Here is a 57,167-nt window from a genome sequence, read left to right on the forward strand (position 1 = left end):
GCAGCAAAACACGCACAGAACAAACACGAAAAAGCCGTCCTGCGAAGTAAGCGTCGCGTGGGAGCCGTCGAGAATTCTCTGGACAAGCGTCGAAGAACGCGGCAGGCGTATCGCGCCGCTGCGAGCAGGGATCAAAGCGAGGCAGGTGTAGATAGGGGGAGATGTTTCGCGACGTTCCAAGGCAACAGTTCGTCGATGCGGTTGGCCTGGTGATCCGCAATATGCGTGAGCACGAATTCCAGGTAGGCGCGTGGATTGATGTTGTTCAATTTGCACGAGCCGATCAGGCCATACATGGCGGCAGCTCGCTCACCACCGCTGTCGGAGCCCGCGAACATAAAATTGCGCCGACCAAGGGCCACACAGCGCAGGGCATTTTCGGCAAGCACGTTGCTGATCTCGACACGGCCGTCGTCACAGAACAGTGTGAGTCCATTCCATCGGTTCAGAGAGTAGTTGATCGCTTCGACCAGTGGTGCCTTTGGCCAGAGAGTGGCGAGTTTCTCCTTCATCGACTTCTCGAGAGCCACGAGCAACGGGCTGCTCTTTTCCCGCCTGACGCGTCGCCGCTCATCGGGTGGTCTGCCGCGGATAGCAGCCTCGATTTCGTAGAGATCGCCAATCATGTCGAGCCATTGCTTCGTAGTTTCCGACGGCGCTGTCTCATGGACGTCGAAGAGATATCGACGCGCATGATCCCAGCAAGAAGCCAGGCGAACTTTGCCGCTTTCGGTCAGCTCGTTGAAGCCGGCATAGCCGTCCCCCTGAAGGACGCCTTCGAATCCGGCAAGATGGGTCTGGGGGTGGATGCCTTTGCGGTCCGGCGAGTACGCGAACCAGACAGCAGCGGGATCGCTCGAACCTGAGCGGCGATCATCGCGCACGTAAACCCACAACCGACCGGTCTTGGTCTTCTTGTTGCCGGGCGCGAGCACCGGGATGGGCGTGTCGTCCGCGTGGAGCTTCGCAGTCGCCATCGTGTAGCGACGCAGCGCTTCAGTCAGCAACCGGCAGAGTTCTTCGCATTGTCCGACCCAGCGTGCCATGGTGGCCCGATCGAGACGTACGCCGTCGCGCGCCGCGATCTCGGACTGCCGATACAGCGGCGTGTGGTTCGCATACTTCGCAACGATGATCTCGGCCAGCAAGCTCGGATGCGCGATGCTGCGCTCGATCGGCAGCCCCGGCATGGGTAGTTGCACGATATGTCCACAACCGGTGCAGATCCGCTTGCGACGGAGCGTGCGGATGACCTTGAACATCGCTGTGACGCGTGCGAGCTGCTCGGACACGTCCTCGCCGAGAAGCTTCATGGCGTTGTCGCACTTCGGGCAGATCGAGGCCGGCTCGAGTACGCGCTCCTCGCGTGGCAGGTGGGGCGGCAAGGCTTCCTGCGGGGATGGCGCAGACACGCCCGAACTTGATGCACGAGCGCGCGCACGGCGGACATCGGCGACGCCGCTGCCCGCTGCCAGATCCTCGAGTTGGGTTTCGAGCCGATCGATCTGCCGCTCAAGTTGCTCGGATTTGCGACCGAAGTGCATACGCCTGAGCTTGTCGATCTGGGCCGTCAGGCGCTCGATCTCCTGGTCCCGTTCGACAATCTCCCGATCGCGGTCGGTAATCTCCTGCAGCATCTTTGCCATCGACGCCTGCTGCTCGAGCACCAGGGCCTGGAGCTCGGCAACGGTGTCCGGAAGTGGCGCATGATCGGGCATGCGCTGCAGTTTACGAGCCTTCGATGCGGTTTACAACATCGACAATGCGGCCGTACGACGGGGTTGTCGCCAATCGATGCCTTCCAGCAACATCGACAGCTGCGCCGACGTGAGATGGATCTTGCCACCATCAGCCTGGGGCCAGACAAAACGCCCACGGGTAATCCGCTTCGCCAGGAGCCATAGTCCGTCATCGGTTGCCCAGAGAATTTTTACCAGATCGCCGCGACGTCCCCGAAAAATGAACACATCGCCGCCGAGCGGATTCTCTTCGAGTGCCGCTTGCACCTTCGCGGCAAGAGCCGGGAAACCACTACGCATGTCGGTGACGCCTGCGGCGATCCAGATGCGAGTGCCTGCCGGCAAGCCGATCATCGGGATAGCTCCCGGATCAGCAGCCGCAGCATATCCGGTGACACGTTGCCGCGAACCCTCAAGCGTGCACGGTCGAACTCGATCTCGCAAAGATCCTCTGCCGACCGTGCTATATCGACTGCCATCGGTGGCGTATGTTCTGCCGCCTCAGCGACGATATCCACCGGCAACAGCGACGGCACCTCCGGTGCCCGCTTCGGCGTTGCACTCTCAGGCAGCGTTGGCAAACCGTACTCTCCTGCCAGATAAAGCCGTCGCCATTTGAACAACAGGTTCGCATTGATGTCGTTGCTGCGCGCGATCAACGCCACCGACGCGCCCGGTTCGAAAGACTGTTCAACCAGTTGCCGTTTGAACTCGGTCGGAAAGTTCGGCCGCTTATATGCGCCGACTGCGGCGCCAACGCCCCACGTCTTGTCCACTTTGGTATCCACCATAATTTGGTGGGTACCAAACTACCCAAAACCTCAATCAGCACGCCAGAACGGCCGCGGCGAGACGCTTACCCTGCGAACGACACAGGACGGCTTTTTTCGTTGAAACCGCAGTCGATCTCTACTTCTGGGCGAGGAATTTCGTTGCCAGATGCACCCAGTACGACGCTCCAACCGGCAACAACTGATCGTTGAAGTCATAGCTGGCGTTGTGCAGCATGCAAGGCCCGGCGCCGTGTCCCGCCTCGCGATGCCCGCCTTCCCCGTTGCCGAGGAATGCATAGCAACCGGGCTTTTCCAGCAGCATGAAGGAGAAGTCCTCGGCGCCCATGGTCGGCTCGACGCTATCGTCGACACGATCGGCGCCCACGACTTCTCTCATCACTTCAGCCGCGAACTGGGCCTCTGCGCTGCTGTTCACCGTCGGCGGATAGTTGCGATGGAAGGTCACGTCGACGGAACACTCGTACGCCTCCGCCGTGCTCTCGGCGATCTTGCGCAGACGCGTCTCGATCAAATCGAGCGTTTCCGTCGTGAAGGTGCGCACCGTCCCCGCAAGCCAGGCCGTATTCGGCACGACATTCACCGCGTCGCCGGCGTGGATCTGCGTAATCGACAGGACAGCCGTATCGAGCGGCTTCTTGTTGCGCGTGATGATGCTTTGCAACCCGTTGGCGATCTGCACCGCCGTGAAAACCGGATCGCGTCCGTTGTGCGGCAGCGCGGCATGCGAGCCTACGCCTTTGATTTCGATGCGAAACTCGTTGCTCGACGCCATGATCGGCCCTTCGGTCACACCGAAGTGTCCCGCCGGCATGCCAGGCCAGTTGTGAATGCCGAACACGGCATCCACGGGAAAACGCGTGAACAGCCCGTCTTCGATCATGGCTTTCGCGCCCGCGCCGCCTTCCTCCGCTGGCTGGAAGATGAACACGATGGTGCCGTCGAATTGGCCATGCTGAGCGAGATGCTGCGCCGCACCGAGCAGCATCGCGGTATGGCCGTCGTGGCCGCATGCGTGCATCTTCCCTTCGTGGCGGGAGCGGTGCTCGAACGTGTTCAGCTCTTGAATGGGCAGCGCATCCATATCGGCGCGCAACCCAATGGCGCGCGTGCCGCTGCCGCGCTTGAGCATACCGACAACGCCCGTTTTTCCCAGCCCGCGATGCACTTCGATGCCCCATTCCGCGAGCTTCGATGCAACCAGCTCGGCAGTTTGGGTCTCTTCGTAGCGCAGTTCCGGGTGGGCGTGGATCGTTCGTCGTAGGCCCTGAATTTCGCCTTGGGCGGCCTGGATTTCCGGGATCAGTTTCATGACGGACAGTGCTCGAGAAAGTAGGCGCCCGCCCTCGATTTGAGGCGGGCCTGGACGAACCATTCTACGCCGAACCTTTTTTTTCGAGGCAACCCAGCAGGCACGTGGCGGCGCCGCACGCCGGACATAATAAAATCGCGGTATCGAGACCACCTTCCATCGACGGATTCCTCATGAATGCCCGAGCCGAATTTGCCCGCGCAGTCTGTCCCCACGACTGCCCCGACACCTGCGCGATGCGCGTGACCGTCGAGGACGGCAAGGCCATCAAGGTGAGCGGCGACCCCGACCATCCGCCGACACAAGGGGTGCTCTGCACGAAAGTGACCCGTTACGCCGAGCGCGTACACCATCCGAAGCGTCTTACGCAACCGATGAAGCGTGTCGGCCGCAAGGGGGAAGGGCGCTTCGAGCCGATCAGCTGGGACGAGGCATGCGCGATTGCGGCTGCGCGCCTTGGCGAGATTGCGCAACGTGCGCCCGAAGCCATCTTGCCGTATAGCTATGCCGGCACGATGGGTCTCGTGCAAGGCGACAGCATCGCACAGCGTTTTTTCCACAAGCTCGGCGCGTCGCGGCTCGACCGCGCGATCTGCGCGGCCGCGGGCGCAGCGGGCCTGCGCTACACATATGGTTCGAGCCTCGGCATGCTCACCGAGCACTTCGCCGAGAGTGAGGTGATCCTGATCTGGGGCGCGAATCCAATCGCCTCCAACCTGCACTTCTGGACGCGTGCGCAGGAAGCCAAGCGCAACGGTGCGAAGCTGATCGCGATCGATCCGTATCGCTCGCTCACGGCGGAGAAGTGCCATCAGCACATTGCGCTGAAGCCGGGCACTGACGGCGCACTCGCACTCGGCATGATGCACGTGCTGATCACTGAATATCGTCTCGATCATGCGTACATCGCGGCGCACACGCATGGCTTCGAGCAGTTGAAGGCGCGCGCGCTCGCCTATACGCCTGCGCGCGTCGCGCAGATCTGCGGCATCGAGGAACAAACCATCGTCGATCTGGCGCGCCTCTATGCTTCCACGCGCAAGGTGGCGATCCGCATGAATTACGGCCTGCAGCGCGTGCGCGGCGGCGGCAATGCAGTGCGCGCAATCGCCTGCCTGCCGGCGCTGACTGGCGCCTGGCGCGAGCGCGCTGGTGGCGTGCTGCTTTCGTCGTCGGGTTGGGCGCCAATCAATGGGAACGCGCTCCAGCGTCCCGACCTGATTCCTGGTTGGCCGAAGCATCAGCCGCGCATCGTCAACATGAACCAGATCGGCGACGCGCTCACGCACGCGGGCGACGCCGCTTTCGGTCCGAAGGTCGAGGCGATCGTCGTGTACAACTCCAATCCGGTGGCGGTCGCGCCGGAGTCGGCGAAGGTGGCGGCGGGCTTCGCGCGCGAGGATCTCTTCACGATCGTGCTCGAGCAGTTCCAGACCGACACCGCCGATTACGCCGACTTGCTGCTGCCCGCCACGACCCAGCTCGAACACCTCGATGTTCACAAGTCCTACGGCCATACCTACATAATGGCCAATCTGCCGGCTATTGCGCCGGTGGGGGACGCGCGTCCGAACACCGAGATCTTCCGCTCGATTGCGCGCGCAATGGGCCTGACCGACCCGGCGCTCTTCGAGAGCGACGAAGAGGTGGCCGCGCACGCGTTCGACTGGAGCGATCCCGCGCTCGCTGGCGCCGATTGGGCGAGGCTCAAGCAGGACGGCTGGGTGAAGTTGAATATCGCCGACGCGCCATTCGCCAACGGGGGTTTTCGCACGCCCACGGGCAAGTGCGAGTTCTACAGCGAGGCGCTCGCGAAGGCTGGCCTCGAGCCCGTGCCCGACTACCTGCCGCCGTACGAATCGGCCGACGGTGCGCCCGAGTTGGCCGCACGCTACCCGCTCGCGATGATCTCGCCGCCCGCGCGCAATTTCCTGAACAGTACCTTCGTGAACGTCGAGAGCCTGCGGGCGACTGAAGGCGAGCCGCATCTCGATCTCCATCCCGCCGATGCCGCGCGACGCGCCATCGCGGACGGCGATCAGGTGCGCGTCTTCAACGACCGTGGGTCGATGCGTGCGCGTGCGCGCGTCTCCGACCGCGCGCGCGAAGGTCTCGTGGTCGGCCTGTCAATCTGGTGGAAGAAGCTCGCGCCGGATGGCCGCAACGCAAACGAAGTGACGAGCCAGGCGCTCACCGATCTGGGCGGCTCTGCCACGTTTTATGACTGTCTCGTGGAAGTCGAACGCGCGTAAGCCCTGAACGAAACGCCTTGAAGCCCCCCGGAAAAGCGCTTGCCGTGGTTCGAGGGGGCTTTCTAACTCGCTGATTTGCGGAAGAAAAACGCGGGTTGCATGCTACGATCAGCGTTTTAGCACGACCATTCGAAAATATTCAGGAGGAGACGCCGCATGGATAAAGTCTGGCTGAAATCGTACCCACCCGGCGTTCCCGCGGAAATCGACGCGAGCCAATATGCGTCCATCACGGCGCTGCTCGCGGAGAGCTTCAATGCGAACCGGTCGAAACCCGCGTTCGCGTGCATGGGCAAGGCCATCACCTACGGACAGCTCGACGAACTCTCGAAGCGGCTCGCCGCATGGTTTCAGTCGCGCGGCATCGCGCCCGGCGCGCGCATCGCGATCATGATGCCGAACGTGCTGCAGTATCCGGTCGCGCTTGCTGCGATCCTGCGCGCGGGCTATGTCGTCGTGAACGTGAACCCTCTCTACACGCCGCGCGAGCTCGAACATCAGCTCAAGGACAGCGGCGCCGAAGCCATCGTCATCCTCGAGAATTTCGCGGCCACGCTGCAGGCAGTCGTCGCGCAGACGCGCGTCAAGCACATCGTGGTGGCGTCGATGGGCGACCTGCTCGGCACGCTGAAGGGCTTCATCGTGAACTACGTCGTGCGCCACGTGAAGAAGATGGTGCCCGCGTGGAGCCTGCCGGGCCACGTGCGCTTCAACGCCGCAGTCTCGGCTGGCGCGCGCCTCACGTTCAAGCCCGTCGAGCAGAAACCCGAAGACGTCGCGTTCCTCCAGTACACGGGCGGCACGACTGGCGTGTCGAAAGGCGCCACGCTGCTGCATCGCAATCTCATCGCGAATGTGCTGCAGTCGGCTGCGTGGACCCAGCCCGCACTCGCGCGTCTTGCCGCCGGCACCCAGCCGGTCACGGTTGCGGCGCTGCCGCTCTATCACGTGTTCGCGCTCACCGTCTGCGGCCTGCTGACGATGCGCACGGGCGGCCTCGCCGTGCTGATCCCGAATCCGCGCGACATCGCGGGGATGATCAAGGACCTGCAAGGCTATTCGATCACGACCTTCCCGGCAGTCAACACGCTTTACAACGCGATCCTCAATCACCCCGATTTCGACAAGCTCGACTTCTCGCATCTGCTGGTCGCGAACGGTGGCGGCATGGCCGTGCAGGAAGCCGTGGCGAAGCGCTGGTACGAGCGCACGCAGACGCCGATCGTCGAAGGCTACGGCCTGTCGGAAACCTCGCCCAGCGTGACCTGCAATCCGACCGACGCGACCGAGTACACGGGCACGATCGGCCTGCCACTGCCGTCGACGGAAATCTCGATTCGCGACGACAACGGCAACGAGCTGGGCATTGGCGAAGCGGGCGAGATCTGCATTCGCGGTCCGCAGGTGATGGCGGGCTACTGGCAGCGTCCGGAAGAAACGGCGAAGGTCATGACCGCCGACGGCTTCTTCAAGTCCGGCGACGTGGGCGTAATGAACGCGCGCGGCTACGTGAAGCTCGTCGATCGCAAGAAGGACATGATCCTCGTCTCGGGCTTCAACGTCTATCCGAACGAGATCGAAGATGTGGTCGCGAAGCTGCCGGGCGTATTCGAAGTGGCCGCCGTGGGCGTGCCCGACGCGCACTCGGGCGAAGCGGTGAAGCTCTATATCGTGAAGAAGGACCCGGCGCTCACCGACAAGGACGTCTTCGAATACTGCAAGACGCAGCTGACCGGCTACAAGCGGCCGAAAATCATCGAGTTCCGCAGCGAGCTGCCCAAGAGCAATGTCGGCAAGATCCTGCGGCGCGAGTTGCGCGAAGCTCACGCGTAAGCCTCCACCGTCACGCACGCACCGAAGGCCTGCCCGCAAGGGTGGGCCTGTTGTGTTGGGCGCGTGAAGAGAGCCGAAAGACGCCGGGCGCGCCAAAGAAAAAAGGCGCCCGCAGGCGCCTTCGAGACTGAAACGGCTGTTCTTCTTAGAACTTGTGACGGATACCGATACGCGCCGTGAACACGTTGTCGTTGCTCGACGGCGTGAGGCCGTTGATCGAGGCGACAGCCGGGTTGCCGAGCGAGTCCGTACCCGAAGCGTGCTGGTACACGCCGATCAGGTAGACGTCCGTGCGCTTGGACAGGAAGTAGTCCGTGCCCAGCGAGTACTGATAGTACTTCGCGCCGCTCTGGCTCGTGCCGTTCGCCAGCGTGACGCTGTTGCCGTCCGTGTAGTCGAACGCGAAGCCAGCCAGCAGAGCCGGCGTGATCTGATACTTGAAGTTCGCTTCGACGTTGTTGAACGTGGCGTTCGAGCCGCGCTGATACAGCGACGGGGCCACACCGGCGACCGAACCCAGATTGCGGAAGCTGACGTTCGAATACGTCACGCCGAACGTGGCCGCGCCGAACGTGTATGCACCGCCTGCGCCAATGACCTGGTACGTATTGGCCGTCGAGAAGCCGCCGTACACGGTGTTGGTCGAATCAGCAGCGTTCGAGAGCGGCGAGGAGCTCGTGCTGTTGTTGAAAATGCCGCCGAAGTTGTTCGGCGTGCGTGCGTTCAGGTAGCCGACGCCCAAGGCCAGCGGACCGTTGTTGTAGCCTGCGCCCAACGACCAGATCTGGTTCTGCGAGAAGTTGCCTGCCTGGCCACCGAAGCTGTACGTGCCGCCGAACGTCAGGCCCGCATAGTTCGCGCTCGTGAACTTGACCGTGTTGTTCGTACGGTACGCGTTGTTGAAGTTGTCGAGGTCTTGCGGGTGAGCAGCGAGGTAGCCACCCCACTGGTCGCCGGCTTCGAGCGGACCGACGTAGTCGACGACGGAGTCGTACTGGCGACCCAGTGTAACCGTGCCGTATTGGCTGCTGCTCAGGCCGACATAAGCCTGGCGGCCAAACATCAGGCCACCCTGGCCGAGCTTGCCGGTGTTCACGTCGAAGCCGTTTTCGAGCACGAAGACCGCTTTCAGGCCACCACCGAGGTCTTCAGCACCGCGCAGGCCGAAGCGGCTGCCCTGCATCACGCCGCTCGAGAGGTTGTACAGATGCTTGCCGCCCGAGTTCGTGTTGATGTTGAAACCTTCGTCGATGATGCCGTACAGCGTGACGCTGCTCTGAGCGTGAGCAACGCCCGCGAACGCGCCCAGCGCAGCAAGCGCGAGAAGCGACTTCTTCATTGAATGATCTCCAGTGTTTTACGACTTTTATGCGTCTTGTTAGCGAGGCCAATTTATTGTCTAGCGGGGGCCCGGCCATCCAACTTCGCGAGAAGTTGCCCGTAATGTAACAAACCGTTTATGTCGAACAAAGGAAAAGCCGGGCGGCACGTAAGTACCTGTTTCGTTTACACAACATGGTCTAAAATATGCGCCTGAAATCGGCGCTGCCCCGGATTGACGGCGTGCTGCGAGTTCCTGTAGTGGTTTAGAACGTCCGGTCGGTCGGGTTTTGTGCGATCCGCGTTGCAGTAGGTACGGAAGGAGGTTGGATGACGTTTGACGAATTGATTACCGAGTTCGATCGGGGCCTGCGCTCGATCACCGGGGTGTCGCGCATGTCGCGGCCCATGCCGCAGCCTTCTGCCGCCCCTGCCGATCTTCCGGCCGCCGCCGTGGATTGGTCCGCGTCGCCCGAATCATTCGAGGCATCCGGCTCCGCAGCCGCCGCAGCGCAGGCCGGCGAACTTACCGCTGCGGAGCGTGCGCACGCGGCAGGTCTCATGCGCGTGAATCACGTAGGCGAGGTGTGTGCGCAGGCGCTGTATCAGGCGCAAAAGCTTTCGGCGCGCTCGCCCACGCTCAAGGCGGCGTTCGACCAGGCTGCACGTGAAGAAGAAGACCATCTCGCGTGGACCGCGCGCCGCCTCGAAGCGCTCGACTCGCGCCCGAGCCTGCTCAACCCGCTCTGGTATGCGGGAGCGCTTGCCATCGGCCTCGCGGCAGGGCGTCTTGGCGACAAGATCAGTCTCGGCTTCATGGCCGAAACCGAGCGCCAGGTGGAGCACCATCTGGACAGCCACCTCGATGCGTTACCGCCTGCCGACGTGGAGTCACGCGCGATCGTCGAGCAGATGCGCACCGACGAGATTGCCCATGCGAAATCGGCCACGGATCTGGGCGGTGTCGATTTACCGCTGCCGGTGCGCTCGCTGATGCGTGCGGCATCGAAAATCATGACCCGCACCGCGTACTACATTTGATATGTCTTCGCGGACCGGTACACTAATCCGGTCCGCGCAAGTCTTCGGCTTTCACCGCTTTCAGTCACCCGAATTAATCCCCGCCAAGTCCCCGCACCACCACGGTTTTCTCCGTGCATTTCACGTATCACCTTCACAACCTTCGTTAGCTCATTCATTCATAACGGTTTTTGGCTTTTTGTCTGACTTGAACAAGCGCCGCTAAGTCCTTGTTCTATCGGATAAATTTCGTCAAAAAACGCGCCACCCACCTTGACCCTCGTGGGGCCTTCCTCTAAAGTGGGAGACAGTGTGAGAAAGTGTATTTTTGTGTGATTTCAAAGACGCATTCGGGTAAATTTCCTGAGATTTAGGCGGGCGGCGATCAGCGCCGCGCGAGGGGGAGCAAATTGTTCCAGGGGGCGTCGGCGCTGACACTCGATGCGAAAGGGCGGATGTCGATTCCGTCTCGCTATCGGGACGCGCTGCAACAACAGGCAGAAGGCCGGGTGACGATCACCAAGCACCCGGACGGCTGCCTGTTGCTATTTCCGCGCCCCGAATGGGAAGTGTTCCGCGCGAAAGTCGCGGCATTGCCGATGGACGCGCACTGGTGGCGCCGCATTTTTCTGGGCAATGCCTCCGACGTCGATCTCGACAGCGCGGGCCGCGTGCTCGTCTCGCCTGAATTACGTCTTGCAGCAGGAATGGAAAAGGAAGTCATGCTGCTCGGCATGGGTAGTCATTTTGAGTTGTGGGATGCGCAGACCTACGCCGCCAAGGAACAGGCGGCGATGGCGCAGGGCATGCCCGACGCCTTGAAGAATTTCACGTTCTGATCGCGGTTTAAAACGCTATGGCATCTGCGATGGGACAGGGACTGCAGCATCGCACGGTGCTGCTCGATGAAGCGGTCGACGCGCTCGTGACGCGCGCGGACGGCATTTATGTGGACGGCACGTTCGGGCGCGGCGGGCACAGTCGCGCGATCTTGGGCCGGCTCTCCGAAGCCGGGCGCCTGATCGCGTTCGACAAGGACCCGCTGGCGATCGCCACGGCGCAGCAAGTGGGCGACGCGCGCTTCTCGATCGTGCATGAGAGTTTTGCTTCGCTGCGCGACGCCTTGGCGGCGCGCGGGGTAGGGCGTGTGTCGGGCGTATTGCTGGACCTGGGCGTGTCGTCGCCGCAAATCGACGACCCGGAGCGCGGTTTCAGTTTCCGCGCCAATGGTCCGCTCGACATGCGGATGGACCCGACGCGCGGCGAGTCCGCCGCCGACTGGCTCGCGCGGGCCACGTTGCAAGAACTGACGGAGGTGATTCGAGATTATGGGGAAGAACGGTTTGCTTTTCAGATTGCAAAGGCGCTTGTTGCTCGCCGGGCAGAGTCCGACCGTCTCGGGCCTCTCGACAGCACGGGCGAGCTTGCCCAAATCGTGGCTAACGCCGTCAAAACCCGTGAGAAGGGTAAGGATCCGGCAACCCGCACCTTTCAGGCTATACGGATTCACGTCAATCAAGAGCTTGCGGAGCTGCAAGTCGTACTAGAAGCAGCATTGTCGTTGCTGGAGCAGGGGGGGCGGCTCGTGGTCATCAGCTTTCATTCGCTGGAAGACCGGATCGTGAAGCGGTTCATGCAGGCGCAGTCCACTGCGCCGGCGCTCGACCGTCGCCTGCCGATCCGCGCCGTCGACCTGCCCAGCCCGCCTTTGAAGCTGCTTGGGCGCGTATTCGCGAGCGATGAGGAAGTCGCCGCCAATCCGCGCGCCCGCTCGGCCGTGATGCGCATTGCGGAGCGCGTCACGCCATGAACCGTCTGAATATTTTCCTGCTGATCGTCGTCATGGGGTGCGCGCTGTCGGTCGTCAACGCCACCAATCAGCAGCGTCAGATGTTTTTCCAGTTGCAACGCGCGCAGTCGCAGGAGCGGCAGCTCCAGCAGGACTACGCACAGCTTCAATATCAGCAGAGCGCGCTGTCGCGGACGTCGCGCGTCGAACAAATCGCTACCGATTCGCTCAAGATGCAGCCCGTGACGACCGGACGCACGCAATATCTGACACTCGCGCCAGGCGCCGCGAGCGCCGCTGACGCGCCCGTGCCCACCTCCGCGCCGGCACAGGGCGCGGCCGCCACCGCCACGAAGGGCCGTCGTGGGGGCACGCGATGAAAAAAGGCAATAACCGCAAGAGCGTCGCCTTTACCCCGAACCCGATTCTCTCGGTGCGCCTGCCGATGTGGCGCTCGAAGTTCGTCGTCTTCATGCTGTTCATGGCGTTCGTCGCGCTCGCCGCGCGCGCGTTCTGGATTCAGGGGCCGGGCAACGCGTTCTATCAGAAGCAGGGCGAGAGCCGCTATCAGCGCACGATCGAAATGCCCGCCACGCGCGGCAAGATTCTCGACCGCAACGGCCTCGTGCTCGCCACGAGCCTGCCCGTGCGCGCGATCTGGGCGATCCCCGAAGACGTGCCCGACGATCTCGGCGCCGACAAGCTCACGCAGCTCGGCACGCTGCTCGACATGTCGACCAAGGAACTGCGCGCCAAGCTCTCCGAAGACAAGACCTTCGTCTACGTGAAGCGCCAGGTGCCGCTCGACGTCGCGCAAAAGGTCGCGGCGCTCGACATTCCCGGTGTCTATCAGCGTAACGAATACAAGCGCTTCTATCCCGAAGGCCAGGTCACCGCTCACCTGATCGGCTTCACCAATGTGGAAGACGAAGGGCAGGAAGGCGTGGAGCTCTCCGACCAGAAATTGCTCGCGGGCGTGCCCGGGATTCGTCACGTCATCAAGGACCGCATGGGCCATATCGTCGAGGACGTGGACGAAACGGTCGTGCCGCACAACGGACAGGACGTCGAACTGTCGATCGACAGCAAGATCCAGTACATCGCGTATTCGAACCTGAAGGCGGCGGTGGAGAAGTTCAAGGCCAAGGCCGGCGCGGCGATGGTGGTGGATGTGCGCACGGGCGAAGTGCTCGCGCTCGTGAACTATCCCACCTACAACCCGAATGACCGCTCGCACCTCACGGGCGAGCAGCTGCGCAACCGCATCCTGACCGACGTGTTCGAGCCGGGCTCGATCATGAAGCCGTTCACGGTGTCACTGGCGCTCGATTTGCATCGCGTCTCGCCGACTACACTGGTGGATACGGGTGGAGGCCACTTTACGCTCGACGGCGCGACCATCACCGACGACGCCGCGTTCGGTGTGCTCACGGTCGGCGGCGTGATCCAGAAGTCGAGCAACATCGGTGCGACGAAGATCGCCATGACGCTCCGGCCCGAAGAAATGTGGAACATGTATACCAGCATCGGTCTCGGGCAAGCGCCGAAGGTCGGGTTCCCCGGCGCGGCGGCCGGCCGTCTGCGTCCGTGGAAAAGCTGGCGCCGCATCGAGCAGGCGACCATGTCGTACGGCTATGGCCTGTCGGTCTCGCTGTTCCAGCTCGCGCGCGCGTACACGGCCATCGCGCACGACGGCCAGATCCTGCCGGTGACGATCTTCCGCCACCCCGGCGACGACCAGCCGGTGGTGGGCACGCAGGTCTTCGCGCCCACCACGGCGCGCGAAGTGCGCACGATGCTCGAGAGCGTGGTTTCGAAGGACGGCACCTCGCCCGACGCAGCGGTGCCCGGCTACCGCGTGGGCGGCAAGTCGGGGACGGCGTACAAGCACGGTCCGCACGGCTATGACCACTCGAAGTACCGCGCGTCGTTCGTCGGCATGGCGCCGATGCCGAATCCGCGCATCGTAGTCGCGGTGACCGTCGACGAGCCGACAGCCGGCAGCCACTTCGGCGGCGCGGTGTCGGGCCCGGTGTTCTCGGGCATCGTCGGCGACACGCTGCGCTCGCTCAATGTGCCGCCCGATATGCCGGTCAAGCAACTCGTCGTGTCCGACGACAGTGCTTCTGGCGCCGCAGTCGCCAATGCGCCGTCGTCCGCTTCCGCGCCCGCCGCAACGGTCAAGCGCGTGGCGAACGGCCCTGCAAGCAAGCCCCCCGTCGGCGCGCGTCACATGACCGTTGCCGACAACGCGAAAAACCGTCCCGGAGTCGTCCGATGAGCGCCACGCGCAACCAGCATCCCGCGCACCGGCAGATCGCGGACGCGCTCGCGTGGCTGCGCGCGCGCGTCGCGCCCGAAGCCGATCTGCACGCCGACACCCGCTCGCTCAAGGCGGGCGACGTGTTTCTTGCCTACGCCGTCGAAGGCGCCGACAACCGCTCGCATATCGAAAACGCGCTCGCGCGCGGCGCGGCGGCTGTCGTGTATCAGCCGGAAGGCTATGCAGGGCAGTTCGACGTGGCGCAGGCGCAAAACGCGCTGGCCGTGCCGCAGCTCGACGTGCTCGCGGGCGAGATCGCCAGCGGCTGGTACGGCAACCCGAGCGACGCGATGCTCGTGGTCGGCGTGACCGGCACGAACGGCAAGACCTCGTGCAGCCAGTGGGTCGCCTCGGCGCTCACGGCGATCGGGCAGAAGTGCGCGATCGTCGGCACGCTCGGCAGCGGCTTTCCGGGCCAGCTCGTGCATACCGGCTTCACGACACCCGATGCGCCGCAGCTTCAGCGCTCGCTCGCCCAGCTGCGCCAGCAAGGCGCACAGGCCGTGGCGATGGAGGTCTCGTCGCACGCGCTGCACCAGGGGCGCGTGAACGGCACGTCGTTCAACGTCGCGATCTTCACGAATCTCACGCAGGACCACCTCGACTATCACCGCACCTTCGAGGCCTACGAGGCCGCGAAGGCGCGGTTGTTTGCGTGGCCGGGCCTGCACGCAGCCGTGATCAACGCCGATGATGCAGCGGGCCGGCGCCTCCTCGCCGCCACGCGCGGCAAGCTGCGCACGATTGCCTGCGCCGTGACGACGCCCGCCGCGGACCTGCCCGCCGCCGATGCCTGGCTGCGTGCGAACGCCGTGCGCGCGACGGCCACGGGCACAGCGTTTCATCTGGAAACCTCGGACTGGGGCGAAGCGAACGTCGAAGTGCAGACGCTCGGTCTCTTCAACGTGAGCAACCTGCTGGGCGTGCTCGGCGCGCTGCTGGCGGCGAACGTGCCGCTCGTCGCGGCGCTCAACGAGCTCTCGAAGCTGCAGCCGGTGAACGGCCGCATGGAGCGCCTGGGCGGACGTACGGACCACGACGAGCCGCTCGTCGTGATCGATTATGCGCACACGCCCGATGCGCTCGAAAAGACGCTCGACGCGCTGCGCCCGATCGCGGCGGCGCGCGGCGGCCAGCTCGTCTGCATGTTCGGCTGCGGCGGCGACCGCGACGCCACCAAGCGTCCGCTGATGGGTGCGATCGCCGAGCGGCTGGCCGACCAGGTCGTCGTCACGAGCGACAACCCGCGCAGCGAATCGCCCGCGGCGATCATCGACCAGATCGCCGGCGGCATGCGAGAGCCTGCAAAGGCGCGCCGTATCGAGGACCGCGCGAGCGCGATCCTGCAGGCGGTGCGTGGCGCGGCCAAGGAAGACGTCGTCGTGCTGGCCGGCAAGGGGCACGAGGCAACTCAGGAAATCATGGGCAAGAAGCGCGCGTTCTCGGATCAGGATCACGCGCGGCTTGCTCTCGCAGCCCGTCCGACATCGGATCGGCATGGGCGCGGAGGGGGGGAATGACCATGCTGACCCTGCGCGAAGCAGCAGCACTGATTCCGGGCGCGAGCGTGCTCGGCGACGAGAACGCAACCTTCGAGCGCATCGCAACCGACAGCCGCACGGCCGGCCCCGGCGATCTTTTCGTGGCGCTCAAGGGCGATCGTTTCGACGCGCACGACTTCCTGTCCGAAGTGGCGGGGCGCCACGTGAGCGCGGCGCTCGTCTCGCGCAGCCCCGGCGACTGGCGCATGCCTGCGCTGCGCGTGGACGACACGCGCACGGCGCTGGGCGCGCTCGCGCTCGGCTGGCGGCGCCGTTTCACGATGCCGCTCGTCGCGGTCACGGGCAGCAACGGCAAGACCACCGTCAAGGAAATGATCGCGTCGATCTTCGCGGCGGCAGTGGGCGAAGACGCGCGGCTCGCGACCGTGGGCAATCTGAACAACGACATCGGCGTGCCGCTCACGCTTTTGCGCCTGAACGCCGCGCACAAGCTGGCGGTGGTCGAGCTCGGCATGAACCATCCGGGCGAAACGGAGCTGCTCGCGAAGTTCGCGGAGCCCACCGTCGCGGTGGTGAACAACGCGCAGCGCGAGCACCAGGAGTTCATGGCGACGGTGGAAGCCGTCGCACTCGAGCATGCGAGCGTGATCCATGCGCTCAAGCCCGAAGGCACCGCGGTGTTTCCCGCCGACGACGCCTACGCCAGCATCTGGCGCGTGGCGGCCACGGGCTCGCAGGTGCTCGATTTCGCGCTGCAGACAGAGGAGCGCGCAGTCGAGGCGGCGGTAACGGGCAAGCAAATGACCGGCGCAGGCAAAAGCGCTAGCGCAAACCGCCTCGCGATCGCCACGCCTGAAGGTCATTTCGAAGTCGAGTTGCAGGTGCTCGGCGCACACAACGCACACAACGCGCTCGCGGCCACGGCGGCGGCGCTCGCGGCGGGTGTCTCGCTCGACGCAATCCGCCGCGGCCTCGAAGCGTTCGAGCCCGTGAAGGGCCGCTTGCAGGTCAAGCGCGCGGCGCTTGGGGAACTCGCGGGCGCGCTGGTGATCGATGACACCTACAACGCGAATCCCGATTCCGTGCGCGCGGCCGTCGACGTGCTGGCCTCGCACGCATCGCCGCGCGTGCTGGTGCTCGGCGACATGGGCGAAGTCGGCGACGACGGCCCTGCGTTTCACCGCGAAGTAGGCGCCTACGCGAAGGAGCGCGGCATCGACGCGCTCTACACGCTCGGCGACGCGGCGCGCGACATCTCGGCGGCATTCGGCGCAGGCGCGCTGCATGCCGCCGGTGTGCCTGAACTCGTTCGCGCGCTCGCCAGCGCCGGTTACGGCGCAGGTGCAACGATCCTCGTGAAAGGCTCGCGCTTCATGCAGATGGAGCGCGTGGTGGCCGCCCTCACGAATCCGCAACCCCCTGCACCGGACGCGGCGTCCGGTGCGCACTGAAATTCGAAGGAATACAAGGCATGCTACTGGCGCTGGCGCAATGGCTGCAGAATGACGCAAGCTTCTTGCGCGTGTTCAGTTATCTGACGTTCCGCGCGGTGATGGCGACCATCACCGCGATGGCGATCGGGCTTTTCTTCGGCCCGTGGGTGATCCGTAAGCTCACCGAAATGAAAGTCGGCCAGGCCGTGCGCACGGACGGCCCGCAGACGCACCTCGTGAAGTCGGGCACGCCCACCATGGGCGGCGTGCTCATTCTGATGGGCATCGCCATTTCGACGCTGCTGTGGGGCGATCTCACGAACCGCTTCATCTGGATCGTGATGCTCGTGACCTTCGGCTTCGGCGCGATCGGCTGGGTCGACGACTACCGCAAGGTCGTCTACAAGGACCCGCGCGGCATGTCCTCGCGCGAGAAGTACTTCTGGCAGTCGGTGATCGGCCTGTTCGCGGCGGTGTATCTCGCGTTCAGCGTGTCCGAGGCGAGCAACGTGCGCGTGTTCGATCTCTTCATGGCGTGGGTGAGGAGCGGCCTCTCGATGGGCCTGCCCGCGCGCGCGGACCTGTTGCTGCCGTTCCTCAAGTCGATCAGCTATCCGCTCGGCGTGTGGGGCTTCATCGCACTCACGTACTTCGTGATCGTTGGCGCGAGCAACGCCGTGAACCTCACCGACGGCCTCGACGGCCTCGTGATCATGCCGGTCGTGCTCGTGGGCGCATCGCTCGGCGTGTTTGCCTACGTGATGGGCAGCTCGGTCTACTCGAAGTACCTGCTTTTCCCGCACATTCCCGGCGCGGGCGAACTGCTGATCTTCTGCTCGGCGATGGGCGGGGCAGGGCTCGCGTTCCTCTGGTTCAACACATATCCGGCGCAAGTGTTCATGGGCGACGTGGGCGCGCTCGCGCTCGGCGGCGCGCTCGGCACGATCGCCGTGATCGTGCGCCAGGAAATCGTGCTCTTCATCATGGGCGGCATCTTCGTGGCCGAAACGCTTTCCGTGATGTTGCAGGTCACGTGGTTCAAGTACACGAAAAAACGTTACGGCGAAGGGCGCCGCATCTTCAAGATGGCGCCGCTTCATCACCATTTCGAATTGTCCGGCTGGAAAGAGACGCAAGTGGTCGTGCGCTTCTGGGTCATCACGCTGATGCTGTGCCTGATCGGCCTGTCGACTTTGAAGCTGCGTTGATCGGCACCACGGGTTCAACCAGGTAAGAAAGGGAAGCAAGCGATGTTTGGCGAGAAGTTTCGGGATCGGCAAAAGCCGATGGTGCTCGTGCTGGGGCTCGGCGAATCGGGGCTCGCGATGGCGCGCTGGTGCGCGCGCCATGGCTGCCGCCTGCGCGTCGCCGATACGCGCGAGACGCCGCCGAATTTACCCGAGCTCGCTGCGCGCGGCATCGACGCCGAATTCGTCGGCGGGCCGTTCTCCACGGCGCTGCTCGAGGGCGTCGAGCTCGTCGCCATCAGCCCGGGTCTCTCGCCGCTGGCCGCAGACCTCGTGCCGCTGATCGCCGCCGCGCGCGAGCGTGGCATCGAAGTCTGGGGCGAGCTCGAGCTCTTCGCGCAGGCGCTGCGCCATCTCGGCGAGAGCGGCTACGCGCCGAAGGTGCTCGCCATCACGGGCACGAACGGCAAGACCACCACCACGAGCCTGACAGGCATGCTCTGCGAGCGCGCGGGCAAGCGCGTGGCCGTGGCCGGCAACATCAGCCCGGCGATGCTCGACAAGCTCGCCGAGGCGATCGACAACACCGCGCTGCCCGACATCTGGGTGCTCGAGCTCTCGAGCTTCCAGCTGGAGACGGCGCACAGCTTCGCACCCGACGCGGCGGCGATCCTCAACATCACGCAGGACCACCTCGACTGGCACGGCGGCATCGACGCCTACGCGGCCGCGAAGGGCCGTATCTTCGGCGCGCCGACCACGCGCGTGCTCAATCGCGACGACGCGCGCGTGATGTCGCTCGCGAGCGTTCAACAGAGCGGCAATGCGAAGGTCGTGACCTTCGGCCTGAATGAGCCGCAGCGCGAAGGCGACTACGGCATCTCGCGCGACAACAGCATGCTGTGGCTCGTCGAGGCCCATGACCGCGACGCCACGGATGAGCCCGTCTCGCCGCGCCGTCGCAAGCAGCTCGACGCCGCGCCCGTGAATCTCACGATGAAGCGGCTGATGCCCGCGGACGCGCTGCGCATCCGCGGCCTGCACAACGCGGCGAACGCGCTCGCGGCGTTCGCGCTCGCGCGCGCGATCGACCTCGCGCCCGCCGCACTGCTGCACGGCCTGCGCGAGTATCGCGGCGAGCCGCACCGCGTGGAGTTGATCGCGTCGATCGACGGCATCGACTACGTGGACGACAGCAAGGGCACCAACGTCGGCGCGACGGTGGCGGCGCTCGACGGCCTCGCGCAGCGCGCGGTGCTGATCGCGGGCGGTGACGGCAAGGGCCAGGACTTCGAGCCGCTCGCGGCCCCGGTGGCGCGCTGGTGCCGTGCCGTGATGCTGATCGGCCGCGACGCGCCGCAGATTCGCGCAGCGCTCGAAAGCACGGGCATTGCGCTCAGCGACCACACCACGCTGGAAGACGCCACGCGCGCGGCCACGGCGCTCGCCGAGCCGGGCGACGTCGTGCTGCTCTCGCCGGCGTGCGCGAGCTTCGACATGTTCAAGGGCTACGCCCATCGTGCGGCCGTATTTCACGACACGGTGGAAGAGATCGCCGCAGAACGGGGGACGATGATATGAGCTGGTCCGAACGGTTCGGCGCGCGCCTGTCGCGTGACACGGGCGGCGGCGCGCAGAGTCAGGCGGGCACCGGCGCGCGCTCGGGCGGCATTTCGAGTGCCGTCAGCGGCGTGCGTCCCGCGCGCTCGCGCATGCTCGACTACGACTACTCGCTGCTGTGGGCCGTGATCGCGCTGCTCGGCCTTGGCGTGGTGATGGTCTACTCGGCCTCGATCGCCATGCCCGATTCGCCGAAGTACGCGTCGTACCACGACTACGCGTTTCTCGTGCGCCATATCGTTTCGCTCGTGATCGGCGCGGTTGCGGCGCTGCTCGCGTTCCGCATTCCCGTTTCCACCTGGGACCGCTACGCGCCGAAGCTCTTCCTCATCGCCCTGGTGATGCTCGTGATCGTGCTGATCCCGCACATCGGCAAGGGCGTGAACGGCGCGCGGCGCTGGATTCCGCTCGGCGTCTCGAACATGCAGCCTTCGGAAATCATGAAGCTCGCGGTGACGATCTATGCCGCGAACTACACGGTGCGCAAGCAGGAATACATGCACAGCTTCGCCAAGGGCTTTTTGCCGATGGCGTTTGCCGTGGGCGTGGTGGGCGCGCTGCTGCTGCTCGAGCCCGACATGGGCGCATTCATGGTGATCGCCGCGATCGCGATGGGCGTGCTGTTCCTCGGCGGCGTGAACGGCAAGCTGTTCGGCGGCCTCGTGGCCACGGCGGTCGGCACCTTCACGCTGCTCGTGTGGGCGTCGCCGTGGCGCCGCGAGCGGATCTTCGCGTACCTCGATCCGTGGGACGACCGCTACGCGCAGGGCAAGGCTTATCAGCTCACGCACTCGCTGATCGCATTCGGTCGTGGCGAGTGGTTCGGCGTGGGACTCGGCGGCAGCGTCGAGAAGCTCAACTATCTGCCCGAAGCGCACACCGACTTCATTCTCGCCGTGATCGGCGAGGAACTCGGCTTCGTGGGCGTGCTCGTCGTGATCCTGCTGTTCTACTGGATCGTGCGCCGCTCGTTCGAGATCGGCCGCCAGGCGCTCGCGCTCGACCGCACGTTTGCGGGGCTCATTGCGAAGGGGCTCGGCGTGTGGTTCGGCGCGCAGGCGTTCATCAACATGGGCGTGAATCTCGGCTTGCTGCCGACCAAGGGTCTCACGCTGCCGTTCGTGAGCTATGGCGGCTCGGGCATTCTGCTCAACTGTATTGCGATTGCCGTGCTGCTTCGAGTCGACTACGAGAATCGGGTTTTGATGCGCGGAGGAAAGGTATGACCGCAGCAACGCGCACGCTCATGGTGATGGCCGGCGGCACCGGGGGACATGTGTTCCCGGGGCTCGCCGTCGCGCATCGCATGGAGCAGTGGGGCTGGCGCGTCGTGTGGCTCGGCAATCCCGCGGGCATGGAAGCGACGCTCGTGCCCAAGCACGGCATCGCCATGGAATACGTGCGTTTCGGCGGCGTGCGCGGCAAAGGGTTCAAGACCAAGCTGATGCTGCCGTTAAACCTGCTGCGCGCGTGTACGCAGAGTCTCGCGGCGCTGCGCCGCGTGAAGCCCGACGTCGTGCTCGGCATGGGCGGATACATCACGTTCCCGGCGGGCGTGATGAGCGCGCTCTCGGGTCGTCCGCTCGTGCTGCACGAACAGAATTCGATCGCGGGCCTCGCGAACAAGGTGCTCGCGAAGCTCGCAAGGCGCGTGCTCGTGGCGTTCCCGGGCGCGTTGCCGCATGCCGAATGGACCGGCAACCCGATCCGCGCGGAACTCGAGCACGTGGTGCAGCCGCAGGCGCGCTACGCGGCGCGCAGCGGTCCGCTGCGCGTGCTGGTGGTGGGCGGCAGCCTTGGCGCGGCGGCGCTCAACGAAGTCGTGCCGCGCGCGCTCGCGCAGCTCGCGCCGGCCGAGCGCCCGCATGTGGTGCATCAGGCGGGCGCCAAGCATATCGACGCATTGCGTCAGAACTATATCGATGCCGGAATCGAACCCGGTGACACGGCGCAGCTCGTGCCGTTCATCGACGACATGGCAAGCGCTTACGAAAACGCGGATCTCGTGATCTGCCGCTCGGGCGCAATGACGGTGGCCGAGATCGCGGCCGTGGGCGTGGCGGCGCTGTTCGTGCCGTTCCCCTACGCGGTCGACGACCACCAGACGACCAACGCGGCGTTCCTCGCGCAAAAGGGCGCGGCGCGTGTGGTGCAGCAACGCGAGCTTTCTGCAGAGGCGCTCGCGGACTGGCTCAAGCAACAAACCAGAGCATCTCTGGCTGACATGGCCGAGCGCGCCCGCGCGCTCGCAAAACCCGACGCCGCCGATCAGGTCGCGCGCATTTGCGCAGCCGTGGCGGGCGCCAGTCCGGGAGGAAAGCAATGAAACACATCGTCAAACATATCCATTTCGTCGGCATCGGCGGCGCGGGCATGAGCGGGATCGCTGAAGTGCTCGTCAATCTCGGCTATCACGTGAGCGGCTCGGACCTCACGAAGAACGCCGTCACCGACCGTCTCGCCGCGCTCGGCGCGCGCATCGCGATCGGCCACGACGCACAGAATATCGAGGGTGCGAATGCGGTGGTCGTCTCCACCGCGGTGCGCAGCGACAATCCCGAAGTGCTCGCGGCACGCCATCGCCGCATTCCGATCGTGCCGCGCGCCGTGATGCTCGCGGAGCTCATGCGCCTGAAGCAGGGCATCGCGATCGCGGGCACGCACGGCAAGACCACGACCACCTCGCTCGTCGCGAGCGTGCTGGCCGCGGGCGGGCTCGATCCGACCTTCGTGATCGGCGGGCGGCTGATCAGCGCGGGCGCGAACGCGCGCCTCGGCACGGGCGATTTCATCGTGGCGGAAGCCGACGAATCGGACGCCTCGTTCCTGAATCTTTTCCCGGTGATCGAAGTCATCACGAACATCGACGCCGATCACATGGACACCTACGGGCACGACTTCGCGCGCCTGAAGCAGGCGTTCATCGAATTCACGCATCGCCTGCCGTTCTATGGCATCTCGGTGCTGTGCGTCGACGACCCGAACGTGAAGGAAATCCTGCCGTTCGTCTCGAAGCCGATCATCCGCTACGGCTTCGCGCCCGATGCGCAGGTGCGCGCGGTCAACGTGATGGCGCGCGAAGGCAAGATGTACTTCACGGCGATGCGCGAAGACGCGCCTTCGATCGACATCGTGTTGAACCTTCCGGGTACGCACAATGTCCAGAACGCACTGGCCGCGATCGCGATCGCGACCGAGCTCGAAGTGAAGGACGCGGACATCCAGCGCGCGCTCGCGGAATTCAACGGTGTGGGCCGGCGCTTCCAGCGCTACGGCGAAATTCCCGTGAACGGCGGCGGCACTTACACATTGATCGACGATTATGGCCATCACCCCGTGGAAATGGCCGCGACGATTGCTGCCGCACGCGGCGCATTCCCTGATCGCCGTCTCGTGCTGGCGTTCCAGCCGCATCGCTACACGCGCACGCGCGACTGCTTCGAAGATTTCGTGCGCGTGCTCTCGACGGTCGACGCGCTCGTGCTGACTGACGTGTACGCGGCAGGCGAAGCGCCGATCGTGGCCGCAGACGGCCGCGCGCTCGCACGCGCGATCCGCGTGGCGGGCAAGGTCGAGCCGGTGTTCGTGGAAACGGTGGATGAAGTGCCGGACGCGCTGGCCGCAGTGGTCCGCGACGGCGACGTGGTGATTACGATGGGTGCGGGTTCGATCGGCGGCGTGCCGGGCCGGATCGCGCAACAGGAACAAAAGGCGTGAGTGACATGAGCAGTATCGATCCCAATTTCGATCCGAAGCCGTTCGGCAAGGTGGCGGTGTTGTTCGGCGGCGTGTCCGCCGAGCGCGAGGTGTCGCTCAAGTCGGGCACGCTCGTGCTGCAGGCGCTGCAAAGCGCCGGCATCGACGCGCATCCGTTCGATCCGTCCGAGCGGCCGCTTTCGGCGCTCAAGGACGAAGGCTTCGTGCGCGCGTTCAATGCGCTGCATGGCGGCTACGGCGAGAACGGCCAGATCCAGGGCGCGCTCGACTTCTACGGCATCCGCTATACGGGCACGGGCGTGCTCGGCTCGGCGCTCGGGCTCGACAAATTCCGCAGCAAGCTCGTGTGGCAGCAACTGGGCATTCCCACGCCGCCGTTCGTCGCGGTGCTGCGCGGCGACGACTACGCCGCGCGTGCGCCCGAGATCGTCGCGAAGCTGGGCCTGCCGCTCTTCGTGAAGCCGGCGAGCGAAGGCTCGAGCGTCGCGGTCATCAAGGTGAAGACGGCCGAAGCACTGGTGCCGGCGATCGAAGAGGCCGCGAAGCACGACAAGATCGTGCTGGTGGAGAAGAGCATCGAAGGCGGCGGCGAGTACACCGCGTGCGTGGCCGGCGACCTCGACCTGCCGATCATCAAGATCGTGCCGGCGGGCGAGTTCTACGACTACGACGCGAAGTACATCCTCGACACCACGCAGTACCTGATTCCGTGTGGCGTGGCGCCGGAGAAGGAAGCAGAACTGAAGAAGCTCGCGCGCCGCGCGTTCGACGTGCTCGGCTGCACCGACTGGGGCCGCGCCGATTTCATGATGGACGGCCAGGGCAATCCGTACTTCCTGGAAGTGAACACGGCGCCGGGCATGACCGATCACTCGCTGCCGCCGAAGGCCGCGCGCGCGGTGGGCATCGAGTATCGCGACCTCGTCGTGCGGGTGCTCGCGCTCACGCTGAAGGATTGAACCGCTAGATAAGCTCTGACCAACGAATTGCAGTCCGCGCATTGAATCGACAATCTCGACATGTGGAATAACGTACGCCAGCTCAATCTCGCCGCCAACGCGTTGCACGCGCTGCTCGTGCTCGCGCTCCTGGCGGCCGGTGGCTACTGGCTCGTGCAGCGTCCGAATTTCGCGCTGCGCGAGATCCGCATCGAGGGCGACACCGAACACATCAACGAACCGACGGTGCGTGCGAGCGTGGTTGGCCGCCTCAAGGGCAACTTCTTCACCGTCAATCTGGACACCGCGCGCGCCGCGTTCGAGCAGATGCCGTGGGTGCGCCATGCGAGCGTGCGGCGCGTGTGGCCGAACGCGCTTGCGGTGAATCTGGAGGAGTACAAGCCGCTCGGTACGTGGGGCAGCGACCAGCTCGTGAGCACCGATGGCGAGCTGTTCACCGCGAACCAGGGCGAGCTCGATGGCGACTTGCCCGCGTTCGACGGTCCGGACGGCACCGCGCCCGAGGTGGTCGCGCGTTATCACGACTTCCAGAAGTGGTTTGCACCGCTCGGCCTCGAGCCTGACGAGGTGACGCTCTCGCCGCGCTACGCGTGGACGGTGAAGCTCTCGAACGGCATGGAGGTGGAGCTCGGGCGCGAGCGCAATGCCGAGACGCTTGCCGAGCGCACGCACCGGCTCGTCGTGGCATGGACGCCGCTCACGCAACGTTGGGGGAAAGAGATCGAATATGCGGACTTGCGCTATCCGAACGGATTTGCGATTCGGGCGGCGGGCATGCGCTTCATCAGCGACACGCCGGCCCCGGGGAAGAAGTAACAGCACATCACACGCAACGAGCACGATATGAGTAAAGACTATAAGGATCTGCTGGTCAGCCTCGACATCGGGACGGCGAAGGTGGTGGCCGTCGTCGCCGAAATGAAGGGCGATGGCCATTACGAAGTCATCGGCCTTGGCCAGAGCGAATCGAAAGGTCTCAAGAAGGGCGTGGTGGTGAACATCGAGGCCACGGTGCAGTCTATCCAGCGTGCGCTCGAAGAAGCGGAACTCATGGCCGACTGCAAGATCACTAACGTGTTCACCGGCATCGCAGGCAGCCATATCCGCAGCTTCAATTCGAGCGGGATGGTCGCCATCAAGGAAAAGGAAGTTACGCAGACGGACGTCGCGCGCGTGATCGAAACCGCGAAGGCGATCAACATCCCGACCGATCAGCAGGTGCTGCATATCCTCACGCAGGAATTCATCATCGACGGTCAGGAAGATGTGCGCGAGCCGATCGGCATGAGCGGCATCCGCCTCGAAGTGAAGGTGCACATCGTCACCGGCGCCGTGAGCGCGGCGCAGAACATCGTGAAGTGCGTGCGCCGCTGCGGTCTCGAAGTGAACGACCTGGTTTTGCAGCCGCTGGCCTCGTCGCTGGCGGTCCTCACCGACGACGAGAAGGAACTCGGCGTGGTGCTGGTGGATGTGGGCGGCGGCACGACCGACATCGCGATCTTCAGCGAAGGCGCGATTCGCCATACCGCGGTGATCCCGATCGCGGGCGACCAGGTGACGAGCGATATCGCCATGGCGCTGCGCACGCCCACGCCCGACGCGGAAGACATCAAGGTGAGCTACGGCATCGCGAAGCAGGCGCTCGCGGATCCGGACGAAATGATCGAAGTGCCGGGGCTGGGCGAGCGCGGTCCGCGCACGCTCTCGCGCCAGGCGCTGGCGGCCGTGATCGAGCCGCGCGTGGAAGAGCTGTTCTCGCTCGTGCAACAGGTGGTGCGCGAGTCGGGCTATGAAGAATTGCTGAGTTCGGGCGTCGTGCTCACGGGCGGCGCCGCAATGATGCCGGGCATGGTGGAGCTCGGCGAAGACATTTTCTTGAAGCCGGTGCGCATTGGCGTGCCGGAGTACGCGGGCGGTCTCGCCGACGTCGTGCGCAATCCGCGCTATTCGACGGCGATGGGGCTGCTTGTCGAGGGCCGCGCGCAACGTATGCGCGGTCGCAAGGTCGCGGTGCAGTCGGGGTCGATGGGCCAGGTCTTTTCACGCATGAAAGACTGGTTCCTCGGCAACTTCTAAAGCGGCTCACGTACGCGAAGGGCAAGAGCAGAGACCGAATTAGCGCTGGTGCCGGCGGCTGGCGCGCAGGGGAGGGTTGCCCGACTCACCCCTGAATAACGGCCGAGGTGCGGATATCTTTTTCTTGACGGAGGCAACATGGAATTCCAGATGCTGGAAACGGAAACCAACGGCACCATCATCAAGGTGGTGGGCGTCGGTGGCGCTGGCGGCAATGCCGTGCAGCACATGATCAACCGCGGCGTGCAAGGCGTCGACTTCATCGTGATGAACACGGACGCCCAGGCGCTCTCGCGTTCGCGCGCGCCGACCGTGATCCAGCTCGGCAACACGGGTCTGGGCGCCGGTGCGAAGCCGGAGATGGGCCGTGCAGCGGCTGAAGAGGCGCGCGAGCGCATCGCCGACGCACTGCTCGGCGCGCACATGGTGTTCATCACCGCCGGCATGGGCGGCGGCACGGGCACGGGCGCGGCACCCGTGGTCGCGCAGATCGCCAAGGAAATGGGCATTCTCACGGTGGGTGTCGTGAGCAAGCCGTTCGAGTTCGAAGGCGGCAAGCGCATGCGCGTGGCAGAAGCCGGCTCGCAGCAACTGGAGGATCACGTCGACTCGCTGATCGTCGTCCTGAACGACAAGCTGTTCGACGTGATGGGCGATGACGCCGAGATGGACAAGTGCTTCCAGTGCGCGGACGACGTTCTGAACAACGCAGTTGCAGGCATCGCCGAAATCATCAACGTGGATGGCCTCGTGAACGTCGACTTCGAAGACGTGAAGACGGTCATGGGCGAGCAGGGCAAGGCGATGATGGGCACGGCCACGGTGGCCGGCGTCGATCGCGCGCGCCTCGCGGCCGAACAGGCCGTGGCGAGCCCGCTGCTCGAAGGCGTGGACCTCTCGGGCGCGCGTGGTGTGCTGGTCAACATCACGTCGAGCCGTTCGCTGCGTCTCTCGGAAACGCGCGAAGTGATGAACACCATCAAGAGCTACGCGGCCGACGACGCCACGGTGATCTTCGGTGCGGTGTACGACGATGCGATGGGCGACGCGCTGCGCGTGACGGTGGTGGCAACGGGCCTCGGCCGTGCGGCGAACAAGCAGCAGGCCGCGCCGATGACGTTGCTGCGCACCGGCACGGACAATCACCCGATTGCCGCCGCTCAGCACTCCTACGCGCCGCAGCAGGGCCACACCGCCGACTACGGCGCGCTCGACACGCCGGCTGTCTGGCGCACGTCGCGCGACACCGCGGCTTCGCACGTTCAGGCGCTGCAGGAAAAGGGCGTCGACACGTACGACATCCCGGCGTTCCTGCGCAAGCAGGCCGACTGAAGCGGGCTGCGAGCGAGTTCCAGCTGCGGCGCGGTGCAAATGTAGTGATGGGTGCACCCGCTCGCAGACGGAACGGCCGGCATGACGTAGCAATGAAGGTGAGAAGAACCTCGACGCCGCATCCGCGAGGATGCCTGGCAGGGCGGCCTGTCCGCCGCGTTTTGACGCGCGGCAAAAAGATGCAGGCAATCCGTGCCGGTAGCACAATGGCGAGGTCTTCGGCGCGAAGTTTCCAACTGCGTGGCCAACCGGGTTGCCAGCGTGCCGGGGCGCTCTGCGCATCGATGTGAAGGACGAGTCATGATCAAAGTGGGTGATACGCTGCCCGACGCAACGCTCTTCGAGCTCATCGAAGACGAGCGTGCGGGCTGCACGCTGGGGCCGAACGGCTTTGACGTGCGCGAGCAGACGGCGGGCAAGCGCGTGGTGATCTTCGGATTGCCGGGCGCCTTTACGCCGACTTGCTCGGCAAAACACGTGCCGGGTTATGTCGAGCAGTACGAAGCGCTACGCGCGGCGGGCGTCGACGAAATCTGGTGCGTGTCCGTCAACGACGCGTTCGTCATGGGCGCGTGGGGGCGTGATCAGCGGACCTCGGGCAAGGTCCGCATGATGGCCGACGGCAGCGCGGCGTTCACCCGTGCGCTCGGTCTGGAGCAGGATTTGTCGGCGCGCGGCATGGGGATCCGTTCCCAGCGCTACGCGATGGTGATCGACAACGGCGTGGTCAAGACGCTGAATCTCGAAGCACCGGGCAAATTCGAAGTCAGCGATGCAGCGAGCATACTCGCCGCGTTGAGCCCAACATGAGCGCATTTGCCGCGCCCACGTTGCCTGAGCGCAACGAGCCGGCGGCGTAAATGTGACGGGCTATTACTGCGAGCCGTGCGGGCCGCTGGCCGGGAACGCCTCCGTTCCGGTCATCGGCCCGTCTTCCATCCCATTCGCGTAACAACGGGAAACAGATTGTCATGCCCGCGGCGACAACGGATGCGGCAGACTTGGAGTATAATTCGTGCTATGAATTAAAAAGTCCCGATTGGGATTTTCAATGAGCAGAAAACTATGTTGAAGCAGCGAACCATCAAATCGATCGTGAAGACGGTCGGCATCGGCCTGCACTCGGGCCGCAAGGTCGATCTGACGCTACGCCCGGCGGCGCCGGACACGGGCATCGTGTTCTCGCGCGTGGATTTGCCGACACCGGTGGACATTCCCGCGTCGGCGATGTCGATTGGCGATACGCGCCTCGCTTCGGTGCTGCAAAAGGACGGCGCACGCGTCTCCACGGTCGAGCACCTGATGTCCGCTTGCGCGGGTCTTGGCATCGACAATCTCTACATCGACGTGACGGCGGAAGAAATTCCGATCATGGACGGCAGCGCGTCGTCGTTCGTGTTCCTGATCCAGTCGGCCGGCATCGAAGAGCAGAACGCACCCAAGAAGTTCATCAAGGTGAAGAAGCCCGTGGAAGTGCGCGATGGTGACAAGTTCGCCCGCCTCGACCCGTATTTCGGCTTCAAGCTGAAGTTCACGATCGACTTCCGTCATCCGGCCGTGGACAAGACCGGCCAGGCGCTCGAAGTCGATTTTGCGAATACCTCGTACGTGCGCGAGATCGCGCGCGCCCGCACTTTCGGCTTCGCGCACGAAGTCGAGATGATGCGCGAGCTCGGTCTTGCGCGCGGCGGCAGCATGGACAACGCGATCGTGCTGGACGAGTACCGCATCCTCAACAACGACGGCCTGCGCTACGACGACGAGTTCGTGAAGCACAAGATGCTCGACGCGATCGGTGACCTGTACGTGGTCGGCCATCCGCTGCTGGCTTCGTACGATGCGTACAAGTCGGGCCACGGCCTGAACAACGCCCTGCTGCGCGAGCTGCTCGCGCACGAGGACGCGTACGAGATCGTCACGTTCGGCGATGCCCAGAAGGCGCCGCGTGGCTTCGCCTACGAAGCGCAGACGGCATTCGCGTGAAGTTGACTTGAGGTTGGTTTGACTCGTGCGCCGGGCGTTTGCACCGGACGCGCAATGAAAAAGGGTGGCTCGATGCCACCCTTTTTCACTTTCTTTCCTGGCTTTTCCAGCTTGCTCAGCGCCCTCTCAAATGGCGCGCGGCCATCTTCGCGAGCGCTTCCTGCAGCGGCGAGGGCGGCAGGTTTTCGCTGAGCGCGGCGAGCGCCGCGGCGCCTGCCGGTGTCATGCGCGCCTGCTTCGGCGAGGGCGGCTCTTTCACCGCCTGCGGGCGCACGCGGATACGCACGCCGTCGAGCGGCCAGCCGCGCGCCTGCAGGTCGGCCACGAGGCGCGGCTCGAGGTGCCGCAGCCGTGCCGCGAGGGCATTGTGTGCCGCGAAGAGGGCCAGTTTGCCGTCCTTGATGAAGCCGGGTTCCACGCTCGCGGCCAGATAGTCGGGCAGCAATGCGTCGAGGTCGCGCTGGATCGCCGCGATCTGCTCGACGCCGGCGCGCAACGGCGCGAATGCATCGGTGCGGCTCAGCACTTCGGTGAGCGGCTGCGGTGCGCGCGGCGAGGCAAATTTGCGCGATTTGCCCGACGTGGCCGAAGTGCCCGATGCACGCACACCGGCGCTACGCGCACCAGAGGCTGCGGCATCCGGCCTTGAAAACGGCGAGAAACGGCTCATGTGACAGGAAGAGGAGGCGCGCGGGCTGCGCGGCATTGCCGTCATTGTAGCCTGCGTACTTGGCCTCGATGCGCCTTGCCGCCGTTCGGGCAGGACCGCCAGGCCGCAAGCTGCCGGGCCCGCTGGACGAATGCGCCGGAGGGCCGCGACATGCGGCTACGGCTGCGTGTTTTGACGGCTCGCAAGGCGCGTCAGCGCGGGCGTTGCGCACGACATCCTTCAAGCGGCTGACACGGGCGGCGACCAGGGTGCGTGCTAAAATGCTCGATTCGAATCCACCAATTTGGGCTTAAGCCGCCGAGGTCCTTCCGATCCGGGTGCGTGGCGCGAGAATCGTTTGCAAACCTGGCGAAATCCGGGTGCTCAAGGGCCGCAAGCGAATTGCGCAGGAATCCCGGCCGAAGCCGCGACGCAGACACCGATCCGATGACCACCGGTTTCTTACAGAAAATCTTTGGCAGCCGCAATCAGCGCCTGATCAAGCAATATCAGAAGAAGGTCGCGGCGATCAACGCGCTCGAACCGACGATCGAGCAATACACCGACCAGCAACTGCGCGCGAAAACGGCCGAGTTCCGCGAGCGCGTGGCCAATGGCACGTCGCTCGACGAACTGCTGCCCGAGGCGTTCGCCGTCTGCCGCGAGGCCAGCAAGCGTGTGCTGAAGATGCGCCACTTCGACGTGCAGCTGATCGGCGGCATGGTGCTGCACTACGGCAAGATCGCCGAAATGCGCACGGGCGAGGGCAAGACGCTCGTCGCCACGCTCGCGGCGTACCTCAATGCGCTGTCGGGCCGCGGCGTGCACGTCGTGACCGTGAACGACTACCTCGCGCAGCGCGACGCCGAGTGGATGGGCCGCCTCTATAACTTCCTCGGTCTGTCCGTCGGCATCAACCTGTCGCAGATGGACCACGCCATGAAGCAAGAGGCGTACGGCGCGGACATCACCTACGGCACGAACAACGAGTTCGGCTTCGACTACCTGCGCGACAACATGGTCTACGAGACCGAGGCGCGCGTGCAACGCGCGCTGAACTTCGCCGTGGTCGACGAAGTGGACTCGATCCTGATCGACGAAGCGCGTACGCCGCTCATCATCTCGGGCCAGGCCGAAGACCACACCGAGCTCTACGTGCGCATGAACGCGCTGCCGCCGCTGCTCGAGCGCCAGATCGGCGAAGAGAAGGCCGACGGCACGGGCGTGGAGAAGCCGGGCGACTATACGCTCGACGAAAAGGCACGCCAGGTGTTCCTCACGGAGTCGGGCCACGAGAAGGCCGAGCGCATGCTCGCCGAGTGGGGCCTGATCGGTCAGGGCGAGAGCCTGTACGCGCCGCAGAACATCACGCTGATGCACCACGTGTACGCCGCGCTGCGCGCACACACGCTGTTCTTCAAGGACCAGCATTACGTGGTGCAGAACGGCGAAGTCGTCATCGTCGACGAATTCACGGGCCGTCTGATGTCGGGCCGCCGCTGGTCGGATGGCCTGCACCAGGCCGTGGAAGCGAAGGAACACGTGAAGATCCAGAGCGAGAACCAGACGCTCGCCTCGATCACGTTCCAGAACTACTTCCGCATGTACGCGAAGCTCTCGGGCATGACCGGCACGGCCGACACCGAAGCGTACGAATTCAACGAGATCTACGGCCTCGAAACGGTCGTGATCCCGACCAACCGCGTGCCCAAGCGGATCGACAAGCAGGACCAGATCTACAAGACGGCCAAGGAGCGCTATGACGCGGTGATCCGCGACATTCGCGAGTGCTATGAGCGCGGTCAGCCGGTGCTGGTCGGCACGACCTCGATCGAGAACTCGGAGCTGCTCGCCGACCTGCTCGTGAAGGCCGGACTGCCGCACGAAGTGCTCAACGCGAAGCAGCACGCACGGGAAGCGGCGATCGTCGCCGAAGCCGGCCGTCCGAAGCGCATCACCATCGCCACCAACATGGCGGGCCGCGGCACCGACATCGTGCTGGGCGGCAACGCCGAGAAGCAGGCCTCGTTCATCGAAGCCGACGAAGCGATTCCCGCCGACGAAAAGGCGCGCCGCATCCAGCAGCTCAACGACGAGTGGCAGACGCTGCACGATCAGGTGAAGGCCGCGGGCGGTCTGCACATCATCGGCACCGAGCGTCACGAGTCGCGCCGTATCGACAACCAGCTGCGCGGCCGTGCGGGCCGCCAGGGCGACCCGGGTTCGTCGCGCTTCTATCTGTCGCTCGAAGACCCGCTGCTGCGCATCTTCGCCGGCGACCGCGTGCGCGCGATCATGGACCGCCTCAAGATGCCCGAAGGCGAGGCGATCGAGGCGGGCATCGTCACGCGCTCGATCGAGTCGGCGCAGCGCAAGGTCGAAGCGCGTAACTTCGACATCCGCAAGCAGCTGCTCGAATACGACGACGTCTCGAACGACCAGCGCAAGGTGATCTACCAGCAGCGCAACGAGTTGCTCGAAGCGCACGACATCACCGAGACCATCGGCGCGATGCGTCATGGCGTGATCACGGACATCGTGCGTCAGTTCGTGCCGCACGGCAGCATCGAAGAGCAGTGGGACGTGCCCGAGCTCGAAGAAGTGCTGCGCAACGAGTGGCAGCTCGACCTCGCGATTCAGGAGATGATCAACGAGTCGTCGTCGATCGACGCCGATGAGATTCTCGAAGCCGTGCTGGCCGCCGCCGACGAAGCCTATGAGCAGAAGGTCGCGCTCGTGGGCCGCGAATCGTTCAGCGCGTTCGAGCGCTCGGTCATGCTGCAGACGCTCGACCGCAGCTGGCGCGAGCACCTCGCGGCGCTCGACCATCTGCGCCAGGGTATCCATCTGCGCGGCTATGCGCAGAAGAACCCGAAGCAGGAGTACAAGCGCGAGGCGTTCGAGCTCTTCGCCGCGATGCTCGATGCCGTGAAGACGGAAGTCACGCGCATCGTCATGAATGTGCAGATCCAGTCGCCGCAGCAGCTGGAAGAGGTCGCCGAGCAGATGGACGAGCAGGGCAGCCATCTGGTGGATAACGTCGAATTCCGTCACGCCGAATTCGCCGAAGCCGAAGCGGCGCCGATAGCCGCGGCGCCCGTGGCAGCGGACGCCGCAGCGGCCATGGTCGGCGCAGCGATGAGCCACGCGCATGCGGGCGACAGCGTGCCGAAGGTCGGCCGCAACGATCCGTGCCCGTGCGGCAGCGGCAAGAAGTACAAGCAGTGCCACGGCAAGATCTCGTGATGAGCATGGCGGTGCGAACTTGTCTTGAAGCTCGCGCCGCTCGCCGCATCACGCGGCTTGACCGTTGATTCCGGTGGCCCGCATGTTTCAGGCGGGCCTTATGTTTTGAATCCGCAATGCCGGCCCGGCTGACAGACGCCACGGCCGGCATTGCCTTTTCGACAGGTCGCCACCATGGCTGTCAATTTCCCCTCGATTGATCCCGCACAACTTCATCCAGTCGCCGGCGTGACGCTCGGCTGGGCGGAAGCCAACATCCGCAAGCCCAATCGCAAGGACGTCCTGGTGATCTCCGTCGATGAAGGCGCGAGCGTCGCGGGCGTGTTCACGCTCAACCGTTTCTGCGCCGCGCCGGTGACGGTGTGCCGCGAGCATCTCGCGAAGGTGCGCGCGGGGGGCAAGGGGATCCGTGCGCTGGTGATCAACACCGGCAACGCGAACGCGGGCACCGGCGAGCCGGGCCTCGTGAACGCGCGCGAGACCTGCGACGCGCTCGCGCGCCTCGCGGGCATCGAGCCCTCGCAGGTGCTGCCGTTCTCGACCGGCGTGATTCTGGAGCCGTTGCCAATCGACCGTCTGAAGGCGGGGCTGCCCGCCGCGCTCGCGAACCGCAAGGAAGCGAACTGGTACGACGCCGCGCAGGCGATCATGACGACCGACACGCTGCCGAAGGCCGTTTCGCGCCAGGTCACGATCGACGGCCACACGGTCACGCTCACGGGCATCAGCAAGGGGGCGGGCATGATCAAGCCGAACATGGCGACCATGCTCGGCTTCCTCGCGTTCGACGCGAACGTCGCGCAGCCGGTGCTCGACGAGCTCGTGAAGTACGTGGCCGACCGCTCGTTCAACTGCATCACGATCGATGGCGATACCTCGACCAACGACTCGTTCATCCTGATCGCCTCGGGCAAGTCGAGCCTGCCGGCGATCACCTCGACCGATTCGCCCGCTTATGCCGCGCTGCGCGACGCCGTGACCGAAGTCGCGCAAACGCTCTCGCAACTGATCGTGCGTGACGGCGAAGGCGCGACCAAGTTCATGACCGTGCAGGTCGAAGGCGGCAAGGACGTGGCCGAGTGCCGCCAGATCGCCTACGCGATTGGCCACTCGCCGCTCGTGAAGACGGCGTTCTACGCGTCCGATCCCAACCTGGGCCGCATTCTGGCCGCCATCGGCTATGCGGGCGTGACGGATCTCGATGTCGAAAAGATCGACCTCTATCTCGACGACGTGCTCGTTGCCAAGGCGGGCGGGCGCAACCCCGAATACCGCGAGGAAGACGGCCAGCGCGTGATGAAGAAGAGCGAGATCCTGATCCGCGTGCTGCTCGGCCGCGGCGATGCGCAGGCCACGGTCTGGACCTGCGATCTCTCGCACGACTATGTGAGTATCAACGCCGACTATCGGTCCTGATACGGGTCCTAACTGCGGCTCGCGACCGCGCTTCTATAGGCGGTCCTGACCGCGATTCCTGATTGCAAGCTCGATTCCCATGGACAAGCTCGAACAGTTTTTGACCCGCGCCGAAGCGTTGCTCGGCCGCCTTGAAGCCGTGCTGCCGCCGTCCGCGCCCGAAGTCGACTGGAGTGCGGCCGTCGCGTTCCGCTGGCGCAAGCGCCAGGGCCGCGGGTTCCTGCAGCCGGTACCGGCCATCTCGACGATCTCGCTCGACGACCTGCAGAACATCGACCGGCAGAAAGACCTCATCGACCGCAACACGCGGCAGTTCGTGCAGAAGAAGCCCGCGAACAACGTGCTGCTGACGGGCGCGCGTGGCACCGGCAAGTCGTCGCTCATCAAGGCCTGCCTGAACGCGTACGCGAAAGACGGCCTGCGCCTGATCGAAGTCGACAAGGACGATCTGCACGATCTCGGCGATATCGTCGACCTGATCTCGAAGCGCCCCGAGCGCTTCATCGTGTTCTGCGACGACCTCTCGTTCGAAGAGGGCGAGTCGGGCTACAAGGCGCTGAAGGTGGCGCTCGATGGCTCCGTGGCCGCGCAGTCGGACAATGTGGTGATCTATGCGACCTCGAACCGCCGCCATCTGCTGCCCGAGTACATGAGCGACAACGAGTCGTACAAGCACATGCCCGACGGCGAGATTCATCCGGGCGAAGTGGTGGAAGAGAAGATTTCGCTCTCCGAGCGCTTCGGCCTTTGGGTGAGCTTCTATCCGTTCAAGCAGGACGACTATCTGACGATCGTCGGCCACTGGCTGCGCCACTTCGGTTGCGGCGACGCCGAAGTCGAGTCGGCGCGCGGCGACGCGCTCGTCTGGGCGCTCGAGCGCGGCTCGCGCTCGGGCCGCGTGGCGTGGCAATTCGCGCGCGACTGGTCGGGCAAGAAGGCGCAAGAGGCATGAGCGATCAGGTGAAGGACCCGGCTGCGCCGGCGCGTCCGGTGACGGAAGTCGCCGTGGGCGTGCTGGTGCAGCCCGACGGCCGCTATCTGCTGGCCCAGCGCCCCGAAGGCAAGCCCTATGCGGGCTACTGGGAGTTCCCGGGCGGCAAGCTGGAAAAGGGCGAGTCCGTCGAGGCCGCACTGGCGCGCGAACTGCACGAGGAACTGGGGATCGACGTGACAGCGTGCCATCTGTGGCATACGCTCGAGCACGATTACCCGCATGCCTATGTGCGGCTCTACTTCTGCAAGGTCACGGAGTGGACCGGCGAGCCGCATGGCCGCGAAGGGCAGGCGTTCGTCTGGCAGTCGCTGCCCGCGAGTGTCGAGCCGCTGCTGCCCGCGACGATTCCTGTGCTGGAGTGGCTGGCGGCGGAGTGAGCCTGCCTCCGTTCCAGAAAGACGAAAGCCGCTGAGCGACAACGCGCAGCGGCTTTTTTTACGTCTCGCGCGCAAGCGTGAGACGGCGAGTGGCGACGGCGGACGCGCTTACTGGCGCGTGTCCGTGGGCGGCGCCTCATCATCGGGCGGCGTATCTTCTTCGTTGCCGCCGATCCGATACTTTTCGGCGGCCCAGGCGCCGAGATCGATTTGTTTGCAGCGTTCGGAGCAGAACGGGCGGAAGCGGTTTTCCGGCACCCAACGGACATCCTTGCCGCAGGTGGGGCATTTGACAACGGTGGTCATTCGGTCGAACGGTCTGTGGGTCTGTGACTTGGTGCCGCCTCGCATGGCGGCGCCGAGATTCGCAAAGAATAGCAAACAACGCAGCGCGTCAGCAGGCGCGCAATTCGCGTGCCTTCACGGGCTGTACCTCACGGGCTGACCCTCACAGGCTGCACAGCGTGAGCTGAAACGGTACGTCCTGATCGACGGCACGCGGACGCAGATCGCCGTCCTGCACGGTGAAGCGCACCCAGAGCATGTACTTGTTGGCGCTCGCTTCGGGAATGACGCGCAATTCCGGTGCCACGCGCACCTGCATCAGCTGATACGTGCGGCCCGAAAGCATCTGCTGATAGCTGCCCTGCATGGCCATCACCTTCGATGCCTGACCGGACTCGCGCGCAAGACGCAGCACGATGCTCGCGGCGTCGCGCAGCGGCAGGAGCGGCGTGACCCACTTGGCGATATCCTGGCGGCGCTGATCGGGGTGCAACTGCTGCCATGCGTAGTACGAAGGCAAATCGAACTTGCAGGTGCCGCCCGGAATGATGGCGCGGCTACGGATGCTGGTGAGCCATTCGTTGTCCGCAAGATGCTGGCCGGTCTTGCCCTGCATCTGCGTGAGACCTGCGAGCGTCTGCTCGATCTCGCCGAGGACGGCTTCGAGTGCGTTCTGTTCGATGCCGGGATTGCCGCGGAACGGTGCGAGCGTCTGACGTTGCCTTTCGAGTTCCTTCATGAGGTCCGACTTGAGGTCGGCGCGGCCAGCGACTTCCGCGATTTCGAAGAGCGTCGTGAGCGCAACGTGATGTTCCCTCGGATCCTCCTGGGTCAGGAAAAACGTGAAGCGCTCGAAAAGATCTTCGAGGCGCAGCAGCGTCCGGATTCGCTCGTTGAAGGGATACTCGTAAAGAATCAAGCGCGCTCGCCTCGGACGTGGTCGGTAAAGGATTGCAGCACATTCTAATGCCGCGAGTCTGCGGTCGCAATCGCACGCAGCCCGTGCCCGCGCCTAATTCAGGGCATTTTCCTGACGAATGCCGCAGCCCTGTACCGCGAAGTGCCGTGAAACGGCGAACCCCGCCGCGCCGCGCGCCGCGTGCGCTTTGACCAGCGCTTTTACCCTTCGTTACGCGCGTGACAGTGCGAGGTAGCGCTCGTGCAGCGTTTGGACATCCTGAGCGAGTGTTTCGAGCGTGGCGCCGTCGTTGACGATCACGTCGTCGGCGGCGGCAAGGCGTGCTTCGCGCGTGGCCTGGCGTGCGATGATCGCGAGCACCTGTTCGCGCGTGAAGCCGTTACGGCGCATCACGCGTGCGATCTGCGTTTCCACGCTGCAATCCACGGCGAGCACGCGATCGACACGTGTTTTCCAACTGCCGGATTCAACGAGTAGCGGCACCACGACGATCACGTAAGGGCCGTTGGCCTCGCGCGTTTCGCGCTCGGTTTCGGCACGAATCAGCGGGTGCGTGATGGCTTCGAGGCGGTTGCGCGCCGACTCGTCGCCGAACACGAGCGCGCGCATGCGTGCGCGGTCCATGGAGCCGTCGGCGGCGACGAATTCAGGGCCGAATTGCGCGGCGATCGCGGCCATGGCCATACCGTGCGGCGCGGTGATGCGGTGCGCGATCACATCCGTGTCGACGAGCGGCACGCCGCGCGCCGCGAACAGGTCCGCGACAGTGGATTTGCCGCTGCCGATACCTCCAGTCAATCCGACCGCAATCATCGGTCAATTCCCCCACGCAAAGACAGCATAAAGCGGTGTGCCCGCAAACAGCGTGACGAGTGCGCCCGCAGCGAGATACGGCCCGAAGGGCAGCGGCTCTTCGAAGCGCATGCGTCCGCTCAAGGTGGCGGCGAGGCCGATCACGGCACCGGTGACCGCGGCGATCACGACGATCTGCGGCAGCGCGGTCCAGCCGAGCCAGGCGCCGAGCGCCGCGAGCAGCTTGAAGTCGCCGTGTCCCATGCCTTCGACGCCGCGCAGTAACTTGAACAGCCAGTAGACGCACCAGAGTGCGAGATAGCCCGCCACGGCGCCAATTACGGCGGTGTGCAGATCGGTGAACGTTTCCGCGAGATTCACGAGCAGGCCGGCCCAGATCAGCGGCAGCGTGATCGCGTCGGGCAGCAGTTGATGTTCGAGGTCGATGGCGCTCGTTGCGATGAGCGTCGCGCACAGCGCGAACGCAGCAAGTGCCTTGCCAGTAGGGCCAAACGCGAGCAATGCACCGGCCGCGCACACTGCGCCAGCGAGTTCGATCAGCGGGTAGCGCACGCTCACGCGCGAGCCGCACTGCGAGCAGCGGCCACGCAGCGCGAGCCAGCTTGCAACGGGAATGTTTTCCCACACGCGCAACACGTGACCGCAATGTGGGCAGGCGCTGCGTGGCAGCCACAGGTTGTAGCGGGCGGGCAGGCCGTCGGGTGCGCTGTCGTTTCCGAACAGCTCGCCGGTCGTAGGCGCGTGACCGAACGCCTCGGCGGCATCGGCGCGCCACGCGCGCTCGAGCATGATCGGCAGTCGATGCACGACCACATTCAGGAAGCTGCCGACGACAAGACCGATCACGATCGCGAAGCCCATCAGCATCCCGGGCGGCAGCGCGCCGATGGCGGCGGCGAAGGAGGCGGCCGTATCGATGGACGTTGCCGGCGCAAGCGACGCGGCACGGGCAGTCGAATCCATCATGGAAGACGCGGGTGCAGCAGCGGCGGCGGACGAAAGGAGGACGGACATGAGTGGAGAACCGTAATCTGGCAGCGATGCTACACCACGTTGCCGAGTTGAATGATGGGAAGATACATGGCGACGACGAGGCCGCCGACCAGCGCGCCGAGCACCACGATCACGAGCGGCTCGCACAGGCTTGCGACGAGTGCGATCTTTTCGTCCACCTGACGGTCGGCGAGCGCGGCCACGTCGAGCAGCATGGCGTCGAGCGCGCCCGACTCCTCGGCGACCGCAACGGGCTGGATCACGTCCGCGGGAAAGCAGCCGGCTGAGCGCATGGCCGAGGCGAGCCGTTCGCCATGCCGCAGCCGCGCGCTGATATTGGCGCTCGCGGCGTCGAAGAAGGCGTTGCCGCTGGCATGCGTAAGCGAGTCGAAGGCATCGGCGAGCGGCGTGCCGGCGGCGAGCAGTGTGCCGAGCGCGCGGCTCCAGCGTGCGGCGCACTGCGTAGTTAGCAGCGCGCCCACGAGCGGCAGGGCGAGCACGATGCGCCCGAACCTGAGGCGCGCCGCTTCGGAGCGCCGCAACAGCGAGTGCAGGGCGAAAGTGGCGCTGGCGGCGCAGCCGGCGGCGGGGACGCTCCAGCGTGCGGCGGCAGCCGAGAGCATCAGCACGAACTGAGTGGGGGCGGGCAGCGCCGCGCCGAAGCCTTCGAAGATCTGCTTGAAGGTGGGCACGACCCAGACCAGCAGCGCCGCCGTAATGGCGAGTGCGAGCAGCAGCACCGCGACCGGGTAGGTGAGCGCCGCGCGTACCTTGGCGCGTTGCGCGGCGGCGCGCTCACGGTCGTCGGCGATGCGTGCGAGTACGGCGGCGAGCGCGCCTGAGGCCTCGCCGACAGCCACGAGCTGGCAGTAGAGCGGGCCGAACCGTGAAGGATGCTGCGCGAGCGAATCGGAAAAGCGCATGCCCGCCGTGATCTCGCGCGCGAGCGTGGCGGCGATGCGGGGCAGGCCACGCGGTCCTGGTGCCTGGGCGAGCAGTTCGAGCGCGCTCGCGAGCGGCAAGCCGGCGCGCAGCAGACTGGCGAGCTGACGCGTGAAGCGCGTGATGTCCGCCTGGCTCGCGCGCGGCTGCGGAGCCGGGCCGCGCCGCTCGAGCGCAGTGGCGGTGATGCGCTCGCGCTTGAGCACGCTACGCGCTGCCGCGGCATCGAAAGCGATCAGCACGCCGCTTCGCGTTGCGCCTGCCGCGTCGAGGCCACGCCAGGCGAAGCGCCAGTCGGACGCGGGCTGCGCGCGCTTCACGATGGCGTGTCCGTTGCGCAGAGCGCTTCGGCGAGGCTCGTCGTGCCGTCGCGCACGCGGGCGAGCGCCGCGTCGCGCAGCGTGGCCACGCCTTCCGTGCGGGCCTGGCGCGCAATCTCGTGCGCGCTGCGTTGCGCGACGATCAGCTCGCGCATGGCGGTGCTGACCGGCATCACTTCATGTATGCCAACCCGCCCGCGGTAGCCGATGCCGTGGCATGACTCGCAGCCGCGCGCAACAAAGGGCCGCGACGTTTGCGGTGCTTCGCCCTCGTCGTTGTCGAGACCGGCCGCACTGAGCGCCGCAGCCGATTCGTCGGATCTCACGCGGCACTTCGCACACAAGCGCCGCACGAGCCGCTGTGCCGTGACGAGCCGCAACGCCGCGGCGAGGTTATATGGTTCGACGCCGATGTCGATGAGCCGCGCGACCGCCGCGGGCGCGTCGTTCGTATGCAGGGTGGAGAGCACGAGGTGGCCGGTTTGTGCCGCCTTGACCGCGACACTGGCGGTTTCTTCGTCGCGGATCTCGCCGATCATGATGACGTCCGGATCCTGGCGCAGCAGCGCGCGCAACGCCAGCGCGAAGGTGAGCCCGGCCTTCTCGCGCACGTTGACCTGATTGATGCCGGCGAGCTGAATTTCCGCGGGATCCTCGACGGAGCACAGATTGCGCGACGCGTTGTTGAGCATCTGCAGAAAGCAATAGAGCGAGAGCGTCTTGCCACTGCCGGTCGGGCCCGTGACCAGCACGAGCCCGTGCGGTGCGCCAATCGCCGCACCGAGCGTTTGCTGCTGCGGTTGATCGAGGCCCAGCGCGGCGAGCGAGAGGTCGGCAGGCAAGGCTTCGAGCCGGCGCAGCACGAGCTTTTCTCCGTGCAGCGTAGGCAGCGAGTTCACACGATAGTCCTCGTGCGCCTGCGTTTCGCCGCGCGGCGAGAGCCGCAGGCGCCCGTCCTGGGGAATGCGGCGCTCGGCAATGTCCATGCGCGCGAGCACCTTGATGCGCGTGACGAACGCATCGCGCAGGTGCGCTGGCGGCCGCGCGCTCTCGTGCAGCACGCCGTCGATGCGCAGGCGGATGCGCCAGCCGTGTTCGAGCGGCTCGATATGCAGATCGGAGGCGTTGCGGCGCGCGGCTTCGCGCAGCGTCTCGGCGAGCAGGCGCACGGCCGGTGCGTCGTCGGGCGCAATGGAGGCAGGTGCGGAGGCTGGCGCAGCAAGGCCGCTGCGCACGGCGCCACCGGTAGTCGCGCCGTCGGTGACAAGCGCTGCACAGGCACGCGCACCGTGCGTGGCATGCGTACTGGAACGATCAGGAATGGAAAACATCGATTGCCGGCCCGAAGCCGCCGTGAGCGAGAGACGGCTTCATCATCGGCTGGCGCGGGAGTGCGCGCCATTCAGCCGAACGGCTAGCGCCTGTTATTAGTGTGAACAGGCCCTAGCGCCCCGGCAGCAGCTTCTTCGCCTTCTTCAGCGCCCCTGTGGCTTTGTTCGGCTTGGTGCCCGGCTTGAACAGCTTGACCGTGCGCACCGCCTGATCGTCGCTGCGCAGCACTTCGAGTTTCACGTCGCCAATCTGCACGCATACGTCGCCTTCGGGAATCTCCTCGAGCACTTCCAGGATGAGGCCGTTGAGCGTCTTCGGGCCGTCTGTCGGCAGCTTGATGTGCAGCCAGCGATTGAGCTCGCGCAAGGGCATGCTGCCCGGCACGATGCACTCGCCCTGATCGTTCCAGCCGCCGCGCCCGGTGCCGCTGCGCGGCATGGTGCTCGTGAATTCACCGATCAGTTCTTCGATGATGTCCTCGGGCGTGACGAGTCCTTCCATTTCGCCGTATTCGTTCACGACGAGCGCAATGCGATGCCGGCTTTCCTGGAAGTACTGAAGCTGCTGGAACGCGGGCGTGCCGGTGGGCACGAAGTACGGCTCGGCGAGCAGCTCGCGCAGCGTCTCGCGCTCGAAGTCCTGGTTGTGCAGCGCAGCCAGCGTCTTGCGCACGTGCAGCACGCCGAGCACGCGGTCGATGTCGCCTTGATAGACGACGAGCTTGTTGTGATAGCAAGTTTCGAGCTGATGCAGGATGTCGTCGAGCGGCGCGTCGTAGTCGAGCGCCTCGATGCGCCGGCGCGGAATCATCACATCGTCGACGGTGATGTTCTCGAGATCGAACAGGTTGAGCAGGATGCTGCGGTGCTTGGTGGGCATGAAGCTGCCCGACTCGAGCACGATGGTGCGCAGCTCCTCGGTCGAGAGCCGCTGCTCGTGCGCCTTGCTCGTGTTGATGTGCAGCACGCGCAGGATGCCGTTCGCGAACATGTTCACGAACCAGATGAGGGGCTTGGTCACGCGCATGAGCGGCGCGATCAGCAGGCTCGCCGGCAGCGCGATCTTCTCGGGGAAGGTGGCGCCGACAATCTTCGGCGTGATCTCCGCAAACACGATGATGAGGAACGCGACGATGCCGGTCGCAATCGAGAGCACCAGACTGTTGTGACCGAACGTGTGCAGCGCGATCGAGGTGGTCAGGACCGGGATGATGGTGTTGAAGAGGTTATTGCCGATCAGGATGACCGAGAGCAGCAGGTCGGTGCGCGCGAGGAGCTTCTGCGTGGTCTTCGCGCCCAGCGTGCCGTGGTTCGCGAGATATTTCAGCCGATGGCGATTGAGCGCCATCATCGCCGTTTCGGAGATGGAGAAGAAGCTGGAGCAGATGAGCAGGACGAAGATGGCGCAAATCTGCGCCCATAAAGGGAGGTGGTCCACGCGTCGAGAAAGAGAGGGGAGCGGATGAGGAAACTATAACAGAGGGGTGCGGGCGCACCGGCGCATGCGCTGGCCGTACGGATAAGGCATACGGAGGCTTGGGCGAAACGGCTTCCGGACGACGAGCGCAGGCGAAAAAAAAGCCGCGCAATCATGCGCGGCTTTTTCCGAAATTCTGGTCGGGGTGAGAGGATTCGAACCTCCGGCCTCTACGTCCCGAACGTAGCGCTCTACCAGGCTAAGCTACACCCCGAATTTACTGCTGGACTCTCAAACTCGCTTCGTCTTCTTCAAGACTGGCGCGTCGTCGAGTAAGAACATAATTCTAGCAGGCTCTCTTTGTATTGGGAAGAGGGAAATGACGAAATTGCTGCGGCAGCTGCCTGAGCCTCGGCCTTCGCGCATTGCAGCGTGTGATCGAGCGCACCCGAACGCGTGATGGCCGCGAAGATTTCGTCGAAGCGCGCCGTGCCGCCTTGCTCGATTGCCTCGCGCGCGAGCGCTGCCTCAGCGGCCGTGCCGTGCTCGATCAGCCAGATGAGCGGCAGGGTGGGCTTGCCTTCGCGCAGATCGTCGCCGGCGTTCTTGCCCATCGATTCCGCAGTGCCGGCGTAGTCGAGCCAGTCGTCCATGATCTGGAATGCCGTGCCGATGCGACGGCCATATTCCGCCGCCGCTTCTTCCGTGCGCGCATCCGCCCCCGAAAGCACCGCGCCCAGTTGCGCCGCCGCCTCGAACAGCTTGGCCGTCTTGTAGCGGATCACCTGCATGTAGCGGCCGGTGTCGACGTCGGCGTCGTGCATGTTCAGCAGCTGGAGCACTTCGCCTTCGGAGATGATCGTCGTGGCCGCCGAGAGGATCTCCATCACGCGCATCTTGCCCACGCCCACCATCATCTCGAACGAGCGCGAATACAGGTAGTCGCCCACCAGCACGCTTGCGGCGTTGCCGAACAGGGCGTTGGCCGTCTGGCGGCCGCGCCGCAGGTCGGATTCGTCGACGACGTCGTCGTGCAGCAGCGTGGCCGTATGGATGAACTCGACGACGGCCGCGAGTACATGGCGATGCGCGCCACGGTCGCCGAGCGCGCCGGCTACGAGCAGCAGCAGGGCCGGGCGCAGCCGCTTGCCGCCCGCACCGATGATGTACTCGGAGATCTGGTTGATCAGCATCACCTCGGACGCCAGACTCTGCCGGATGACACGGTTGACCTGCTCCATGTCACTGGCGATGGGCGCGAGCAGGGTGGCTGCGCTGGGGGAATGGGTGGCGGTGGACGACATGATGGCAAATATAGGTAGTGCCGCGGATTATAAGGCGAATCGGCGGCGCGCCGGACGCTGCCCTGCCGTTTGGCCAGGGTTTCCTCGATGCTTCCCTCTATTCGGTGCGCATTGCGCTGCGCGATGTGAGGTGCGATGGGGGGGGGCCGCGCCCCGCGAGGCGGGCTTCGCGCCGGGCGGCCGGCGGGCGTTGAGCGGCCTTGTCAATACCTTTTGACCGCGCAGCTAACTCTATGTATAATCTAAGGTTTCCTGGCGCGCAGTGCGCCCGGAATTATTGAAGAGTGAGGTTCTCAATGTACGCGGTCATAAAAACCGGTGGCAAGCAGTACAAGGTTGCCGTTGGCGAAAAACTTAAAGTAGAACAGATACCGGCTGACATTGACGCAGAAATCACGCTCGACCAGGTTCTCGCAGTAGGCGAAGGCGAATCGATTAAGTTCGGTACGCCGCTGGTCAGTGGGGCTTCCGTCAAGGCCACCGTTGTGTCGCAAGGCCGACACGCCAAAGTGACGATCTTCAAGATGCGTCGCCGGAAGCACTACCAGAAGCATGGCGGCCACCGCCAGAACTACACCGAACTGCGCATCGACGCGATCAACGCGTAAGCGCACGCTGGTAAAGGAGCAAACAAATGGCACACAAAAAGGCAGGCGGGTCGTCACGTAACGGCCGCGACTCAGAGTCGAAACGACTTGGCGTCAAGGTGTTCGGCGGCCAGGCAATCCTCGCAGGCGGCATCATCGTTCGCCAGCGCGGCACGCGCATGCACCCGGGCCTGAACGTCGGCATCGGCAAGGACCACACGCTCTTCGCGCTGGTCGACGGCCACGTCTCGTTCACGACCAAGGGCGCAGCGAACAAGCACACGGTCAACGTCGTCCCGGCAGCGGCCTAAGTACTAGCGCCCGTTCGCAATCGACGCAAAGAAAGCCCCGCGAAGTTTGCGGGGCTTTTTGTTTATGCGCTTGCCTTGCTGGAGCAATCGGCAGTTCGGCCCTGGCCACATGGCCCAGGCCGTCCAGCCAGGTTGGCCGGCGCGGCGGCTGCGGGCAAAATAACGACATTCACGGGACGGAGTTACTCATGAAGTTCATTGACGAAGCGAAGATCGAAGTCATCGCCGGCGATGGGGGCGATGGCAGCGCGTCGATGCGACGCGAGAAGTTCGTCCCGTTCGGCGGGCCGGACGGTGGTGACGGCGGGCGTGGCGGCAGCGTGTATGCGCTGGGTGACCGCAACATCAACACGCTCATCGACTACCGCTATACGAAGAAGCACCTCGCGCGCAACGGCGAAAACGGCCGCGGCTCGGACTGCTACGGCAAGGGCGGCGACGACATCACGCTGCGCATGCCGGTGGGCACGGTCATCACGGATCTCGACACGGGCGAGCTGATCGCCGACCTGACCGAGCACGACCAGCGCGTGATAGTCGCGAAGGGCGGCGCGGGCGGCCTCGGCAACCTGCATTTCAAGTCGTCCACCAATCGCGCGCCGCGCCAGAAGACCGACGGCAAGCCCGGCGAGCGCCGCATGCTCAAGCTCGAGCTCAAGGTGCTGGCCGACGTCGGCCTGCTCGGCATGCCGAATGCGGGCAAGTCTACGTTCATCTCCTCGGTGTCCAACGCCAAGCCGAAGATCGCCGACTACCCGTTCACGACGCTCGCGCCGAACCTGGGCGTGGTGCGTGTGGGCCCGAGCAAGAGCTTCGTGATCGCCGATATTCCGGGCCTGATCGAAGGCGCCGCCGAAGGCGCGGGCCTCGGCCATCAGTTCCTGCGCCATCTGCAGCGCACCAACCTGCTGCTGCATCTTGTCGACCTCGCGCCGTTCGACGAAAGCATCGACCCGGTTGCGGAAGCGAAGGCGATCGTCGAAGAGCTGCGCAAATACGACGAGACGCTCTACGAAAAGCCGCGCTGGCTCGTGCTGAACAAGCTCGACATGGTGCCCGCGGAAGAGCGCGCGGCGCGTGTCGCCGACTTCGTGAAGCGTTTCGAATGGGACGGTCCGGTTTTCGAAATCTCGGCGCTCACCGGGCAGGGCTGTGAGAATCTTTGCTACGCGGTCTACGACTACATCTCCGCGCATTCGGACGCGCGCCGCGCGGCCGAAGCCGAGGATCTCGCTTCCGACGTGCGCTTTCGCGAGGGCGCCCAGGGCCAGAACGATCAGGGCGCCGCGCAGCCGCAGGAATAAATCGCCGTACGCGCCGGTGTGCGGGCCGCGCCGGCAGCGTCAAGGAAACCTCACGCGTCATCAGTCATTTGGGGAGACAGCGCAGCATGCGTTCCGTCATCGCCGATTCCCGGCGTCTGGTAGTGAAAGTCGGTTCGAGCCTCGTCACGAACGATGGTCGTGGGCTCGATCACGCGGCCATCGGCCGCTGGGCCGCGCAGATCGCGGCGCTGCGCGCGCAAGGCAAGGAGGTGGTGCTCGTGAGCTCGGGCGCCATCGCCGAAGGCATGCAGCGCCTTGGCTGGACGAAGCGCCCGCGCGAGATCGACGAGCTGCAGGCCGCCGCCGCGGTTGGCCAGATGGGGCTCGCGCAGGTCTACGAGAGCCGCTTTGCGGAGCATGATATCCGCACCGCGCAGATCCTGCTCACGCACGCCGACCTGGCCGACCGCGAGCGCTATCTGAACGCGCGCTCCACGCTGCTCACGCTGTTGCGCCTCGGCGTGGTGCCGATCATCAACGAGAACGACACCGTGGTCACCGACGAAATCAAGTTCGGCGACAACGACACGCTCGGCGCGCTGGTGGCGAACCTGATCGAAGGCGACGCGCTCGTCATCCTCACCGATCAAACGGGCCTCTACACCGCAGACCCGCGCAAGAATCCGTCCGCCACGCTCGTGCAGGAAGCCGACGCGGGCAAGCCCGAGCTCGAGGCGATGGCTGGCGGCGCGGGTTCGAGCATCGGCCGCGGCGGCATGCTCACGAAGATTCTCGCGGCCAAGCGCGCAGCGCATAGCGGCGCGAACACCGTGATCGCGAGCGGTCGCGAGGCCGACGTGCTGGTGCGGCTCGCCAACGGCGAGGCGATCGGCACGCAGCTCATCGCGCGCACCGCGCGCATGGCCGCGCGCAAGCAATGGATGGCCGATCACCTGCAGGTGCGCGGCCACGTCGTGATCGACGACGGCGCCGTGCAGAAGCTCACGGCGGACGGCAAGAGCCTGCTGCCCATCGGTGTGGTCGGCGTGCAGGGCGCCTTCGCGCGCGGCGAGGTGATTGCGTGCCTGAACGGCGCGGGCCGGGAAGTCGCACGCGGGCTCACCAACTACAGCAGTGCCGAAACCAAGCTCATCCAGCGGCGTCCGAGCGGTGAGATCGAGAGCATCCTCGGCTACATGCTGGAGCCGGAGCTCATTCACCGCGACAATCTCGTGCTGATCTGAGCGCGTACGCATCTGCGCTTGGCAGAGGCGTTCTCTAGATGACAAAAAGCCGCAGCGGTCCTCGACCGTTGCGGCTTTTTTCCTGGTCCTCAGGCTCGCGCGGCCCGAGGTCGCACGAGCGTCCGGGAGTCAGTGCACGAGCGACGACTGCGTGCGTCCGTAGCGCAGGTTCTCGACGATCGTCGCAGCCTTCGCGACCGGCATCTTGTTCGCGCAGAAGTAGTCCTGATAAAGCGTCGAGTGATAGGCATTGAGCGTGCCGTTCTCGATGCGCGACCAGTCGTTCGCCACGGTCTGGTCCCAGCCGTTGTGATCGGCGTTCAGGCTCGCGTAGAGGCGCCACTCGTAGGTATCGCAGCGGATCCCTTCGTAGTTGATGTTGCGTGCACCGTTCGGGCTCGTGATGACGATCGTGTAGCGCACGACGCCGTCGGTGCCCACGGTGAGCGAGGCCGGATCGATCGAGAACTTCAGCGGGGTATTGTTCGAGACGTCGAAGCCGAGCAGCTTCGAATCGGCCTGCGGCAGCGCCGGCAGTCCTTCGAGCTTGTTTTCCTGCCAGTTGCCCTTGCGATCGAACAGGTAGACGAAAGTGCTGTCGTCCTTGTTGGTGGGGCCAGAGCTGCCGCAACCGGCCAGCAGGACGCTACTTGCGGCCGCGGCGCACACCGCGGCAAGAGCCAATCGTTTCAAATTGATATTCCTTCGATGCTCGGGCGCTGCGCGAGAGGAAAGCGCAGCGCCACGGATGCGAACCTCCGCGCGCGGCGTCGCGCACGATGTGCGTGGCGCCGGCGATGCCGGTCCGGGCGTTCAGTGCGACGTCGCGAGCCTTGCCTGTCTTACCGTTGCTCGCCCGGCGCAGGCTCGATCATACTCCCCGCCGCACCGCAGTCGCTTTCTAGCGCGGTCTGGCTCGCGGCATCGGCAAGCGACGGCTCGAGCTGCACCGCTTCGGCGTGCGCTGAAGTGACGATGCGCGGATAGCGCACCTCATGACCGTGCACGCTGCCGCCACGTGCGGTGCGCGGCATGGCCGGGCGCCGCAGGAAGCGCGACAGCTCGGTCAGCGCGAGCTGATAGACGTCGCGCTTGAACTCGATGACCGCTTCGAGCGGCACCCAGTATTCGTTCCAGCGCCACGCATCGAACTCGGGATGCTCCGTCGCCCGCAGGCAGATATCGCAGTCGCGCCCGACCATGCGCAGTAGAAACCAGATCTGTTTCTGACCGCGATAATGGCCGCGCACTTCGCGCTTGATGAACTTGTCCGGCACCTCATAACGCAACCAGTCGCGCGTGCGACCGACGATCTTGACGTGCTCCGGATGCAAACCGGTTTCTTCGTGCAACTCCCGATACATTGCCTGCATGGGGGTCTCACCATATTTGATGCCCCCTTGCGGAAACTGCCAGGAATGTTCGCGAACCCGCTTGCCCCAAAACACCTCGTTTCGCGCGTTCAAGAGGATGATGCCGACGTTCGGGCGAAACCCCTCACGATCCAGCATACAACCACCTTCGAATCCTTTAAAATTGCTTTGATTATAAACAGATAACGGCCCTTCCGCACCCGATGGCCATCCGCGCCCCGGAACATTGGACCGCGCATTGGACCGATTTGCGAAGCGCGAGCAAATCGCGCTGGCCGCAAGGCCGTCCAATGTCATCTGCGCGGCGCCTTGAGCGTTGTCATAATGTCGGGTCTGTGAACTCCACCGTTGGACACTTTCGGGCGGCCCATCACCGGGCCGCCGCCTTTGGAAAACTCTGAATGAAAGCCTCCCGTTTCTTTATCGGCACCCTGAAGGAAGCGCCGGCTGACGCCGAAATCGTCAGCCACAAGTTGATGGTCCGCGCGGGCATGATTCGCCGCGTCGCGGGCGGCATCTACAACTATCTGCCGATCGGCTTGCGCTCGATCCGCAAGGTCGAGCAGATCGTGCGCGAGGAAATGAACCGCGCCGGCGCGATCGAGCTCCTGATGCCGGCCGTGCAGCCGGCCGAGCTCTGGCAGGAATCGGGTCGCTGGGAGCAATACGGGCCAGAACTGCTGCGCTTCAAGGACCGCAAGCAGAGCGACTTCGTCATGGGGCCGACGCACGAGGAGGTCGTCACCGACATCGCGCGCGGCCAGATCAAGAGCTATCGCCAGCTGCCGGTGAACTTCTATCAGGTCCAGACCAAGTTCCGCGACGAAATCCGTCCCCGCTTCGGCGTGATGCGTGGCCGCGAGTTCATCATGAAGGACGCGTATTCGTTCGATAAGGACGTCGACGGCCTGAAGCTCTCGTATCAGAAGATGTACGACGCCTACGTGCGCATCTTCACGCGCCTGGGCCTGCATTTCCGCGCGGTCGCGGCCGACAACGGCTCGATCGGCGGCAGCGGCTCGCACGAATTCCACGTGATCGCCGAAACCGGCGAAGACGACATCGCCTATTGCCCGACTTCGGAATTCGCGGCCAACGTCGAAGCCGCCGAAGCGCTGCCGCTCATCGCGACGCGCGGCGCGGCCACCGAGCCGCTCACGAAGACCCCGACGCCGGGCGCGGCGAAGTGCGAGGCAGTTGCCGAGATGCTCGGCATTCCGCTCGAGCGCACCATCAAGTCGATCGTGCTGGCAACAGAGAACGAAGGCGCCGAGCCCACGATCTGGATGCTGATGCTGCGCGGCGACCACGACCTGAACGAGATCAAGGCGGGCAAGCTCGAAGGCCTCGCGGGCTTCCGCATGGCGACCGAAGCCGAGATCGTCGAGTGGTTCGGCACGCCGCCGGGCTACCTCGGGCCGCTGAACACGAAGAAGCCCGTGAAGGTGATCGCCGACCGCACCGTCGCGAACATGAGCGACTTCGTGGTGGGCTCGAATGTCGTCGACTTCCACACCACGGGCGTGAACTGGGGCCGCGACCTGCCGGAGCCGGTCGTCGCCGACATCCGCAACGTGAAGAAGGGCGACCCCTCGCCGGACGGCAAGGGCGTGCTCGACATCTGCCGCGGCATCGAAGTGGGCCACGTGTTCCAGCTCGGCACCAAGTACTCCGATGCAATGGGCGCGACCTGCCTCGCCGAGAACGGCAAGCCCGCACCCATGCAGATGGGCTGCTACGGCATCGGCATCACGCGTATCCTCGGTGCCGCGATCGAGCAGAACTTCGACGACAAGGGCATCATCTGGCCGGAATCGATCGCGCCGTTCCAGGTCGTGGTCTGCCCGATGGGCATGGACCGCAGCGAGCTCGTGCGCGAGCACGCCGAGCGCGTCTACGACGAACTGCTGAAGGCTGGCGTGGACGTGATCCTCGACGACCGCGGCGAGCGTCCGGGCGTGATGTTCGCCGACTGGGAGCTGATCGGCGTGCCGCATCGTCTCGTGATCGGCGAGCGCGGCTTGAAGGAAGGCAAGATCGAGTACCAGGGTCGCCGCGATGCCGAAGCAACGCTGCTGCCGGCCGAAGAGGCCGCGCAGTCGGTGGTGCAGAAGATCCAGGCCGCACTCGCCATCTGATGCCGATGCCGATGGCCAATCTGAGCTAAAGGAGCGCCGCGAACGTGGAATATAGCTTCCTGTCCGCGACGGTCCTGCTGGTGCTCATTACCGATCCGCTCGGCAACATCCCGCTGTTCATCGGGTGTCTGCATCATGTGGCGCCGGAGCGCCGCGTGATCGTGATCCTGCGCGAAGTGGCGATCGCATTCGTGATCCTGCTCGTCTTCATGGTGGCCGGCAACGCCTTCCTGAGGATGATGGGGCTCACGGATACGTCGCTGCGCATCGGCGGCGGCATCGTGCTGTTTCTGATCGCGTTGCGCATGATCTTCCCGCATCCGGGCGGGCCGTTCGGCGGCAGCGACAAGGGCGGCGAGCCGCTCATCGTGCCGCTCGCGATTCCGGCGCTCGCGGGGCCGTCGGCGCTCGCCACGGTCATGCTGCTCACCTCGCAGGCGCCGGGCAAGCTGCTCGAGTGGATTGGCGCGCTGGTCGTGACGATGGCGATCTGCGCTATCGTGCTGGTGCTCGCGGAGCGTATCCAGCAATGGCTCGGCGAGCGCGTGGTGACGGCCTTCGAGCGGCTGATGGGCCTCGTGCTCGTGGCGATTTCGGTGGAGATGATCCTCGCGGGGATCAGCGCGTTCGTGCATCACCTCTGACGTCGTCGCCTCGCGCAGGAGACAAAAAAAGCAGCCCGCGGGCTGCTTTTTTCATGGTGTTTCCAGATTGCCGATGCCGCGTCAGGCAGCGCATCGAGCGCATCAAGCGCCTTCGGTCAGCGCCCGGATGGTCGGCAGATTGCGCCAGTAACCCTTCGCGTCCATGCCGCAGCCGAACACGTAGCGATCCGGCACCGAAAAACCGCAGTAGTCCGGATGCAGCGGCTTGGCCTTCGGGATGATCTTTTCGCACAGCACCGCCGAGAGGAAGCGCTTCGCGCCCATCGCGAGGATGCGGTCGCGGATCGCGGCCATGGTCTCGCCTTCATCGAGGATGTCGTCGAGCACGAGCACGACGCGGTCCTTCACCGATTCGCGCGGCGCCACGCGCCACTGCATTTCCGCGCTGCCCTTGATGGCGTTGCGATAGCGCGTGAGGTGGATGTAGTCGAACTCGAGCGGGAAGTCCAGATGCGGCAGCAGCATGCCGGTGAACACGGCGGCGCCGCCCATCACCGACAGCACGAGCGGAAAGTCCTCGCTGATCTCGGCGCGGATGGCTTCGGCCATCTGGCCGATCGACGCATTGACGTCGCGCTCCGAAACGATCTCTTCGGAGTGGCGGAAAATGTGGAGAGCTTCTTCGCGATTCATGACTCTGGCGGGGCAGTGGCTGTAGCTATTCAGTTTGGAAAATAACGGCGGCGCGCGCTACAGCAAAAACCCGCGCATGATAAGTCCAGTTCGCGCGCCGTGTCGTGGCGTGTCGTGTCGAACCTTGGGGACCGCCCGTGCGCGAAGCGACGCGCGGCCCGCCAGATCGGCACACTCACCCATCAGCGCATGCCGGGCATCATGCCCTTCATGCCGCGCATCATCTTCTGCAGATTGCCGCCCTTCAACTTCTTCATCATGGTGCGCATCTGGTCGTACTGGTTCAGAAGGCGGTTGACCTCCTGGACCTGCACGCCCGCGCCGGCCGCGATGCGGCGCTTGCGCGTGGCCTTGATGAGCTCGGGCTTGGCGCGCTCGGCGGCCGTCATCGAATTGATGATGCCTTCCATGCGGCGCATCTGCTTCTCGGCCTGGCCCATATCGGCGCCCGAGGCGGCTTGCTGGAACTGTGCGGGCAGCTTGTCCATGAGCGAGGAGAGGCCGCCCATCTTCTTCATCTGCGAGAGCTGCGCGCGGAAATCGTTGAGGTCGAAGTCGCCGCCCTTCTTGACCTTGTCGGCGAGCTTCTGCGCGGCTTGCACGTCCACGCCGCGCTGTGCTTCCTCGACGAGCGCGAGAATGTCGCCCATGCCGAGAATCCGGTTCGCCATGCGCTCCGGATAGAACACTTCGAGGCCGTCGAGCTTTTCCGCGACGCCGACGAACTTGATCGGCTTGCCGGTGATGTGGCGCACGGAAAGCGCCGCGCCGCCGCGCGAGTCGCCGTCGAGCTTGGTGAGCACGACGCCGGTGAGGGGCAGGGCGTCGTTGAACGCCTTGGCCGTGTTGACCGCGTCCTGGCCGAGCATCGCGTCCACGACGAAGAGCGTCTCCGCCGGCTTGAGCGAGGCGTGCAGCGCGGCGATCTCGTTCATCATCGCCTCGTCGATACCGAGGCGGCCGGCCGTGTCGACGAGCAGCACGTCGTGATAGTGGCGCTTGGCCCAGTCGACCGCGGCATTGGCGATGTCGACGGGTTTTTGATCGGGTTGCGAGGGGAAGAAGTCGGCGCCGACCTGCTCCGTGACCGTCTTGAGCTGCGCGATAGCGGCAGGGCGGTAGACGTCGCAGGAAACGGTGAGCACCTTCTTCTTGTACTTCTCGCGCAGGAGCTTGGCGAGCTTGCCGACCGTGGTGGTTTTACCGGCGCCCTGGAGGCCCGCCATCAGGATGACCGCGGGCGGCGTGACCGCGAGATCGAGCTCGACGGCCTTGCCTTCGTAGTCGCCGCCGATCACGGCGGTCAGCTCGCGCTGCACCACGCCGACGAGCGCCTGGCCAGGCGAGAGACTGGCGATCACTTCCTCGCCGAGCGCCTTTTCCTTCACCTTGGCGATGAACTCGCGCACGACGGGCAGCGCCACGTCCGCTTCCAGCAGCGCGAGGCGCACCTCGCGCAACATTTCCTGCGTGTTGGCCTCGGTCAGCCGGGCCTCGCCGCGCAGCGTCTTGACGACGCGCGCCATCCGTTGAGTGAGATTGTCGAGCATGGGGAGCGGTGAGCAGTGCGGCCCGGCACGTGCGCGCGGAGGCGGGAATCGAGGGCGATTCGTCGCGATCCGTCGTTCTGAGGGGGCCTATAGTAAACTTCGAACATGGATATTGTACTGTATGCCCTCACCGTGCTCCTGTACGGCGGTTTGTGCGCCGCCGACTGGCGGGCATTGCGCCGCGCGAGCGTCGCGCCGCTCTTTGGCAGCGTGCCGCCGGTTCCGGTGACGGTTGCCGCGGGCGCACCGGGCGTGCCCGCCGGTTCGGGCGATGGCGCGCCGCGCGCGCGCAACTTTGGCCCGCTTTCTCGCGGGCTGCTCTTCGTCGCGCTCGCCGCGCACGGCGTGCTGCTGCACATGACGATCTTCCCCGCCAACGAAATGGTGTTCGGCTTCGCGTTTGCGTTGTCGGCCATGTTCTGGCTCGGGGCGGTGATCTACTGGATCGAGAGCTTTTTCTTTGCGCTAGACGGGCTGCGTTTGCTGTTGCTGCCGCTCGCTGCGTTTGCGTCGATCCTGCCGCTCGTGTTCGGCGGCGTGCGCGTGCTCCCGTACGCGGCCGCGCCGATGTTCAAGCTGCACTTCGTCATCGCCAACGTCGCCTACGGGCTGTTCGCAATCGCCGCGCTGCACGCGGTGCTGATGCTCGCGGTGGAGCGCCGTTTGCATGCGCTCAAGGGCGCCGGGTTCCAGCGCAACGTCGGTGGTCGTGGCAACGGCGCTGGCAACCGCGGCGGCAACGGCGGCGGTCATCTCGGCGGCGGCTGGCTGTCGAACTGGATCGAGACGCTGCCGCCGCTCCTCACGATGGAGAAGCTGCTGTTCCGCCTGATCGGTGCGGGCTTCGTGCTGCTCACGGCCACGTTGGTCTCGGGCATCGTGTTCAGCGAGCAACTGATCGACCGCCCGCTCTCGCTCGATCACAAGACCGTGTTCGCGATCCTCTCGTGGCTGATGTTCGGCTCGCTGCTCTCCGCGCGCAAGATTTCCGGCTGGCGCGGCCGTGCCGCGCTGCGCTGGGTGATCGCGTCGTTCGTTGCGCTTCTGCTCGCGTATGTGGGCAGCCGCTTCGTGTTCGAGGTGCTGTTGCACCGTCCCGTTGTCTGAGGCGCTCGCCTTTTCGCTGGCGTACAGATTCACACGCTGATTCGCGCTGATTGGCGCTGATTCCATGAGACAGATTCTTCTCCTGATCCTGCTGTTCCTCGTCGGACAGTGGTTCTTCAAGTCGCTGCGCAACTCGCAGCATTCGCGTCCCGGCGCCGATCCGCGGCAAGGCGGCTCAGGCGCGTGGCGCCCGGGCAGCGGCGCTGCGGGCGGTCCTTTCGGTACGAATGGTCCGGGCGCTTCGGCTGGTAGTGCGGCTGGCAAAGGCGCGCTACCCGAGCCGATGGTCCGTTGCGCCGAGTGCGGCGTTCACGCGCCGCGCAGCGAATCGGTGAGCGTGGGCGTGCAGAGCTTCTGCTGCGCCGAGCACGCACGCGCCTACGACGCGCGCAAGACTGGCCAGGACCGTCCCGCGCGATGAGTGGAGCGCCGTCCTCCGGGTCGCCCGCGCTCGAAGTCGATGCACAGGGCTGGGTGGCCGCTGCGCGCCACCTGCCCACGCCTAACTTCGAAGCGCGTCCCGCCGGCGCGGTGCCGACGCTCATCGTCGTGCACAACATCAGCCTGCCGCCTGACACCTTTGGCGGCCCCGAGATCGCCGACCTGTTCCTCAATCGCCTCGACTGCGACGCGCATCCGTATTTCGATGCGCATCTGCGCGGCGTGCGCGTCTCCGCGCACTTCGTGATTCATCGCGACGGCACGCTCGAGCAGTTCGTTTCGTGCGCGCAGCGCGCGTGGCATGCGGGTCTGTCCAGCTTCTTCGGGCGCGAACGCTGCAATGACTTCTCGATCGGCATCGAGCTCGAGGGCAGCGACACGCGCGCGTTCGAGCCCGCGCAATATGCGACGCTCGCGCCGCTCGTCAGGGCGCTCGCCGCGCACTATCCGATCGATGCGCTCGCGGGCCATTCGGATATCGCGCCGGGCCGGAAAACCGATCCCGGCCCGCATTTCGACTGGGCGCGTCTGCAGCGCGAGACGCAACTCGGCGATGCTTTCTTCCCGTACATCCACCCGCGCGCGTAGCGAACGACGAGCAAGACGAGCGCGACGCGTCGTCGTGACGCACACGAAGCGCAACTAAACGGAGCGCCTGA

Annotated in this window: 51 protein-coding genes and 1 tRNA gene; 33 read left to right on the plus strand and 19 right to left on the minus strand. The window is 65.0% G+C overall.

Annotation, left to right across the window (positions count from 1 at the left end; all coding sequences use genetic code 11):
- Positions 1–131 precede the first annotated feature (131 nt).
- The 4 genes from tnpC to BO1_RS26235 all read right to left on the minus strand — a co-directional run bounded on the left by tnpC (position 132) and on the right by BO1_RS26235 (position 3,842).
- The gene (gene tnpC / locus BO1_RS26220) at positions 132–1,718 is read right to left on the minus strand and encodes an IS66 family transposase (RefSeq protein ID WP_028220090.1); all 1,587 of its coding nucleotides are present in this window, start codon (positions 1,716–1,718) and stop codon (positions 132–134) included.
- 30 nt (positions 1,719–1,748) lie between these two features.
- The gene (gene tnpB, locus BO1_RS26225; protein WP_028220091.1) at positions 1,749–2,093 is read right to left on the minus strand and encodes an IS66 family insertion sequence element accessory protein TnpB; all 345 of its coding nucleotides are present in this window, start codon (positions 2,091–2,093) and stop codon (positions 1,749–1,751) included.
- Positions 2,090–2,515: an IS66-like element accessory protein TnpA gene (tnpA, locus tag BO1_RS26230; protein WP_245643907.1), complete on the minus strand. Its 426-nt coding sequence runs from the start codon at positions 2,513–2,515 to the stop codon at positions 2,090–2,092. Before tnpA ends, tnpB begins: the two co-directional genes overlap by 4 nt.
- A 133-nt stretch (positions 2,516–2,648) precedes the next feature.
- Complete coding sequence (locus BO1_RS26235) at positions 2,649–3,842, minus strand: M20 aminoacylase family protein (RefSeq protein WP_028220093.1); 1,194 nt, start codon at positions 3,840–3,842, stop codon at positions 2,649–2,651.
- A 173-nt stretch (positions 3,843–4,015) separates the two neighbouring features.
- Here BO1_RS26235 and BO1_RS26240 point away from each other — a divergent pair, with 173 nt between their 5' ends.
- Together BO1_RS26240 and BO1_RS26245 are read left to right on the plus strand one after the other, a co-directional pair.
- The gene (locus BO1_RS26240) at positions 4,016–6,094 is read left to right on the plus strand and encodes a molybdopterin-containing oxidoreductase family protein (protein WP_028220094.1); all 2,079 of its coding nucleotides are present in this window, start codon (positions 4,016–4,018) and stop codon (positions 6,092–6,094) included.
- 156 nt (positions 6,095–6,250) lie between these two features.
- Positions 6,251–7,927, plus strand: coding sequence for a long-chain fatty acid--CoA ligase (locus tag BO1_RS26245; RefSeq protein WP_028220095.1), 1,677 nt, complete (start codon positions 6,251–6,253; stop codon positions 7,925–7,927).
- Positions 7,928–8,072: 145 nt separating this feature from the next.
- On the opposite strand, the gene BO1_RS26250 is transcribed toward BO1_RS26245, so the two are convergent.
- Positions 8,073–9,266 carry a porin gene (locus BO1_RS26250; protein ID WP_028220096.1) on the minus strand — a complete coding sequence of 398 codons (1,194 nt, stop codon included), beginning with the start codon at positions 9,264–9,266 and terminating at the stop codon, positions 8,073–8,075.
- A gap of 311 nt (positions 9,267–9,577) precedes the next feature.
- Here BO1_RS26250 and coq7 point away from each other — a divergent pair, with 311 nt between their 5' ends.
- The 18 genes from coq7 (at position 9,578) to lpxC (ending at position 30,188) form a co-directional block, all read left to right on the plus strand.
- Complete coding sequence (coq7, locus tag BO1_RS26255) at positions 9,578–10,288, plus strand: 2-polyprenyl-3-methyl-6-methoxy-1,4-benzoquinone monooxygenase (protein ID WP_028220097.1); 711 nt, start codon at positions 9,578–9,580, stop codon at positions 10,286–10,288.
- Positions 10,289–10,677: 389 nt separating this feature from the next.
- Positions 10,678–11,106: a division/cell wall cluster transcriptional repressor MraZ gene (gene mraZ, locus BO1_RS26260; RefSeq protein ID WP_027818006.1), complete on the plus strand. Its 429-nt coding sequence runs from the start codon at positions 10,678–10,680 to the stop codon at positions 11,104–11,106.
- A gap of 17 nt (positions 11,107–11,123) precedes the next feature.
- Positions 11,124–12,077 carry a 16S rRNA (cytosine(1402)-N(4))-methyltransferase RsmH gene (rsmH, locus tag BO1_RS26265; protein ID WP_043286567.1) on the plus strand — a complete coding sequence of 318 codons (954 nt, stop codon included), beginning with the start codon at positions 11,124–11,126 and terminating at the stop codon, positions 12,075–12,077.
- Entirely contained in the window at positions 12,074–12,436 is a 363-nt protein-coding gene (gene ftsL, locus BO1_RS26270) for a cell division protein FtsL (protein WP_028220099.1), read from the plus strand. The genes rsmH and ftsL overlap by 4 nt, the downstream gene beginning before the upstream one ends.
- Positions 12,433–14,337: a peptidoglycan D,D-transpeptidase FtsI family protein gene (locus tag BO1_RS26275; RefSeq protein WP_028220100.1), complete on the plus strand. Its 1,905-nt coding sequence runs from the start codon at positions 12,433–12,435 to the stop codon at positions 14,335–14,337. Before ftsL ends, BO1_RS26275 begins: the two co-directional genes overlap by 4 nt.
- Positions 14,334–15,899 carry a UDP-N-acetylmuramoyl-L-alanyl-D-glutamate--2,6-diaminopimelate ligase gene (locus BO1_RS26280; RefSeq protein WP_028220101.1) on the plus strand — a complete coding sequence of 522 codons (1,566 nt, stop codon included), beginning with the start codon at positions 14,334–14,336 and terminating at the stop codon, positions 15,897–15,899. Before BO1_RS26275 ends, BO1_RS26280 begins: the two co-directional genes overlap by 4 nt.
- Entirely contained in the window at positions 15,896–17,332 is a 1,437-nt protein-coding gene (locus BO1_RS26285) for a UDP-N-acetylmuramoyl-tripeptide--D-alanyl-D-alanine ligase (protein ID WP_028220102.1), read from the plus strand. Before BO1_RS26280 ends, BO1_RS26285 begins: the two co-directional genes overlap by 4 nt.
- A 20-nt stretch (positions 17,333–17,352) precedes the next feature.
- On the plus strand, positions 17,353–18,522 hold the full coding sequence (mraY, locus tag BO1_RS26290; protein ID WP_028220103.1) for a phospho-N-acetylmuramoyl-pentapeptide-transferase: 1,170 nt from the start codon (positions 17,353–17,355) through the stop codon (positions 18,520–18,522).
- Between the two features lie 42 nt (positions 18,523–18,564).
- Positions 18,565–20,082, plus strand: a complete 1,518-nt coding sequence (gene murD, locus BO1_RS26295) for a UDP-N-acetylmuramoyl-L-alanine--D-glutamate ligase (RefSeq protein WP_028220104.1) — start codon at positions 18,565–18,567, stop codon at positions 20,080–20,082.
- Positions 20,079–21,347 (plus strand): putative lipid II flippase FtsW, encoded by a 1,269-nt coding sequence (gene ftsW, locus BO1_RS26300; protein ID WP_028220105.1) that lies wholly within the window; start codon positions 20,079–20,081, stop codon positions 21,345–21,347. The genes murD and ftsW overlap by 4 nt, the downstream gene beginning before the upstream one ends.
- Complete coding sequence (gene murG, locus BO1_RS26305) at positions 21,344–22,447, plus strand: undecaprenyldiphospho-muramoylpentapeptide beta-N-acetylglucosaminyltransferase (protein WP_028220106.1); 1,104 nt, start codon at positions 21,344–21,346, stop codon at positions 22,445–22,447. The genes ftsW and murG overlap by 4 nt, the downstream gene beginning before the upstream one ends.
- Positions 22,444–23,838, plus strand: a complete 1,395-nt coding sequence (murC, locus tag BO1_RS26310; RefSeq protein WP_028220107.1) for a UDP-N-acetylmuramate--L-alanine ligase — start codon at positions 22,444–22,446, stop codon at positions 23,836–23,838. The genes murG and murC overlap by 4 nt, the downstream gene beginning before the upstream one ends.
- 5 nt (positions 23,839–23,843) lie before the next feature.
- Positions 23,844–24,797, plus strand: a complete 954-nt coding sequence (locus BO1_RS26315; protein WP_028220108.1) for a D-alanine--D-alanine ligase — start codon at positions 23,844–23,846, stop codon at positions 24,795–24,797.
- Between the two features lie 60 nt (positions 24,798–24,857).
- The gene (locus BO1_RS26320) at positions 24,858–25,613 is read left to right on the plus strand and encodes a cell division protein FtsQ/DivIB (RefSeq protein WP_028220109.1); all 756 of its coding nucleotides are present in this window, start codon (positions 24,858–24,860) and stop codon (positions 25,611–25,613) included.
- Between the two features lie 27 nt (positions 25,614–25,640).
- On the plus strand, positions 25,641–26,873 hold the full coding sequence (gene ftsA, locus BO1_RS26325; protein WP_028220110.1) for a cell division protein FtsA: 1,233 nt from the start codon (positions 25,641–25,643) through the stop codon (positions 26,871–26,873).
- A 138-nt stretch (positions 26,874–27,011) separates the two neighbouring features.
- Positions 27,012–28,205, plus strand: coding sequence for a cell division protein FtsZ (gene ftsZ, locus BO1_RS26330; protein ID WP_028220111.1), 1,194 nt, complete (start codon positions 27,012–27,014; stop codon positions 28,203–28,205).
- A gap of 300 nt (positions 28,206–28,505) precedes the next feature.
- Complete coding sequence (locus BO1_RS26335; protein ID WP_028220112.1) at positions 28,506–29,015, plus strand: peroxiredoxin; 510 nt, start codon at positions 28,506–28,508, stop codon at positions 29,013–29,015.
- Between the two features lie 255 nt (positions 29,016–29,270).
- On the plus strand, positions 29,271–30,188 hold the full coding sequence (gene lpxC / locus BO1_RS26340; protein WP_028220113.1) for a UDP-3-O-acyl-N-acetylglucosamine deacetylase: 918 nt from the start codon (positions 29,271–29,273) through the stop codon (positions 30,186–30,188).
- A gap of 115 nt (positions 30,189–30,303) precedes the next feature.
- Here the strand turns inward: lpxC and BO1_RS52815 are convergent, their stop codons facing one another.
- Entirely contained in the window at positions 30,304–30,858 is a 555-nt protein-coding gene (locus BO1_RS52815) for a DciA family protein (protein WP_084688203.1), read from the minus strand.
- A 426-nt stretch (positions 30,859–31,284) separates the two neighbouring features.
- Here BO1_RS52815 and secA point away from each other — a divergent pair, with 426 nt between their 5' ends.
- The 4 genes from secA to BO1_RS26365 all read left to right on the plus strand — a co-directional run bounded on the left by secA (position 31,285) and on the right by BO1_RS26365 (position 36,870).
- Positions 31,285–34,083: a preprotein translocase subunit SecA gene (secA, locus tag BO1_RS26350; protein ID WP_028220114.1), complete on the plus strand. Its 2,799-nt coding sequence runs from the start codon at positions 31,285–31,287 to the stop codon at positions 34,081–34,083.
- A gap of 174 nt (positions 34,084–34,257) precedes the next feature.
- Positions 34,258–35,499, plus strand: coding sequence for a bifunctional glutamate N-acetyltransferase/amino-acid acetyltransferase ArgJ (gene argJ, locus BO1_RS26355; protein WP_028220115.1), 1,242 nt, complete (start codon positions 34,258–34,260; stop codon positions 35,497–35,499).
- Positions 35,500–35,578: 79 nt separating this feature from the next.
- Complete coding sequence (locus tag BO1_RS26360) at positions 35,579–36,451, plus strand: ATP-binding protein (RefSeq protein ID WP_028220116.1); 873 nt, start codon at positions 35,579–35,581, stop codon at positions 36,449–36,451.
- Positions 36,448–36,870, plus strand: a complete 423-nt coding sequence (locus tag BO1_RS26365; protein ID WP_028220117.1) for an NUDIX domain-containing protein — start codon at positions 36,448–36,450, stop codon at positions 36,868–36,870. Before BO1_RS26360 ends, BO1_RS26365 begins: the two co-directional genes overlap by 4 nt.
- 108 nt (positions 36,871–36,978) lie before the next feature.
- Here the strand turns inward: BO1_RS26365 and yacG are convergent, their stop codons facing one another.
- The 9 genes from yacG to BO1_RS26410 all read right to left on the minus strand — a co-directional run bounded on the left by yacG (position 36,979) and on the right by BO1_RS26410 (position 45,194).
- Positions 36,979–37,176: a DNA gyrase inhibitor YacG gene (gene yacG / locus BO1_RS26370; protein ID WP_028220118.1), complete on the minus strand. Its 198-nt coding sequence runs from the start codon at positions 37,174–37,176 to the stop codon at positions 36,979–36,981.
- Positions 37,177–37,318: 142 nt separating this feature from the next.
- Positions 37,319–38,074: a cell division protein ZapD gene (zapD, locus tag BO1_RS26375; protein ID WP_028220119.1), complete on the minus strand. Its 756-nt coding sequence runs from the start codon at positions 38,072–38,074 to the stop codon at positions 37,319–37,321.
- Between the two features lie 210 nt (positions 38,075–38,284).
- Complete coding sequence (coaE, locus tag BO1_RS26380) at positions 38,285–38,887, minus strand: dephospho-CoA kinase (protein ID WP_028220120.1); 603 nt, start codon at positions 38,885–38,887, stop codon at positions 38,285–38,287.
- Positions 38,888–38,890: 3 nt separating this feature from the next.
- Positions 38,891–39,853 (minus strand): prepilin peptidase, encoded by a 963-nt coding sequence (locus BO1_RS26385; RefSeq protein ID WP_174490609.1) that lies wholly within the window; start codon positions 39,851–39,853, stop codon positions 38,891–38,893.
- A 77-nt stretch (positions 39,854–39,930) separates the two neighbouring features.
- Positions 39,931–41,142: a type II secretion system F family protein gene (locus tag BO1_RS26390; RefSeq protein ID WP_028220122.1), complete on the minus strand. Its 1,212-nt coding sequence runs from the start codon at positions 41,140–41,142 to the stop codon at positions 39,931–39,933.
- Positions 41,139–42,473, minus strand: a complete 1,335-nt coding sequence (locus BO1_RS26395; protein ID WP_084688198.1) for a GspE/PulE family protein — start codon at positions 42,471–42,473, stop codon at positions 41,139–41,141. The genes BO1_RS26390 and BO1_RS26395 overlap by 4 nt, the downstream gene beginning before the upstream one ends.
- Before the next feature lie 112 nt (positions 42,474–42,585).
- On the minus strand, positions 42,586–43,911 hold the full coding sequence (locus BO1_RS26400) for an HlyC/CorC family transporter (protein WP_028220124.1): 1,326 nt from the start codon (positions 43,909–43,911) through the stop codon (positions 42,586–42,588).
- Between the two features lie 176 nt (positions 43,912–44,087).
- Positions 44,088–44,164 (minus strand) — tRNA-Pro (locus tag BO1_RS26405).
- A 37-nt stretch (positions 44,165–44,201) separates the two neighbouring features.
- Positions 44,202–45,194 (minus strand): polyprenyl synthetase family protein, encoded by a 993-nt coding sequence (locus BO1_RS26410; RefSeq protein WP_028220125.1) that lies wholly within the window; start codon positions 45,192–45,194, stop codon positions 44,202–44,204.
- A 296-nt stretch (positions 45,195–45,490) separates the two neighbouring features.
- Between BO1_RS26410 and rplU the strand changes: the two genes are divergently transcribed.
- The 4 genes from rplU to proB all read left to right on the plus strand — a co-directional run bounded on the left by rplU (position 45,491) and on the right by proB (position 48,601).
- Positions 45,491–45,802, plus strand: a complete 312-nt coding sequence (gene rplU / locus BO1_RS26415) for a 50S ribosomal protein L21 (protein ID WP_007180329.1) — start codon at positions 45,491–45,493, stop codon at positions 45,800–45,802.
- Between the two features lie 26 nt (positions 45,803–45,828).
- The gene (gene rpmA / locus BO1_RS26420; RefSeq protein ID WP_028220126.1) at positions 45,829–46,092 is read left to right on the plus strand and encodes a 50S ribosomal protein L27; all 264 of its coding nucleotides are present in this window, start codon (positions 45,829–45,831) and stop codon (positions 46,090–46,092) included.
- 188 nt (positions 46,093–46,280) lie between these two features.
- Positions 46,281–47,396 carry an Obg family GTPase CgtA gene (gene cgtA, locus BO1_RS26425; protein WP_028220127.1) on the plus strand — a complete coding sequence of 372 codons (1,116 nt, stop codon included), beginning with the start codon at positions 46,281–46,283 and terminating at the stop codon, positions 47,394–47,396.
- 86 nt (positions 47,397–47,482) lie between these two features.
- On the plus strand, positions 47,483–48,601 hold the full coding sequence (proB, locus tag BO1_RS26430) for a glutamate 5-kinase (protein WP_028220128.1): 1,119 nt from the start codon (positions 47,483–47,485) through the stop codon (positions 48,599–48,601).
- Between the two features lie 129 nt (positions 48,602–48,730).
- Here proB and BO1_RS26435 read toward each other — a convergent pair whose 3' ends face one another.
- Positions 48,731–49,294, minus strand: coding sequence for a CNP1-like family protein (locus BO1_RS26435; protein WP_028220129.1), 564 nt, complete (start codon positions 49,292–49,294; stop codon positions 48,731–48,733).
- Between the two features lie 149 nt (positions 49,295–49,443).
- A complete protein-coding gene (locus BO1_RS26440; RefSeq protein WP_028220130.1) occupies positions 49,444–50,112 on the minus strand; it encodes an RNA pyrophosphohydrolase in 669 nt (222 codons plus the stop codon).
- A gap of 263 nt (positions 50,113–50,375) precedes the next feature.
- On the opposite strand from BO1_RS26440, the gene BO1_RS26445 reads away from it, so the two are divergent.
- The gene (locus BO1_RS26445; RefSeq protein WP_028220131.1) at positions 50,376–52,112 is read left to right on the plus strand and encodes a proline--tRNA ligase; all 1,737 of its coding nucleotides are present in this window, start codon (positions 50,376–50,378) and stop codon (positions 52,110–52,112) included.
- A gap of 44 nt (positions 52,113–52,156) precedes the next feature.
- Positions 52,157–52,756, plus strand: coding sequence for a MarC family protein (locus tag BO1_RS26450; protein WP_028220132.1), 600 nt, complete (start codon positions 52,157–52,159; stop codon positions 52,754–52,756).
- A gap of 102 nt (positions 52,757–52,858) precedes the next feature.
- Here BO1_RS26450 and BO1_RS26455 read toward each other — a convergent pair whose 3' ends face one another.
- Positions 52,859–53,410: a hypoxanthine-guanine phosphoribosyltransferase gene (locus tag BO1_RS26455; protein ID WP_028220133.1), complete on the minus strand. Its 552-nt coding sequence runs from the start codon at positions 53,408–53,410 to the stop codon at positions 52,859–52,861.
- A 182-nt stretch (positions 53,411–53,592) separates the two neighbouring features.
- On the minus strand, positions 53,593–54,960 hold the full coding sequence (ffh, locus tag BO1_RS26460) for a signal recognition particle protein (RefSeq protein WP_028220134.1): 1,368 nt from the start codon (positions 54,958–54,960) through the stop codon (positions 53,593–53,595).
- Between the two features lie 105 nt (positions 54,961–55,065).
- Here ffh and BO1_RS26465 point away from each other — a divergent pair, with 105 nt between their 5' ends.
- The 3 genes from BO1_RS26465 to ampD all read left to right on the plus strand — a co-directional run bounded on the left by BO1_RS26465 (position 55,066) and on the right by ampD (position 57,096).
- The gene (locus BO1_RS26465; RefSeq protein WP_028220135.1) at positions 55,066–56,067 is read left to right on the plus strand and encodes a cytochrome C assembly family protein; all 1,002 of its coding nucleotides are present in this window, start codon (positions 55,066–55,068) and stop codon (positions 56,065–56,067) included.
- A 64-nt stretch (positions 56,068–56,131) separates the two neighbouring features.
- Positions 56,132–56,488 (plus strand): PP0621 family protein, encoded by a 357-nt coding sequence (locus BO1_RS26470; protein WP_028220136.1) that lies wholly within the window; start codon positions 56,132–56,134, stop codon positions 56,486–56,488.
- Positions 56,485–57,096, plus strand: a complete 612-nt coding sequence (ampD, locus tag BO1_RS26475) for a 1,6-anhydro-N-acetylmuramyl-L-alanine amidase AmpD (RefSeq protein ID WP_028220137.1) — start codon at positions 56,485–56,487, stop codon at positions 57,094–57,096. The genes BO1_RS26470 and ampD overlap by 4 nt, the downstream gene beginning before the upstream one ends.
- Positions 57,097–57,167: the final 71 nt, after the last annotated feature.

This window comes from Paraburkholderia oxyphila NBRC 105797, from assembly GCF_000685075.1.
In the GTDB taxonomy this organism is placed as follows: Bacteria; Pseudomonadota; Gammaproteobacteria; order Burkholderiales; family Burkholderiaceae; genus Paraburkholderia; species Paraburkholderia oxyphila.

Bases quoted from the DNA above. Each gene is read 5' to 3' on its own strand.
- tnpC (WP_028220090.1), bottom strand. From the start codon at position 1,718: ATGCCCGATCATGCGCCACTTCCGGACACCGTTGCCGAGCTCCAGGCC.
- tnpB (WP_028220091.1), bottom strand. From the start codon at position 2,093: ATGATCGGCTTGCCGGCAGGCACTCGCATCTGGATCGCCGCAGGCGTC.
- BO1_RS26235 (WP_028220093.1), bottom strand. From the start codon at position 3,842: ATGAAACTGATCCCGGAAATCCAGGCCGCCCAAGGCGAAATTCAGGGC.
- BO1_RS26240 (WP_028220094.1), top strand. From the start codon at position 4,016: ATGAATGCCCGAGCCGAATTTGCCCGCGCAGTCTGTCCCCACGACTGC.
- BO1_RS26245 (WP_028220095.1), top strand. From the start codon at position 6,251: ATGGATAAAGTCTGGCTGAAATCGTACCCACCCGGCGTTCCCGCGGAA.
- BO1_RS26250 (WP_028220096.1), bottom strand. From the start codon at position 9,266: ATGAAGAAGTCGCTTCTCGCGCTTGCTGCGCTGGGCGCGTTCGCGGGC.
- coq7 (WP_028220097.1), top strand. From the start codon at position 9,578: ATGACGTTTGACGAATTGATTACCGAGTTCGATCGGGGCCTGCGCTCG.
- rsmH (WP_043286567.1), top strand. From the start codon at position 11,124: ATGGCATCTGCGATGGGACAGGGACTGCAGCATCGCACGGTGCTGCTC.
- ftsL (WP_028220099.1), top strand. From the start codon at position 12,074: ATGAACCGTCTGAATATTTTCCTGCTGATCGTCGTCATGGGGTGCGCG.
- BO1_RS26275 (WP_028220100.1), top strand. From the start codon at position 12,433: ATGAAAAAAGGCAATAACCGCAAGAGCGTCGCCTTTACCCCGAACCCG.
- BO1_RS26280 (WP_028220101.1), top strand. From the start codon at position 14,334: ATGAGCGCCACGCGCAACCAGCATCCCGCGCACCGGCAGATCGCGGAC.
- BO1_RS26285 (WP_028220102.1), top strand. From the start codon at position 15,896: ATGACCATGCTGACCCTGCGCGAAGCAGCAGCACTGATTCCGGGCGCG.
- mraY (WP_028220103.1), top strand. From the start codon at position 17,353: ATGCTACTGGCGCTGGCGCAATGGCTGCAGAATGACGCAAGCTTCTTG.
- murD (WP_028220104.1), top strand. From the start codon at position 18,565: ATGTTTGGCGAGAAGTTTCGGGATCGGCAAAAGCCGATGGTGCTCGTG.
- ftsW (WP_028220105.1), top strand. From the start codon at position 20,079: ATGAGCTGGTCCGAACGGTTCGGCGCGCGCCTGTCGCGTGACACGGGC.
- murG (WP_028220106.1), top strand. From the start codon at position 21,344: ATGACCGCAGCAACGCGCACGCTCATGGTGATGGCCGGCGGCACCGGG.
- murC (WP_028220107.1), top strand. From the start codon at position 22,444: ATGAAACACATCGTCAAACATATCCATTTCGTCGGCATCGGCGGCGCG.
- BO1_RS26315 (WP_028220108.1), top strand. From the start codon at position 23,844: ATGAGCAGTATCGATCCCAATTTCGATCCGAAGCCGTTCGGCAAGGTG.
- BO1_RS26320 (WP_028220109.1), top strand. From the start codon at position 24,858: ATGTGGAATAACGTACGCCAGCTCAATCTCGCCGCCAACGCGTTGCAC.
- ftsA (WP_028220110.1), top strand. From the start codon at position 25,641: ATGAGTAAAGACTATAAGGATCTGCTGGTCAGCCTCGACATCGGGACG.
- ftsZ (WP_028220111.1), top strand. From the start codon at position 27,012: ATGGAATTCCAGATGCTGGAAACGGAAACCAACGGCACCATCATCAAG.
- BO1_RS26335 (WP_028220112.1), top strand. From the start codon at position 28,506: ATGATCAAAGTGGGTGATACGCTGCCCGACGCAACGCTCTTCGAGCTC.
- lpxC (WP_028220113.1), top strand. From the start codon at position 29,271: ATGTTGAAGCAGCGAACCATCAAATCGATCGTGAAGACGGTCGGCATC.
- BO1_RS52815 (WP_084688203.1), bottom strand. From the start codon at position 30,858: ATGAGCCGTTTCTCGCCGTTTTCAAGGCCGGATGCCGCAGCCTCTGGT.
- secA (WP_028220114.1), top strand. From the start codon at position 31,285: ATGACCACCGGTTTCTTACAGAAAATCTTTGGCAGCCGCAATCAGCGC.
- argJ (WP_028220115.1), top strand. From the start codon at position 34,258: ATGGCTGTCAATTTCCCCTCGATTGATCCCGCACAACTTCATCCAGTC.
- BO1_RS26360 (WP_028220116.1), top strand. From the start codon at position 35,579: ATGGACAAGCTCGAACAGTTTTTGACCCGCGCCGAAGCGTTGCTCGGC.
- BO1_RS26365 (WP_028220117.1), top strand. From the start codon at position 36,448: ATGAGCGATCAGGTGAAGGACCCGGCTGCGCCGGCGCGTCCGGTGACG.
- yacG (WP_028220118.1), bottom strand. From the start codon at position 37,176: ATGACCACCGTTGTCAAATGCCCCACCTGCGGCAAGGATGTCCGTTGG.
- coaE (WP_028220120.1), bottom strand. From the start codon at position 38,887: ATGATTGCGGTCGGATTGACTGGAGGTATCGGCAGCGGCAAATCCACT.
- BO1_RS26385 (WP_174490609.1), bottom strand. From the start codon at position 39,853: ATGATGGATTCGACTGCCCGTGCCGCGTCGCTTGCGCCGGCAACGTCC.
- BO1_RS26395 (WP_084688198.1), bottom strand. From the start codon at position 42,473: ATGTTTTCCATTCCTGATCGTTCCAGTACGCATGCCACGCACGGTGCG.
- BO1_RS26410 (WP_028220125.1), bottom strand. From the start codon at position 45,194: ATGTCGTCCACCGCCACCCATTCCCCCAGCGCAGCCACCCTGCTCGCG.
- rplU (WP_007180329.1), top strand. From the start codon at position 45,491: ATGTACGCGGTCATAAAAACCGGTGGCAAGCAGTACAAGGTTGCCGTT.
- rpmA (WP_028220126.1), top strand. From the start codon at position 45,829: ATGGCACACAAAAAGGCAGGCGGGTCGTCACGTAACGGCCGCGACTCA.
- cgtA (WP_028220127.1), top strand. From the start codon at position 46,281: ATGAAGTTCATTGACGAAGCGAAGATCGAAGTCATCGCCGGCGATGGG.
- proB (WP_028220128.1), top strand. From the start codon at position 47,483: ATGCGTTCCGTCATCGCCGATTCCCGGCGTCTGGTAGTGAAAGTCGGT.
- BO1_RS26440 (WP_028220130.1), bottom strand. From the start codon at position 50,112: ATGCTGGATCGTGAGGGGTTTCGCCCGAACGTCGGCATCATCCTCTTG.
- BO1_RS26445 (WP_028220131.1), top strand. From the start codon at position 50,376: ATGAAAGCCTCCCGTTTCTTTATCGGCACCCTGAAGGAAGCGCCGGCT.
- BO1_RS26455 (WP_028220133.1), bottom strand. From the start codon at position 53,410: ATGAATCGCGAAGAAGCTCTCCACATTTTCCGCCACTCCGAAGAGATC.
- ffh (WP_028220134.1), bottom strand. From the start codon at position 54,960: ATGCTCGACAATCTCACTCAACGGATGGCGCGCGTCGTCAAGACGCTG.
- BO1_RS26465 (WP_028220135.1), top strand. From the start codon at position 55,066: ATGGATATTGTACTGTATGCCCTCACCGTGCTCCTGTACGGCGGTTTG.
- BO1_RS26470 (WP_028220136.1), top strand. From the start codon at position 56,132: ATGAGACAGATTCTTCTCCTGATCCTGCTGTTCCTCGTCGGACAGTGG.
- ampD (WP_028220137.1), top strand. From the start codon at position 56,485: ATGAGTGGAGCGCCGTCCTCCGGGTCGCCCGCGCTCGAAGTCGATGCA.